Source organism: Eudoraea algarum, assembly GCF_050589645.1.
Taxonomy (GTDB): domain Bacteria; phylum Bacteroidota; class Bacteroidia; order Flavobacteriales; family Flavobacteriaceae; genus JBNGOQ01.
Genome location: NZ_JBNGOQ010000001.1, coordinates 662563 through 717555, shown reverse-complemented (window position 1 = coordinate 717555; position 54993 = coordinate 662563). Strand labels below are relative to the sequence as shown.

At 45.4% G+C, this 54993-nt stretch carries 66 protein-coding genes (2 of these 66 cut by a window edge); 30 read left to right on the top strand and 36 right to left on the bottom strand.

All coding sequences use genetic code 11. The annotated features are described in order from the left end of the window. Both ACRD67_RS03350 and cls read left to right on the top strand, forming a co-directional pair. Window positions 1-87, top strand: the final stretch of a protein-coding gene (locus tag ACRD67_RS03350) for an AGE family epimerase/isomerase (RefSeq protein ID WP_430965622.1). Its footprint begins 1122 nt before the window's first position; only the last 87 of its 1209 coding nucleotides appear in the window; its start codon lies beyond the left edge, outside the window; it ends in the stop codon at window positions 85-87. A 138-nt stretch (window positions 88-225) separates the two neighbouring features. Beyond that, entirely contained in the window at window positions 226-1629 is a 1404-nt protein-coding gene (cls, locus tag ACRD67_RS03345) for a cardiolipin synthase (protein ID WP_430965621.1), read from the top strand. On the opposite strand, the gene ACRD67_RS03340 is transcribed toward cls, so the two are convergent. The 9 genes from ACRD67_RS03340 to ACRD67_RS03300 form a co-directional block, all read right to left on the bottom strand. Further along, window positions 1619-2629, bottom strand: a complete 1011-nt coding sequence (locus tag ACRD67_RS03340) for a 2-hydroxyacid dehydrogenase (protein WP_430965620.1) — start codon at window positions 2627-2629, stop codon at window positions 1619-1621. The two genes, cls and ACRD67_RS03340, sit on opposite strands and share 11 nt — an antisense overlap. Beyond that, window positions 2610-3269: a hypothetical protein gene (locus ACRD67_RS03335; protein WP_430965619.1), complete on the bottom strand. Its 660-nt coding sequence runs from the start codon at window positions 3267-3269 to the stop codon at window positions 2610-2612. Before ACRD67_RS03335 ends, ACRD67_RS03340 begins: the two co-directional genes overlap by 20 nt. Window positions 3270-3318: 49 nt before the next feature. Further along, window positions 3319-3762, bottom strand: a complete 444-nt coding sequence (locus ACRD67_RS03330; RefSeq protein ID WP_430965618.1) for a hypothetical protein — start codon at window positions 3760-3762, stop codon at window positions 3319-3321. 60 nt (window positions 3763-3822) lie between these two features. After that, complete coding sequence (locus ACRD67_RS03325) at window positions 3823-4257, bottom strand: Hsp20/alpha crystallin family protein (protein WP_430965617.1); 435 nt, start codon at window positions 4255-4257, stop codon at window positions 3823-3825. Window positions 4258-4372: 115 nt separating this feature from the next. Beyond that, entirely contained in the window at window positions 4373-4798 is a 426-nt protein-coding gene (locus ACRD67_RS03320; RefSeq protein ID WP_430965616.1) for a hypothetical protein, read from the bottom strand. Window positions 4799-4940: 142 nt separating this feature from the next. Beyond that, the gene (locus ACRD67_RS03315; protein WP_430965615.1) at window positions 4941-5348 is read right to left on the bottom strand and encodes a hypothetical protein; all 408 of its coding nucleotides are present in this window, start codon (window positions 5346-5348) and stop codon (window positions 4941-4943) included. Window positions 5349-5358: 10 nt separating this feature from the next. After that, on the bottom strand, window positions 5359-6204 hold the full coding sequence (locus ACRD67_RS03310) for a universal stress protein (protein WP_430965614.1): 846 nt from the start codon (window positions 6202-6204) through the stop codon (window positions 5359-5361). Between the two features lie 64 nt (window positions 6205-6268). Beyond that, window positions 6269-7117, bottom strand: a complete 849-nt coding sequence (locus ACRD67_RS03305; protein WP_430965613.1) for a universal stress protein — start codon at window positions 7115-7117, stop codon at window positions 6269-6271. A 4-nt stretch (window positions 7118-7121) separates the two neighbouring features. Further along, window positions 7122-7970: a universal stress protein gene (locus ACRD67_RS03300; RefSeq protein WP_430965612.1), complete on the bottom strand. Its 849-nt coding sequence runs from the start codon at window positions 7968-7970 to the stop codon at window positions 7122-7124. A 118-nt stretch (window positions 7971-8088) separates the two neighbouring features. On the opposite strand from ACRD67_RS03300, the gene trxA reads away from it, so the two are divergent. Continuing rightward, entirely contained in the window at window positions 8089-8391 is a 303-nt protein-coding gene (gene trxA / locus ACRD67_RS03295; RefSeq protein ID WP_430965611.1) for a thioredoxin, read from the top strand. A gap of 31 nt (window positions 8392-8422) precedes the next feature. Here trxA and ACRD67_RS03290 read toward each other — a convergent pair whose 3' ends face one another. Continuing rightward, window positions 8423-9262, bottom strand: coding sequence for a universal stress protein (locus ACRD67_RS03290; protein WP_430965610.1), 840 nt, complete (start codon window positions 9260-9262; stop codon window positions 8423-8425). Window positions 9263-9397: 135 nt separating this feature from the next. Between ACRD67_RS03290 and ACRD67_RS03285 the strand changes: the two genes are divergently transcribed. Further along, window positions 9398-9664 (top strand): hypothetical protein, encoded by a 267-nt coding sequence (locus tag ACRD67_RS03285; protein ID WP_430965609.1) that lies wholly within the window; start codon window positions 9398-9400, stop codon window positions 9662-9664. A 75-nt stretch (window positions 9665-9739) separates the two neighbouring features. Here ACRD67_RS03285 and ACRD67_RS03280 read toward each other — a convergent pair whose 3' ends face one another. The 4 genes from ACRD67_RS03280 to ACRD67_RS03265 form a co-directional block, all read right to left on the bottom strand. Then, window positions 9740-10585, bottom strand: coding sequence for a universal stress protein (locus tag ACRD67_RS03280; RefSeq protein ID WP_430965608.1), 846 nt, complete (start codon window positions 10583-10585; stop codon window positions 9740-9742). 93 nt (window positions 10586-10678) lie between these two features. Then, entirely contained in the window at window positions 10679-11515 is an 837-nt protein-coding gene (locus tag ACRD67_RS03275) for a universal stress protein (RefSeq protein WP_430965607.1), read from the bottom strand. A gap of 150 nt (window positions 11516-11665) precedes the next feature. Continuing rightward, a complete protein-coding gene (locus ACRD67_RS03270; RefSeq protein ID WP_430965606.1) occupies window positions 11666-12718 on the bottom strand; it encodes a response regulator in 1053 nt (350 codons plus the stop codon). A gap of 3 nt (window positions 12719-12721) precedes the next feature. Next, window positions 12722-13867, bottom strand: a complete 1146-nt coding sequence (locus ACRD67_RS03265; RefSeq protein WP_430965605.1) for a PAS domain-containing sensor histidine kinase — start codon at window positions 13865-13867, stop codon at window positions 12722-12724. 86 nt (window positions 13868-13953) lie between these two features. Between ACRD67_RS03265 and ACRD67_RS03260 the strand changes: the two genes are divergently transcribed. From ACRD67_RS03260 to ACRD67_RS03240, 5 genes are all read left to right on the top strand, one after another. Then, entirely contained in the window at window positions 13954-14361 is a 408-nt protein-coding gene (locus ACRD67_RS03260; RefSeq protein WP_430965604.1) for a hypothetical protein, read from the top strand. 35 nt (window positions 14362-14396) lie between these two features. Then, on the top strand, window positions 14397-15683 hold the full coding sequence (locus ACRD67_RS03255; protein WP_430965603.1) for an acetyl-CoA hydrolase/transferase family protein: 1287 nt from the start codon (window positions 14397-14399) through the stop codon (window positions 15681-15683). Beyond that, the gene (gene deoC, locus ACRD67_RS03250) at window positions 15680-16348 is read left to right on the top strand and encodes a deoxyribose-phosphate aldolase (protein WP_430965602.1); all 669 of its coding nucleotides are present in this window, start codon (window positions 15680-15682) and stop codon (window positions 16346-16348) included. Before ACRD67_RS03255 ends, deoC begins: the two co-directional genes overlap by 4 nt. Continuing rightward, window positions 16345-17043, top strand: coding sequence for a purine-nucleoside phosphorylase (gene deoD, locus ACRD67_RS03245; protein WP_430965601.1), 699 nt, complete (start codon window positions 16345-16347; stop codon window positions 17041-17043). The genes deoC and deoD overlap by 4 nt, the downstream gene beginning before the upstream one ends. A gap of 103 nt (window positions 17044-17146) precedes the next feature. Next, window positions 17147-17365, top strand: a complete 219-nt coding sequence (locus ACRD67_RS03240; protein ID WP_430965600.1) for a hypothetical protein — start codon at window positions 17147-17149, stop codon at window positions 17363-17365. Between the two features lies 1 nt (window position 17366). On the opposite strand, the gene ACRD67_RS03235 is transcribed toward ACRD67_RS03240, so the two are convergent. Beyond that, the gene (locus ACRD67_RS03235; protein WP_430965599.1) at window positions 17367-18269 is read right to left on the bottom strand and encodes a universal stress protein; all 903 of its coding nucleotides are present in this window, start codon (window positions 18267-18269) and stop codon (window positions 17367-17369) included. 80 nt (window positions 18270-18349) lie between these two features. Further along, entirely contained in the window at window positions 18350-19039 is a 690-nt protein-coding gene (locus ACRD67_RS03230) for a Crp/Fnr family transcriptional regulator (protein WP_430965598.1), read from the bottom strand. 122 nt (window positions 19040-19161) lie between these two features. Between ACRD67_RS03230 and ACRD67_RS03225 the strand changes: the two genes are divergently transcribed. The 10 genes from ACRD67_RS03225 (at window position 19162) to ACRD67_RS03180 (ending at window position 28762) form a co-directional block, all read left to right on the top strand. Beyond that, complete coding sequence (locus ACRD67_RS03225) at window positions 19162-21537, top strand: heavy metal translocating P-type ATPase (RefSeq protein WP_430965597.1); 2376 nt, start codon at window positions 19162-19164, stop codon at window positions 21535-21537. A gap of 53 nt (window positions 21538-21590) precedes the next feature. Further along, window positions 21591-22013 carry a DoxX family membrane protein gene (locus ACRD67_RS03220; RefSeq protein ID WP_430965596.1) on the top strand — a complete coding sequence of 141 codons (423 nt, stop codon included), beginning with the start codon at window positions 21591-21593 and terminating at the stop codon, window positions 22011-22013. A gap of 162 nt (window positions 22014-22175) precedes the next feature. Next, complete coding sequence (ccoS, locus tag ACRD67_RS03215; RefSeq protein WP_430965595.1) at window positions 22176-22370, top strand: cbb3-type cytochrome oxidase assembly protein CcoS; 195 nt, start codon at window positions 22176-22178, stop codon at window positions 22368-22370. 10 nt (window positions 22371-22380) lie between these two features. Continuing rightward, entirely contained in the window at window positions 22381-24582 is a 2202-nt protein-coding gene (gene ccoN / locus ACRD67_RS03210; RefSeq protein WP_430965594.1) for a cytochrome-c oxidase, cbb3-type subunit I, read from the top strand. Window positions 24583-24585: 3 nt separating this feature from the next. Continuing rightward, window positions 24586-24780 carry a CcoQ/FixQ family Cbb3-type cytochrome c oxidase assembly chaperone gene (locus tag ACRD67_RS03205; RefSeq protein ID WP_430965593.1) on the top strand — a complete coding sequence of 65 codons (195 nt, stop codon included), beginning with the start codon at window positions 24586-24588 and terminating at the stop codon, window positions 24778-24780. Then, entirely contained in the window at window positions 24777-25730 is a 954-nt protein-coding gene (locus tag ACRD67_RS03200; protein WP_430965592.1) for a cbb3-type cytochrome c oxidase N-terminal domain-containing protein, read from the top strand. Before ACRD67_RS03205 ends, ACRD67_RS03200 begins: the two co-directional genes overlap by 4 nt. Before the next feature lie 23 nt (window positions 25731-25753). After that, window positions 25754-27169: a cytochrome c oxidase accessory protein CcoG gene (gene ccoG, locus ACRD67_RS03195; protein WP_430965591.1), complete on the top strand. Its 1416-nt coding sequence runs from the start codon at window positions 25754-25756 to the stop codon at window positions 27167-27169. 18 nt (window positions 27170-27187) lie between these two features. Then, window positions 27188-27634, top strand: a complete 447-nt coding sequence (locus ACRD67_RS03190; protein WP_430965590.1) for a FixH family protein — start codon at window positions 27188-27190, stop codon at window positions 27632-27634. Between the two features lies 1 nt (window position 27635). Further along, entirely contained in the window at window positions 27636-28340 is a 705-nt protein-coding gene (locus ACRD67_RS03185) for a sulfite exporter TauE/SafE family protein (protein WP_430965589.1), read from the top strand. Window positions 28341-28369: 29 nt separating this feature from the next. Next, window positions 28370-28762: a group III truncated hemoglobin gene (locus tag ACRD67_RS03180; RefSeq protein ID WP_430965588.1), complete on the top strand. Its 393-nt coding sequence runs from the start codon at window positions 28370-28372 to the stop codon at window positions 28760-28762. A 4-nt stretch (window positions 28763-28766) separates the two neighbouring features. Here the strand turns inward: ACRD67_RS03180 and ACRD67_RS03175 are convergent, their stop codons facing one another. From ACRD67_RS03175 to ACRD67_RS03135, 9 genes are all read right to left on the bottom strand, one after another. Then, on the bottom strand, window positions 28767-29549 hold the full coding sequence (locus ACRD67_RS03175) for an ABC transporter permease (RefSeq protein WP_430965587.1): 783 nt from the start codon (window positions 29547-29549) through the stop codon (window positions 28767-28769). After that, on the bottom strand, window positions 29542-30249 hold the full coding sequence (locus ACRD67_RS03170) for an ABC transporter ATP-binding protein (RefSeq protein WP_430965586.1): 708 nt from the start codon (window positions 30247-30249) through the stop codon (window positions 29542-29544). The genes ACRD67_RS03175 and ACRD67_RS03170 overlap by 8 nt, the downstream gene beginning before the upstream one ends. Then, entirely contained in the window at window positions 30246-31484 is a 1239-nt protein-coding gene (locus ACRD67_RS03165) for a nitrous oxide reductase family maturation protein NosD (RefSeq protein WP_430965585.1), read from the bottom strand. The genes ACRD67_RS03170 and ACRD67_RS03165 overlap by 4 nt, the downstream gene beginning before the upstream one ends. Window positions 31485-31496: 12 nt before the next feature. After that, a complete protein-coding gene (locus tag ACRD67_RS03160) occupies window positions 31497-31790 on the bottom strand; it encodes a cupin domain-containing protein (RefSeq protein WP_430965584.1) in 294 nt (97 codons plus the stop codon). Next, window positions 31771-32250, bottom strand: a complete 480-nt coding sequence (locus tag ACRD67_RS03155; RefSeq protein ID WP_430965583.1) for a nitrous oxide reductase accessory protein NosL — start codon at window positions 32248-32250, stop codon at window positions 31771-31773. The genes ACRD67_RS03160 and ACRD67_RS03155 overlap by 20 nt, the downstream gene beginning before the upstream one ends. Next, a complete protein-coding gene (locus tag ACRD67_RS03150; RefSeq protein ID WP_430965582.1) occupies window positions 32240-32839 on the bottom strand; it encodes a hypothetical protein in 600 nt (199 codons plus the stop codon). The genes ACRD67_RS03155 and ACRD67_RS03150 overlap by 11 nt, the downstream gene beginning before the upstream one ends. A gap of 105 nt (window positions 32840-32944) precedes the next feature. Then, window positions 32945-34906: a Sec-dependent nitrous-oxide reductase gene (nosZ, locus tag ACRD67_RS03145; protein WP_430965581.1), complete on the bottom strand. Its 1962-nt coding sequence runs from the start codon at window positions 34904-34906 to the stop codon at window positions 32945-32947. An 18-nt stretch (window positions 34907-34924) separates the two neighbouring features. Further along, window positions 34925-35500: a fasciclin domain-containing protein gene (locus ACRD67_RS03140; RefSeq protein WP_430965580.1), complete on the bottom strand. Its 576-nt coding sequence runs from the start codon at window positions 35498-35500 to the stop codon at window positions 34925-34927. A 27-nt stretch (window positions 35501-35527) separates the two neighbouring features. After that, the gene (locus ACRD67_RS03135) at window positions 35528-36037 is read right to left on the bottom strand and encodes a c-type cytochrome (protein WP_430965579.1); all 510 of its coding nucleotides are present in this window, start codon (window positions 36035-36037) and stop codon (window positions 35528-35530) included. A gap of 123 nt (window positions 36038-36160) precedes the next feature. Here ACRD67_RS03135 and ACRD67_RS03130 point away from each other — a divergent pair, with 123 nt between their 5' ends. Then, window positions 36161-36595 (top strand): RrF2 family transcriptional regulator, encoded by a 435-nt coding sequence (locus ACRD67_RS03130; protein WP_430965578.1) that lies wholly within the window; start codon window positions 36161-36163, stop codon window positions 36593-36595. Between the two features lie 677 nt (window positions 36596-37272). Here ACRD67_RS03130 and ACRD67_RS03125 read toward each other — a convergent pair. From ACRD67_RS03125 to ACRD67_RS03110, 4 genes are all read right to left on the bottom strand, one after another. Beyond that, the gene (locus ACRD67_RS03125) at window positions 37273-38094 is read right to left on the bottom strand and encodes a universal stress protein (protein WP_430965577.1); all 822 of its coding nucleotides are present in this window, start codon (window positions 38092-38094) and stop codon (window positions 37273-37275) included. A gap of 25 nt (window positions 38095-38119) precedes the next feature. After that, complete coding sequence (gene hemN / locus ACRD67_RS03120) at window positions 38120-39484, bottom strand: oxygen-independent coproporphyrinogen III oxidase (RefSeq protein ID WP_430965576.1); 1365 nt, start codon at window positions 39482-39484, stop codon at window positions 38120-38122. A 139-nt stretch (window positions 39485-39623) separates the two neighbouring features. Continuing rightward, window positions 39624-40442: a universal stress protein gene (locus ACRD67_RS03115; RefSeq protein ID WP_430965575.1), complete on the bottom strand. Its 819-nt coding sequence runs from the start codon at window positions 40440-40442 to the stop codon at window positions 39624-39626. A 24-nt stretch (window positions 40443-40466) separates the two neighbouring features. Further along, entirely contained in the window at window positions 40467-40766 is a 300-nt protein-coding gene (locus tag ACRD67_RS03110; protein WP_430965574.1) for an HPF/RaiA family ribosome-associated protein, read from the bottom strand. 122 nt (window positions 40767-40888) lie between these two features. Here ACRD67_RS03110 and ACRD67_RS03105 point away from each other — a divergent pair, with 122 nt between their 5' ends. Further along, window positions 40889-41341, top strand: a complete 453-nt coding sequence (locus tag ACRD67_RS03105; protein WP_430965573.1) for a DUF2267 domain-containing protein — start codon at window positions 40889-40891, stop codon at window positions 41339-41341. Window positions 41342-41396: 55 nt separating this feature from the next. Here ACRD67_RS03105 and ACRD67_RS03100 read toward each other — a convergent pair whose 3' ends face one another. Then, the gene (locus ACRD67_RS03100) at window positions 41397-42029 is read right to left on the bottom strand and encodes a hypothetical protein (RefSeq protein WP_430965572.1); all 633 of its coding nucleotides are present in this window, start codon (window positions 42027-42029) and stop codon (window positions 41397-41399) included. A gap of 177 nt (window positions 42030-42206) precedes the next feature. Here ACRD67_RS03100 and ACRD67_RS03095 point away from each other — a divergent pair, with 177 nt between their 5' ends. The 3 genes from ACRD67_RS03095 (at window position 42207) to ACRD67_RS03085 (ending at window position 44260) form a co-directional block, all read left to right on the top strand. Next, window positions 42207-42836 carry a WG repeat-containing protein gene (locus ACRD67_RS03095; RefSeq protein WP_430965571.1) on the top strand — a complete coding sequence of 210 codons (630 nt, stop codon included), beginning with the start codon at window positions 42207-42209 and terminating at the stop codon, window positions 42834-42836. Window positions 42837-42940: 104 nt separating this feature from the next. After that, window positions 42941-43708, top strand: a complete 768-nt coding sequence (locus ACRD67_RS03090) for a GNAT family N-acetyltransferase (RefSeq protein ID WP_430965570.1) — start codon at window positions 42941-42943, stop codon at window positions 43706-43708. 63 nt (window positions 43709-43771) lie between these two features. Further along, on the top strand, window positions 43772-44260 hold the full coding sequence (locus ACRD67_RS03085) for a hydrolase (protein WP_430965569.1): 489 nt from the start codon (window positions 43772-43774) through the stop codon (window positions 44258-44260). Window positions 44261-44309: 49 nt separating this feature from the next. On the opposite strand, the gene ACRD67_RS03080 is transcribed toward ACRD67_RS03085, so the two are convergent. Next, on the bottom strand, window positions 44310-45050 hold the full coding sequence (locus tag ACRD67_RS03080) for a slipin family protein (protein ID WP_430965568.1): 741 nt from the start codon (window positions 45048-45050) through the stop codon (window positions 44310-44312). A gap of 551 nt (window positions 45051-45601) precedes the next feature. On the opposite strand from ACRD67_RS03080, the gene ACRD67_RS03075 reads away from it, so the two are divergent. Both ACRD67_RS03075 and ACRD67_RS03070 read left to right on the top strand, forming a co-directional pair. Further along, window positions 45602-46027 carry a hypothetical protein gene (locus ACRD67_RS03075; protein ID WP_430965567.1) on the top strand — a complete coding sequence of 142 codons (426 nt, stop codon included), beginning with the start codon at window positions 45602-45604 and terminating at the stop codon, window positions 46025-46027. Window positions 46028-46037: 10 nt separating this feature from the next. Beyond that, window positions 46038-46406, top strand: a complete 369-nt coding sequence (locus tag ACRD67_RS03070) for a GerW family sporulation protein (protein WP_430965566.1) — start codon at window positions 46038-46040, stop codon at window positions 46404-46406. Between the two features lie 115 nt (window positions 46407-46521). Here the strand turns inward: ACRD67_RS03070 and ACRD67_RS03065 are convergent, their stop codons facing one another. The 4 genes from ACRD67_RS03065 to ACRD67_RS03050 all read right to left on the bottom strand — a co-directional run bounded on the left by ACRD67_RS03065 (window position 46522) and on the right by ACRD67_RS03050 (window position 49833). Further along, the gene (locus ACRD67_RS03065) at window positions 46522-47565 is read right to left on the bottom strand and encodes a hypothetical protein (protein WP_430965565.1); all 1044 of its coding nucleotides are present in this window, start codon (window positions 47563-47565) and stop codon (window positions 46522-46524) included. Continuing rightward, window positions 47562-48737: a M20 family metallopeptidase gene (locus ACRD67_RS03060; RefSeq protein ID WP_430965564.1), complete on the bottom strand. Its 1176-nt coding sequence runs from the start codon at window positions 48735-48737 to the stop codon at window positions 47562-47564. Before ACRD67_RS03060 ends, ACRD67_RS03065 begins: the two co-directional genes overlap by 4 nt. Next, window positions 48734-49345, bottom strand: a complete 612-nt coding sequence (locus ACRD67_RS03055) for a flavin reductase (protein WP_430965563.1) — start codon at window positions 49343-49345, stop codon at window positions 48734-48736. The genes ACRD67_RS03060 and ACRD67_RS03055 overlap by 4 nt, the downstream gene beginning before the upstream one ends. A 98-nt stretch (window positions 49346-49443) precedes the next feature. Further along, on the bottom strand, window positions 49444-49833 hold the full coding sequence (locus tag ACRD67_RS03050) for a DUF302 domain-containing protein (RefSeq protein ID WP_430966178.1): 390 nt from the start codon (window positions 49831-49833) through the stop codon (window positions 49444-49446). 709 nt (window positions 49834-50542) lie between these two features. Here ACRD67_RS03050 and ACRD67_RS03045 point away from each other — a divergent pair. The 4 genes from ACRD67_RS03045 to ACRD67_RS03030 all read left to right on the top strand — a co-directional run bounded on the left by ACRD67_RS03045 (window position 50543) and on the right by ACRD67_RS03030 (window position 54887). Then, window positions 50543-51634, top strand: coding sequence for a site-2 protease family protein (locus tag ACRD67_RS03045; RefSeq protein WP_430965562.1), 1092 nt, complete (start codon window positions 50543-50545; stop codon window positions 51632-51634). 208 nt (window positions 51635-51842) lie between these two features. Beyond that, window positions 51843-52931, top strand: coding sequence for an efflux RND transporter periplasmic adaptor subunit (locus ACRD67_RS03040; RefSeq protein WP_430965561.1), 1089 nt, complete (start codon window positions 51843-51845; stop codon window positions 52929-52931). Beyond that, window positions 52928-54190, top strand: a complete 1263-nt coding sequence (locus ACRD67_RS03035) for an ABC transporter permease (RefSeq protein WP_430965560.1) — start codon at window positions 52928-52930, stop codon at window positions 54188-54190. Before ACRD67_RS03040 ends, ACRD67_RS03035 begins: the two co-directional genes overlap by 4 nt. 10 nt (window positions 54191-54200) lie before the next feature. Next, window positions 54201-54887: an ABC transporter ATP-binding protein gene (locus ACRD67_RS03030; protein ID WP_430965559.1), complete on the top strand. Its 687-nt coding sequence runs from the start codon at window positions 54201-54203 to the stop codon at window positions 54885-54887. A gap of 4 nt (window positions 54888-54891) precedes the next feature. Here ACRD67_RS03030 and ACRD67_RS03025 read toward each other — a convergent pair whose 3' ends face one another. After that, window positions 54892-54993, bottom strand: partial view of a universal stress protein gene (locus ACRD67_RS03025; protein ID WP_430965558.1) — the 3' end only. The gene runs 744 nt beyond the window's last position; the window shows 102 of its 846 coding nt (coding positions 745-846); its start codon lies beyond the right edge, outside the window; its stop codon occupies window positions 54892-54894.

The window sequence follows — 54993 nt, the reverse complement described above, 5'->3', positions numbered from 1 at the left end:
AAACTGAATTTTGACCCCTTTGAGTTGCAAAGGGAAAAGGAGATTCCCCCATCCGATAAATTCTGGTTGCTCGAGGCCACGGATTAAACCTTTCGCATGAAGAAATTCAAGTGTTTATCAACAGCTCGGGACACCATAACAGCCCTATATCCATGCTGACCATCGTCATAGTAAGCTCTGCAACTTAATTTGTAATTTACGAGGGTGTTTTAAGTTTGTTGAACTATGCTGTTTACGATACTGTTTATCCTGTACATCCTAGTTGCCATTACCATGGTGATAGGGTTACTGCTCAACGGCATGAGGCCTTCCAAAACGCTGGCATGGTTACTTGCCATTTTCACCATCCCCGTAGGGGGCATTCTACTGTATTTGATGTTGGGCAGAAACCGAAGAAAAAACAAACTTCTTAAGGGCACGAACAGAAAGCAGCTTGCCGAAGCCGGATCTCCTATCCGTTTTGACCCGTCGAAGAACAAGTACGACAAAATTAGCTCACTGATACATAAAAACTGCGGTTTTTTGCCCAGCGGAGACAATAGCCTATCGCTTTTAAAAGACGGGAAAACCACCTTTGAAGCCATTTTTAAGGCCATGGAAAATGCCCGATCCTACATTCATTTGCAATACTATATTTATGAAGAGGGCGAACTGGCCGATAGGCTCCTATCGCTGTTCGAGGAAAAAATTGCAAAAGGGGTGCGGATAAGGCTTATCTATGACGGCATCGGTAGTTTTTCCCTAAGCGCTTCCTATCTCAAAAGACTCAAAACGATGGGTGTGGAAGTACATTCCTTTTTGCCTTTTCGGTTTGGACGGTTTCTGGCTTCCGTAAACTACAGGAATCACAGAAAAATAATCGTGGTCGATGGTAAAACGGCCTTTACGGGCGGCATTAACATCTCCGACAAATATTTAAAAGGTGATTTGGTACTTGGCAAGTGGCACGATATGCATGTACAGATCACCGGTACGGCTGTACATTCCCTGGATACCGTCTTCGCGATGGATTGGGATTTGGTCTCCAATGAAAAATTGGACCTCCCTAAAGCATTCCCCGAACGCGAAGCAATCGGCCGCGGGGCTTGGGCGCAAATTGCAGCCAGCGGGCCCGATGACGATTTTCCGGGCATAGAGCAGCTTTACTTTTCAATGATCACCACAGCCAGGGAGTACCTCTATATAACCAACCCCTATATCATTCCGGGGCAGGCTATCCTGGGCGCCCTTGAAACCGCGGCCCTGAGCGGAGTAGATGTGCGCTTATTGATTTCTGCACAGGCCGACAGCAAATTGGTTAATTGGAGCGTACGCTCCTATTTCGAATCCCTGTTGAAGGCCGGGGTTAAAATTTATCTGTTCCCTGATGGGTTTTTGCACAGCAAAATAATCATCAGTGACGACGATATCAGCACTATAGGCACCGCCAATATAGATATTCGCAGTTTTGAGCAGAACTATGAGGTCAATGCGGTAATCTACAATCGTGATTTTACCGTACAGCTAAGGGAAGATTTTATTAAGGACAGTACCGAAAGCACTGAACTGAATTACGAGGCGTATAAAAAAAGGCCTTGGGCACATAAACTAAAGGAAGGTGCAGCAAAAATCTTTAGTCCTATCCTGTGATGATCGTTTCGTAGCCGAGCTCATTTTTGCAAACTGTCCCGGCCTCCCAGGCGGCCATGTTGTCAAAGGTGGAGATTGCGATGTTTCTCATGGCCTCTGTTGTCACAAAAGCTTGATGAGGTGTCATAAGAACATTGGGAAAGGACAACAGTTTTTTAAGTTGCTTATCCGTTATGCCAGTTTTTGAGTTGTCCCTGAAGAATATGCCTTTTTCCCTTTCGTAGACGTCTGCCCCATAAGCCCCTATTTCCTTATTTTCCAAGGCCTCCAGGAGCGCTTTGGTATGCACTATGGACCCTCTGGAGGTATTTATCAACAGGACGTCCCTTCGCATACGTTCCAATCTGGAGGCGTTGATAAGGTCGTAGTTTTCATAGGTTAGGGGCACGTGCAAGCTAATGACGTGCGATTGGGAGCACAGTTCATCAAGATCGGTATATTCCAACCCAAAGGCCTCTACAAGGGTGTGGTCTGGTTGCAAATCGCAGCCCAGGACCTTGCATCCAAAGCCGTGCATAATCTTTACCATTACCGAACCGATATTTCCGGTGCCTACGATTCCTACGGTCTTTCCGTGTAGATTGGTGCCCATAAGATTATCCAACATAAAATTATACGCATGTACTTGCCTATCTGCCAGAACAATTTTTCGGTTGAGTGCCATAAGCAGCGCCACCGCATGCTCGGCAATGGCATGGGGGGAGTAATCGGGGGCGTTGGCCACCCGTAGCCCATAGCGCTTGGCCGCCTTTATATGTACGTTGTTGTAACCAGCAGATCGCAGTAAAATGTACTTTACCCCAAGATCCCTAAGCTTTTCAAGGACCACCAGGCTGGCGTCGTCCCCAGAAAATATGGAAATGGCTTTGTAGCCCATGGCCTTTATTGCAGTACGGGAATCGAGGGCCTCTTTGATATACGTGACCCTATGGCGTTCTGCATTGGCCTTTTTTAAGAAAGGTACTTCAAAATCCTTTGCACTATAGACCAGTAATTTCATCCTTGCGCTCCTTTCTAAAAATAAGGTCCTGTTCCTCCATGGCCAAAACGACCAATTTTATATAATCATCAATGGTCTTTTCAATATTCACGGGATCGGTAATATCTATTCCGCCCCGCCAGATGAGTTCGCGTTCTTTCCCAACGCAGATACAATACAGCGAGGTTTCGGCATGGTATACCGTAAAATCATCGTAATAATCGGTCTCATAGTAAATATCCTGATGCCCCAAATAATCATCCCTGAATGTCCCGTAATAATTGTCGTCGAATTTGGAAATCCGTTTTCTAAAGGTCTGCCGGTCCTCTGAACCCACGATCTTGGTAAATAGTATGGCGTCAAAATCCTTATCGAGCAATTGCTGTTCTACCTCGGAAAGTTCTTCTTCCGATTTCTCGGAAGAGGTGAATTCTACATCAAAAAGATCTAGGCTGCGAACAGCCTCCACGTCTCTTTTTGAAAATTCCCTTTTTAGTTTGCGCTCAAAACTGGCCCGTGCGTCCTGATCTTGGGTCATGCCTACGATGAGTACCTTATACGCATCGAACAGGACAATATCTGGATTCTTCCAATTGCTCACCAATTGAGTAGACGAACAGGCACTTAAGGACAGTGCGAGCAAGATGATCAATTTTTTCATTTTAAATGTTTAGAAGTTTTCTGTTTTTGGGCGGATGTTGCCTGTTTCTTTAGCGCAACAATCGCTTCTGTTTCTCTTTCCGCATTACTTTGGACACCAAGGAGAAGAGGTTTTGCTTTATCTCCCGGTATGCTTCCATATACTGCTCCATATTGGTTATAAGATCCCTATGGGTGGCCGCATAGGCCCGCTCCATTCGAAGCTGGTCTACTTTATCTACCATGATCTCCAGTTGATTCTCGTGCAACTGTACCTGTTTCATCAGCGGAACAATTCTTTTTTCCATTTGTAACAGGGTATCGACCACGGTTTTGCTTTCTTCAAAAATCGCGGAATCCGTAAGTTGTAGGGTATAGGACTTTACCAAATCGTTAAGGAACCGCTGTTCATCCCTGGCAAATTTTAGTTGTGACATCCATAGAAGGGAAGCCCGGTGCATTTCTTCCGGACTGATCCATTCCACATACTGGTATTGTTTCTTGACCTCGCTCATCACCTTTTATCTAGGAACAACACGGTGAACGGAACGGTTCCGCTCACCGTACTGGGCAAATTAGTTTACCTCGATTATTTTTTTTGTCCCCTCCTTGGTAACCTCCTTCTTTTGAAGGCCCAAAGTTAGAATCCCGTTTTTGTAGGTGGCCCTAACGTCTTTGGATTCATCTATAGCATCGGGCAGGTGCATGGCTCTTTTAAAGGAGCTATAATTAAATTCCCTACGGGTATACTCCTTGTCTTCCTCTACCTCTTCCTTGCTTTTTTCGGCACAGACTTCCAACGTTCTGTCCTTCATGGTAATTTCGAAATCCTTCTTGCTAAAGCCAGGTGCCGCTAGTTCAATTTCAAAACCGTCTTCGAGTTCTTTCACGTTCATGGCAGGCCAATTGGCTTCTTGAACAAAGAAATCGTCGGAAAAGAAATTGTCCGTATCCAGGTGTCCTATGGTGTTCCAAGGAAACCGATTTCTGTTAAATTTGATTAATGACATGGTGATATGATTTTTGGATTCATAAATAATTTATATGTCCACTAAGGTAGAACGAACCCCCTTGGGACAAAATGATATTTATCAGTTTGATTCCTGATTTCAATAATTCAAGGAGTTATTTTCTTGGTTTTCGTCCTTTTAAAATCCCGCCGGCATAATTGAAGATTTCCGACTTTAAGTTTTGAAAATCCAGCAAACAATCGGCCGTTTCGTTGCTCAAGTGCTCATGTTTTTTATAGTACTCCAAACTACAGGCCCTATCTGTGCATTCCAATATGCCTCCCAAGTCATTCTCGTGCCTTGTTATATTTCCACGGACCACAATCCTTTGGTTATGTATTTGCTTTAGACGGTCTTGATATCCTTGTAGACGTTCAAACAGATTGGGTGTGTTGGGTTCGAACACATACGAATTCAACAAGCGTTTTATGAAAAGGAGTTCGTCTGCCATAAGACGTAACTGCGATTTCCATTGTTGTGAATCACTGTACAGTTCTGCAAGTTCCTTGTCCTGAACACCTCCAATATCATTGTTTTCCATTGCCTATGCCATTTGTCCCATAAAGTATTCCGAATTCTGGATCCAAACAATGATAAAAATCAGCGCTCCGACCTATTGGGCCGTGATTTCAAAATTGCCTGATCCGTTGGGTATGCCATAAACCGAGGACGAACGGACCCTATTATTTTTTAAAGAAGTCCCGGATTAGGGCCTTCACTTGGTTGAGGGTCATGCTATCCGCTTTGGCGACCAGTTTTATTTTAGCAGCGAGTTGTTTATGGTTTTCCTGTAGTTCCTTCCTGAATTTCTCATTGGTGTCCGCGGGCCCATAGATTGCAAGGGCATCCGCCTCTTTTAAGTGATCTGCCAGCTTGTTGAAGTATCCTCTCATTTGATGCTTTTCGCGCTCCAAATATTTGCTGTCTTGAACAACGTCCTGCGGTCCCCACTTTGCAGATTTTGTCCCGGAGCCTCCTTTGGGGTTAAAAAACTCCATCTCCGAAAAAATGGTCTTAAACGTCTCTCCTTCCCAGGTCAGGGTAAGGACATGGGCCTTTTCCTTATCGAGCCAGATTCCTATGTTTTTCATATGTGTGTTATCAATTAGCGTTCAATACTAGAATAGGGATGTTGGCACTGTATCCCAGTTCCTTTACAAGGGGTTTTGACAGCAGGGCATTGAAAAAACCGTGTTTCTCGTTTACAAAGGAAATCATATCGCTTTCCCTACTTTGCACAAAGGTATTGATGCCGGTGTGCACCTTAACATCGGTCAGCACATGGCTGCTATAGTCCGTTCCCTCAATGATCTCTTCCAAAAGCGCTTTGTTGTCCTGCTGTACCGGATCCAATTTGGATTCCCTTTCTACATGTAGTAACCGGATAGGCGCCTTGTGTATTCTGGAAATTTCCATCAAGTAATTTAGTTCCCTCCTTTTAAAGCCGGTCCTATAATCTGTTGGAAATACAATTTCATTGGGAGGCGAAAAGCGATAATTCTCCGGGATTGCCAATACCGGGCAGGCCGTAATGTTCTCCATCACATCAACGGCGTTGGTGCCAAAGATATTGGCAGAGGCACCTGTTGCTCCTTTGGTTCCCATTATGACGAGATCAATGTCCTTTTTTGCCACGGTGGTGGAAACAGCGTACAACAAGGAATTAAAGGTTGAAATCGTTTCAAAACTGTGTTTGGGGTTATCTCGCTGAAATTCCAGAACATCCATTAATTTGGACATCCTTTCCTCCGAAGCTTTTTTGGCGGCTTCGTACCTTTCTTCCCCAGGTTCCGGGACCATCATACTGTCTATGGAATACCCGTGCACCTGATAGGCGTTCAAAATATAAAAAGTACACTCCTGCTCCTGGTACAGGTCCAGGGCATAGCGAATGGCGTTGAGTGCATTTTTGGAAAAATCAGTAGGTAATAGTATCCTCTTGTCCATGGTAGCAGTTTTTAGATTACCCTATAAAAATATAGGGCTCGGACTACGATTCCCATGATAATTATCAGTCTTGGCAGGGAACGACCAAAAATGGGACTTCCAGATCAAAATTTACCCGTTTAATGACCGGCTCCCGTAAGAGTTTTTCCAAAAAACCATGTTGGTAGCTCAGCATAGCCAACATATCAACATCCAATTCCTTTACAAAAAGGCCAATGGCCTCTGCCTTGCTTCCAAAATAAGGCATCCAATGCATGGTACAATCAATTGCAGAGAGATATTTACAAAGGGTATCGCAATTGGATTCCTGGTACTTGTCCAATTTCTTCTCCTCATTGACGTGCATGATGCGAACACTACTCTTAAAAAGGTTGGCCAGGAACCGCAAGGGCTCCAGCTGTTCGGCACAAAAACTGTGTTTATAATCGGTGGCAAAGGCAATTTCCTTTGGGGAGACAAAATCCATTTCCTTGGGCACTGTTAGGATAGGACATGATCGCAAGCCATTGATGATTTTGGTGGTATTGCTGCCCCAAAAGGTGGCTTTGGCATTGGTCATTCCCTTGTTGCCCATAACCACAAGATCTATATCCATTTCTGCCACGGTTCTGGAGGCGGTTTCCACGAGGCCGCTATTTTTGGAAATTGTAAGGAAGTTGTGCCTTGGATTGTCATTGTCCAGAACAATTCTATGGCAACAATACTGAAGACCTTCTTGGGATTCATCGCCCAGTTGGGCAAGCAACGCCCTCCCTTCGCGTTTAGCTATGCGTTTGGTACGCAGCGGCGTGGTTTCGTTAAAGGTGTTCAATAGATAGAAGGTGCAGTCTTTTGACCTTAGCAGCTGTGTTGCATAGAACAGGGCACTGTAGGCGCTGTTCGAAAAATCGGTAAGGACGAGAATATTTTGCATCGTATTATTTTTTTAGTGTTGGTGGGATGACCATGAAAGGTATGGTGATATGAAAACCAATTTTTTTAATGACGGGTTCAATAAAAAGGCGCTCCAAAAAAGTATGTTTGTTCTGGATCATTACCAGTAAGTTTACCTTTTTTTTCATTTGAAAGTTATTTATTCCCGATATGACATCCTGATTGGGCATATCGTGGAACAAATGTGCAATACCATCCAAAATTTCCTCCAATTCGGCTTTGTTCCGAAGCTGTGCCTCACCAAGCTCATAGCCCGTTGAAATATGCACTACCTCAACCCTGGAAATATGCTCCCTTGCAAGATCCAGCAGTTGATCCAGTTGTACCGCCTTGTAGTCTACCTCATAGTCTGTTGGAAATAAGATTTCCTTGGGGGTTTCATAATCAAAGTGTGGAGGAATCGCAATTACCGGACAACCCGCTTTTTTTATGACATGGACCGTATGGGTGCCCAAAAATATCTCCTTGGCCCCTGTGGCGCCTTGCGTTCCCATAATAATCAGATCTATATGCTCCTTCTGTACCATGTCTACTATTTCATCGACCAAAAGGTTAAAGGCGGCATGCGGTACAAATAGGTGTTTCGGATTGTTAAAGTCCTCATGCAGTTGGTCCATCAACTTCTGCAGTTGTGAGAGTGCCCTGGTCTGGTGTACATCGCCCAGACCTACCTGTCCCGGACTATGAAGCACATACTCTGCTTGATAAATTGCCGGGGTATAGGTATGCACCAAATAAAAGGCACATTCCTCGTTCTTAAAAAGTTTGAGGGCATAACATATGGCGTTATAGGCGTTGTCCGAAAAGTCGGTGGGGAGCAAAATCTTTTTCATTTTTTAGCGTTTTTGGATTACCATTCAAAAATAGAATCGAGACGCCCCAAAAACCATGATATTCGTCAGTTGGCCTTAGGGGTATTTTCTTAAATTGCACGTATTAAATCCTAAGTGCATGCAAAGCAATTTCAAAACGGTCATTACCTCAGGTCCTTTGGTGCTCGTTGATTTTTATGCCGATTGGTGCGGCCCATGTAAGGTGTTGGCACCCATTTTAAAGGAAGTAAAGCAAGACTTGGGCGACATGATCAAAATTGTAAAGATCGATGTGGACAAAAACCAAAAAATCTCCAATAGGTACCAGATCCGGGGTGTACCCACCCTACTGTTGTTTCAAAACGGAACCTTGGTGTGGCGACAGTCCGGTATACTACAAAAGAACGATTTGATCAAAATCATACAATCATATACCCCCTGAAATCCGGATTCTTGGATTAACCTCGGCGATGCTACTCGTGAAGCACCAAGAAAGGGACATCCGTGTGGTAGCTAATTTCCTGGACCGCAGGTCTTAAAAGCACTCGCTGTAAAAAGTTCACGTTCTTGGCGACCATGGAGATCATGTCCAAATCCCTGCTTTCCACAAAACATTGTACCGCTGTTTCCAGTTTTTTACTGGTCACTCTATGAAAACTGTGTTCCAAGTCCTTAAAGTAGTCGTGGAGGAATGCCTTGTTCTTATGTTGTTCACTATCCAATTCCTCGCCTTTTCCGGAAATGTACAATACCCGTAGTGCAGCATGGTGCATTTGGACTATTTCTATCAAGGTGTCGAGCACTTTTATATCATAGCTCAAATTAAAATCCGTGGGAAATCCTATTTCCTTGGGTTTTTTGTATTCGGCATTTTCTGGAACCGCCAAAACGGGGCATTTCACTTTGGTTATGACATCGGCCGTATTGCTGCCCATGGTTACCTTTTTGAGGCCCGAAGCCCCTTTGGTTCCCATAACGATCAGGTCTATCTTCTTGTCGGCTATTTGTTTGCGAATGGCATCGACAAAGAAATCATATACCGTAAGGGTCTCAAAACGGTGTTCGGTATTCACAGGGAGTTGTTCAATACGTTTCAACACTTCGTCCAAACGTTCTTGGCTCTCCTGTAAAACGGCCTCTTCCAACACCTTGGAAGAGCCTACAATGGAAGTTTCGGCACCGGAATAGGGCGCAATGGCGTTGATATGGAACAGATAAAAAACGCAGGGTGTTCTTTGAAAGAGTTCCTTTGCATACTGTACCGCATTCCACGAATTATCGGAAAAATCAACGGGGATCAAAACATTTTTCATAACCACATTACTTATCGTTGTCACCGGTAAAAATACGATCGGCCCCCAGAAGCTAAAATGACAAAAATCATGTGAACTGACATTGGTCATTTCCACAAAGCCCCTATGGCCTTATATTCAATAACAAAAAAACGTATGAGAGCCTTGGCAAAAATTCAGCACCTCAGGTCCGACGCCTGCAAGCAAAAGATTATCAGAAACCTCAGTCGGCTCATGGATATCCGTATTATCGACATTGATGTGGACAATCAGATGATCTTCTTTCTCTTTGAGGGGCCATTGGCATTTCATAGGGTAAAGCAAGAACTCTGGCGGATCGGTTATCCCATAATAAAGTACAAATGCCAGAACGGGAAATCCTTCCTAAGCCGTAGTGAGATGTTTGATCAAGCCTTAGCCTAGTCCAACACTTTACAGCATATCCAAAAACCTGGCCCAGTCCTAAAGGGCCGCATTCTTCATTGTTCCATTATAGGATTATCTGGGTAGGTTCTGCATGACCAGAAAGGGAACGCTCACGGTAAGTCCAATTTGGTCCACAGTAGACCGGTACAACATATTCTCTAAAAGGGAATGGCGCGAATTTACCATGACCAGCATATCTATATAATCTTTGGCGATATGTTCCAAAATGATCTGCACCCTGTCCTCACCTTCGCATTGTTTAAAAAACAGAAACGCACTGGATAAGGTATTTTGCAGAAAGAGCTTGTTGTCTTCTTGACGGAACGACAATTTCTTCAGGGCGGAAATGTATAGACAATGTATTTCTGATTTGAAGGAGCCTGCCAGTTCGTTGAGCAATTTCAATTCCCTCCGTTTAAAGGGCAACATGTAGTCCGTGGGGAACAGTATTTTTTTGGGTGGCTGGTAGGCATACTCCTCAGGAATGGCCAGCACGGGGCATTTTACGTATTTTAACACTTGTACCGTATGACTGCCCAAGATGGTCCTTTTATCCGATGTAACCCCTTTTGTGCCCATTACGATTAAATCGATATCCACCTGATCCACGAAATCGTTTACCGCATCGACCAAGGATTCGAAGGCCGACACTACCTGATAGGAATGTTTCGGGTTTGGAAATTCTTCTTCCAATTCGGAAAGCAATTGGTCCAGCGATGTATCGGTCTTTTTGCGCACCTCCTTTCTTCGTTGTTTTAAACTATCCCGGGTCCCGGATTTGCTCAATTCGTATACTTCATCGGCATAAGCGTGCAAAAAGTAAAAGTTGGCCCTTTCCAACTTAAAGAGTTTTAGGGCATGGTGGATCGCATGCAGTGCATTGTCGGAAAAATCAGTAGGAATCAATATGATCTGCATTTGTACGGTCTTTTCTTTGACGGCCAAAGTTATGTGCTATGGGAGGTGAAAACTATGATATTTATCAGTACCATAGCTGATAGAAATTGTCGCTTAGCCGTGGATGACCAAAAAGGGCACCTGGGTATGGAAACTCACTTTTTCCACGGTGGAATCGAAAAGTAGCTGTTGTAAAAAATTGAGGTTCTTGGCCACCATAATGGTAAGATCACTCTGTTTTTCTGAGATGAATTCCTGTATTCCTTGAGTAATTTTTCGGTTATCAATGAGATAAAAACTGTGCTGTTTTGGAAATATCTCCTCCAGGTAATCCTGTAGATACGCTCTGTTGTTTTGCTGATCTTCGGATAGGTTTTCCGTGCTCCCCGCCACATGAAGGACTTTGAGGTGCGCTTTGTTGGCAACAACGAGCTCTGACAACGTCTCCAAAATGGCATGCGAATAGAAAATATTATAATCGGTCGGAAAGGTGATCGTCCGTGGTCTCCCATAAACTACATGTTCCGGGACTACTAGGGTATTGCATTGTACCTTGGTTATAATATCACCGGTATTACTTCCAATAATAAGCCGTTTTATCCCTGACGCCCCCTTGGTTCCCATGACGATCAGGTCTATTTTCTTTTCCTTGACCAATCTGCGGGTCACATCTATAAGCAGGCCATAATGCAGTTCCGGGAAAAAATGGTGTAGTTCGCTCTCGGCTTTATTTTTGGCCCGTTCCGTAAAGGCATCGAGCTTGTCTTTTGAAGGTATGCCGGTTTCGCCAAGGCTGGGCGTAAATGAAAGCCCCATTACTGGGTATTCGCTCAAAGGTGCAACATGGAGTAGATAAAAATTACAATGGACCCCCTTAAAAAAGCCGAGCGCATATTTTAGGGCGTTCCAAGCATTTGGTGAAAAATCGGTGGGAATCAATATATTTTTCATTGGATAAGCGACCTACTGGATACTACAAAAGCAAATGTATTGGGATAGGTCCAAGGGAAATATGACTAAAATCATATTATTGGGGCGGTTGGGCAAAAATTTGAGCGCTTTCCAAAGGGCTTGATCTACCCTTTTCAGCATGCTCTGCAGCTATTCTATACCATGCAGTGCCCTTAATTGTAAAATTTTGATGTTCCTGCCCTCAATATCTATAAGTCCTTCTTTTTTGAATCCGGAAAGTGTCCGGATCAAACTTTCTGTGGCAATACCGGCCACGCTGGCAAGGTCACTGCGGGAAATGCGAATAGGTTCCTCAGGGTTTTTGTTCAGGACCTCGGCAAACTGAAGCAGGGTTTGCGCGGTTTTTTTCCGGACAGAGCTATAGGCCATTTGGAGGAGTTGCTCTTTGATTTCCGAAATATTGTCGGTGAGCAATTCCATCAATTCCAGTGAAACATTGTGGTTTTTTTCCAAAATACCTTTCATGCTTTCCTTGGAAATACCTGCCAGTTCCGCGTCTTCCACTGCCGAGGCCGATTCCTGGTAGGGAAGGTTGTCCAGAAAGGAGGTAAAGCCCAAAAAATCATCGGCAGGATGTAGGGAAGTGATCAATTCCTTCCCATCCTCATCCATCTTATGGCATTTTACTACCCCTTCTAAAATAAGAAAAATCTTGTTGGAATGCTCCCCTTCATTGTAAATAGGGCTTCCCTTTTTATAGGTATGGACATCCCCGTGGTCATCAAAAAAATTCTTCAGTTCGTTCAAGGTACGCATCTGCGCCTCGGCATCCACGGATAAAGGTGTCTGATTCCTACCCAAACGGGTCATGATCTCTGCCTTGGCCAACCTGCTTTCTATGGCGCTCATCAGGTCTACTTCCTCAAAGGGTTTGGTAAGGTAGTCATCGGCCCCAAGGTCCATCCCTTTGCGCACCTCCTTGTGCTCCGTTTTGGCCGAAAGAAAAATAAAGGGGATATGTTGGGTGGCCGCATCTGAGGAAAGTTGCTGCAACACACCATACCCATCAATCTCGGGCATCATGATATCACATACCACAATATCGGGATGCTGTTCCCTAGCCAGGTCTATACCTATCTTGCCATTCGGGGCAGTAATAACCTCATAATCGGAAAGCTCCAACAATTCGGCCGTATTTTCTCTTAAGGCGGTATCATCCTCTATCAATAGTATTCTTTTCATGGGTTACGGCTCTGGATTCATTGGTATTTCCACGGTAAAGGTAGACCCTTTGTTTTCCTGACTATTAAAGGTAATGCATCCACCTAAATTTTCAATATGTTGCTTCACAATATTCAACCCGATTCCCGTGCCTTGACTCAATAAGGCATTTTTGGCCCTGAAATACCGATTAAAAATAAACTTTTGATCACTTTCCGGAATCCCCATGCCCTGGTCGATAATTTTCATTATCAGATTGTTCCCTTTCTGACGAATCTGTATATCGATCACCGTATCCTCGGACGAATACTTTATGGCATTGTGGACCAAATTGGACAGGATGAGCTCCAGTATTTTCTCATCGCAGGTAATGACAAAGTCATCGATCTGTTCGGGGTACTGAATCTGTTGCCCTACCTTAAGCAGCATATTGGCATCATAGATGACCTGGTTCACCAATTTGCTCAAGGGAAAAGTGGTAAATCTATAATTTACCTTCCCTGTCTCCAGGCGCTCAACGGATAAAAAATCGTTGAGAATGGTATCCAGGTATTTTACCTTGTTGCGAATGGTATCTATATGCTTGTTCCTTTTTTCCTGCTGTTCGGTCTGGGTGTATTTGGATAAAAGCGTAGTAGAGGTGAGGATACTGCTCAAGGGTGTTTTGAATTCATGGGAAACCAAGGACAGGAAGCGTGTTTTGAGTTCATTGAGTTCCCGTTCCTTGGATAGTGCTTCCTGAAGTTGTTCGGTACGCTCCTTGACCTCAAGCTCCAAACGCTCCGTATAGTTTCGGCGTTCCGTGATATCCACGATCAAGGCCATCACATAGGTATTCCCGTACAGACTAAATGGATTTAGGCCTACTTCCAAGGGAAACTCCTCCCCATTTTTCCGAATACCGTAGAGCTCACGGCCCTGGCCCATGGGACGTCTTTGGCTCCTGTTCATGAAGTCTTTGAAGTGTCCCTTGTGCGCATGGTGGTAACTGGCGGGAATGAGAAGTTCCAGGTGGTTTCCGACAAGTTCGTCCTTTTCGTATCCGAACATTTCCTCCGTGGACGAATTATTGGCAACAATCAATTGTTTCTCGTTCACCACAATGATACCTTCCGATACCCCCTCGGAAAGCAGATTAAAAATATTGCTGTTTTTCTGAAAAACCTTCATGCCATAAAGTTAAACCATATAACTGATTTTTGTCATAAAAAACCCTAGGTATAGCTTCTATTTTTGAAACAGAAAATGACAACGCTATGAACATGATGGAATCGCAGCGGATTGGAAACGAGTTTTACCAAAATTTGGGGAAGCTTTTTTATGCCGTAGCCATGGCTGATCAAAGTATTCATGCCAAGGAAATGGATACGCTAAGAGAGGAAGTAAGATCGTATTGGTTGCAGGTAGATGCCGTTGAGGACGAATTTGGCACCGATGCCGCATTTCAAATCGAAACGGTATTCGATTGGCTGTTGGAGTACGGAAAGGATAGCGGAAGCTGTTTTGATGATTTCGCGACCTTTTACCAGGAGCACCATGAAAAGTTCAGCCCCAAGGTAAAGCGATTGGTGATGGATACGGCCCATGCCATTGCCGCGGCCTTTGCGCGAAAGAACAAATCCGAATTGATTATCTTGGCCAAACTAAAGTTATTGCTGCAATAGATGCAGATCAACCATAGCCATTAAGCATCCAAACTATGCCCGCTACCCTAAAAATTGTTGCAGCCGAAGAGGCAGTTGCCTGTGTAAAATCGGGAAATCGCGTTTTCTTTCAAGGTGCTGCCATGACACCGAACGTGTTGATCGATGCGCTCTGCGATCGCTATAGAGATCTGGAAGACATCGAGATTATTCAAATGCACACGGAAGGCCAGGCCAAATATACCTCGGAACCTTACACTGATGCATTTCGAATAAGCAGTTGCTTTGTGGGCGGTAACGTTCGAAAAGCAATAGATTCCGCCAAAGGCGACTATATCCCTATTTTTTTGAGCGAAATACATTTGCTGTTCAGGCGGGAGATCCTGCCCTTGGATGTTGCCTTTATCCAGGTATCGCCCCCAGATAAACACGGATATTGTTCCCTTGGTACTTCCGTAGATGTCACCTTGCCCGCTATACAGACCGCCAAGAGGGTCATTGCGCAAGTGAATCCCCAAGTACCCAGAACCCATGGGGACGGTATCATACACATAAGGCAAATTGATAAAGCCATAGAGGTAGATAAGCCCATATATAGCAGTCAGATCAACGGAATGACCGATGTTGAACGAAAAATTGGAGCACATGTGGCCGAGCTGATCGAGGATGGCGCCACCCTACAAATGGGTATCGGCAATATTCCCAATGCCGTACTAAACAATTTGCACGGCCACAGAAGATTGGGTATTCATACGGAGATGTTTTCCGATGGTATCCTACCCTTAGTGGAAAAAGGGATTATTACAGGAGAGGACAAGGAAATTAAAACCGGAAAAATCGTTACCTGCTTTGCTGTAGGTACCCAGGCGCTATATGACTTCGTTCATGATAACCCCAGTGTACATTTTAAAGAAGCCGCCTTTACCAATGATACAGCCGTTATTCGACAAAATCCAAAAGTGACCGCGATCAACAGTGCCATTGAAATAGATCTCACCGGCCAGGTATGTGCGGATACGATCGGCACCTATCAATACTCTGGCGTTGGGGGACAAATGGATTTCATCCGCGGGGCCTCCCTATCCGAAGGAGGCAAACCTATAATCGCCATGCCTTCCCTTACCCATAAGGGCGTTTCCAAAATCACCCCCTTTCTTAAACATGGGGCCGGGGTAACCACCACAAGGGCACACGTACACTACGTGGCCACGGAATACGGGGTAGTGAACCTTTTTGGGAGAAGTTTGGAACAACGGGCCAAGGCCCTTATTTCCATAGCCCATCCAGACCATCGGCAAGTACTGGAGGAGCAGGCATTTGAACGTTTTAAAACCCTTGTATGAAGCCCATACCCCTACAACAATACATAGACCATACCCTCTTGGGCGCCACCGCCACCCTATCGGCCATAGAAAACCTCTGTCAGGAGGCACGGACCCATGGCTTTTACGCGGTCTGTGTAAACGGTTGCCATGTTGGCACCGCGCATAAGGAGCTGGCGGATACCGCAATAAAAATAGCCGCTGTAGTGGGTTTTCCCTTAGGGGCCAACGGCACACGGACCAAGGTGTTCGAAGCCGTGGATTGTATGGAAAACGGAGCGGACGAAATAGATATGGTCATCAATCTGGGGTGGCTAAAATCTGGCGAGACCGATCAGGTGTTGCAAGAGATCCAAGCGGTAAAAAAGGCCATTGGCGATGTGGTTTTAAAAGTCATTATAGAGACCGCTTATCTCACTACCGAAGAAAAGAAAAAAGCATGTGCCTTAGTGGTAGAGGCAGGGGCAGATTTTGTAAAAACCTCCACAGGTTTTGGGCCTGGAGGGGCTACCCTTGACGATGTCCGCCTGATGAAGGAGGTCGTAGGGGACAAGGCCCGTATTAAGGCCTCCGGCGGCATCAAGGATAGGGCCACCGCCCTACGTTATATTGAACTTGGCGTTTCCCGGATCGGCACTTCCTCCGGTATTGCCCTGCTTGCACAAGACGAAAATCAAAGCCCATGAGTTTACATATCGCCGCAAAAAAAGGGGAAATCGCAGAGACCGTCCTACTCCCCGGAGACCCCTTACGCGCCAAATGGATCGCTGAAACTTTTTTGGAAGACCCCATCTGCTACAACGAAATCCGAGGCATGTTGGGTTATACTGGAATTTATGGAGGAAAACGGGTATCGGTACAGGGCAGTGGTATGGGTATTCCATCGTCCCTCATCTACTGTCATGAACTTATCACGGCCTACGGTGTTAAAAACCTGATTCGCGTGGGTACTGCGGGATCCTATCAAAAAGAGGTAAAAATCCGGGACATTGTGCTGGCCATGGCCGCCTCTACGACCTCTAGCATCAACCACTCAAAATTTAAGCATGCGAACTATGCCCCCACGGCCAGCTTTGAACTGTTTATGAAGGCCGTGCAGTATGCCAAGGACCACCAAATCCCCATTACCGCCGGCAATGTACTTTCTTCCGATGTGTTCTACGCGGACGATCCGGAATCTTATAAACTGTGGGCAGCCTACAATGTGCTATGTGTAGAAATGGAGGCCGCCGGCCTCTATACCCTGGCCGCAAAGCACGGGGTCCGGGCCCTGGCCATTTTGACCATTTCGGACTCCCTGGTCACGGGGAAAGGGGCCAGCCCGGAAGAACGGGAGACAGGCTTTAGCGAAATGGTGCGTATTGCCATGGGAACGCTGTAACTTGTAGCAGCGAGCCAGACCGTCCCTGCCCAAGGGGCGGCCTAAAAATAGCATTTCCTTAACATCAAAATCTACATTTTCTAGCTATTTTAAAGCAAAAAACATGCGCACCTCCGTCTTTTTCTGGGTAATCGCTACCACATTGGTTTTAATCTTGGTGACAGCAACGGCAAGCATGGGATTTCCCTTCAACTGGGTATTCTACCTCACCGTCGCCGGACAACTAATGCTCGTTTATATGGTTTATAGGGTATTGACGGATGGCTACACCACTGAAAAGACCTTTGAGGATTTCTATGAGGACCGGCCGCTAGACCGATAGACTAGCTTAGCATTAGGTTTTTGCCTTTCTTTTTAGGCTTGGGAGATACCCCCATGCCCAGCTCCGGGATAACCAACAGGGGTATTTGCGTGTGAAAGGCCACCCGCTTAATAATCGGTTCACGCGTCATCTTTTCCAGATAGCTGTGCTGATAATGCAACATGGCCAGCAGATGTATTCCCAGTTCATTTGTAAACACTTCAAGTGTCTTGGAGACGGAATTAAGCTCTGTAACCGTATGCACGTAATGCGGTAGGTCTCCCAGGTATTTGCGCAGCATCTCCAAGTTAAACTGTTGTATCTCGGTCAGGGCCTTAATTTCATATTGTACATGCACAATTCTCAAAGTGGCGTCGAACGCCCTGGCCAAATCGATCAGCGGTTGCAGTTCCGAAAGTGTGTAAAACCGGTTAAAGTCCGTGGCGAATGCAATTTCGGAGGGGGTTGCATATTCAAAATCCATGGGGATGGCCAAAACCGGGCAACGTTTGATCGATTTTATGATGCGTACGGTATTGCTCCCCATAAAAACCTCCTCTATCCCAGAGGCACCCTTGGTTCCGGTTACGATAAAATCTATTCCCTCTGAATCCACTATGTCCCTTATAGCTTCTACCAATAGGCAAAAAGAGGATACTGTTTTGAAACGATGGTTCGGATACTGATTCCTTTTTTTTATTTTGGCCTGTAGGTTTTGTAATCCCTTCTCCGAATTGGAACGGATAATATCATCCACCCCGGGATCCTGGATCGTACTTGCCATAAAACGATTGTGTGCAAAGGTAGGGGTATAGGTATTCAACAAATAAAATGTGCATTCCTCACCTTTGAACAGTTCAATGGCATATTTGGTGGCATTCCATGCGTTTTCCGAAAAATCTGTAGGCACCAATATCTTCCTCATGGCAATTTCTTGAATAATTTATAGGGGTAAAAATAGGTAGGGTCCAAAGTGAAAACTATGACTTATGTCAGGTTATGGATCTAGAAACCGGACGCTAAGTCCCTGAGTTTTTTTTCATGGGCAATGGCAATCTTCTTGCCAGAAGTGGTAATGAAGCCTTTCTTTTTGAATTCCGAAATGATACGAATGGTAGATTCAGTGGCGGTGCCCACCACGTTGGCAATATCCTCACGGGATAGGGTGAGGGCCAGAAAACCATCCGCATCCTCCCCAAAATTACTTTTTAGGTACAAAAGCGCCTCTGCCATACGCTGTTTTACGGTCTTTTGGGAGATGTTCACAATCACGTCATCGGCTTCCCGAAGGTCATGGGCCATATGCCGAAGGACTTCTAGGGTAAAATCGGGGTTTTTGTGCATTGTGGAAAGGATAGTGTCCTTGGGAATAAAACACATTTCCATATCGCTGACAGCCACAGCGCTCAGATTGGTACACTCATCCGCCACGACGGAACGTTGCCCTATTACCTCCCCTTTAGTGGCCAATTTTACAATCTGGTCTTTGCCGTTTGCACTGAGTTTGGAAAGTTTGGAAACACCATTGCGCACACAGAAAACACCGTTCAGTTTTTCGCCTTCCTGGAAAATGGAAGCCCCTTTTTTGATAATTTTGGTGGTTTTGGTATCGGAAACTCTTTTCAATTCTTCCTTGCTCATGGCGCGTAAGGAATTAAACTGACGGATGATACAATTTTCACACCTACTTTCCATAGTCCTAGAGGTTTTACCTGACGCGCAAAGGTAACCTTCCATATAGAAAGAAAAACTGATATATATCATGTTTTTAGCAAGAAGTGGTTTGCACCTTTGCAGCAGGTAGTAAGCAAATGTGTATGGGAAAGATAGCCTGTTACCATTGTGGTGATGATTGCGGTAAAGTCCCCATTGAATTCGATGGAAAAAACTTCTGTTGCCATGGATGCCGAACGGTCTATGATATTTTTCAAAGTAATAACCTATCCTATTTTTATGAACTTCAATCGGCTGCTGGTGCTACTCCACAGGAGATTGAGGGAAAGTACGATTTTCTCGATACTGACGCTATTGTTGAAAGACTAGTTGAATTTAACAATGGAGACCATCAGATCATCAACCTATATATTCCGCAAATCCATTGCAGTTCCTGTATTTGGGTACTGGAAAACCTGAACAAGTTACACCCGGACGTCCTCAGTTCCCAAGTAGATTTTCCCCAAAAAAAAGTACGCATCAGCTACCGCTCCCAAGAGTTATCCCTTAAGGATCTGGTCCTCTTGCTTGCCCGGATAGGCTATGAACCCTATATCTCCTTGGAAGACTACGACCAGCCTACCAAAAAGGCGAACAGGAGCCTACTCTATAAATTGGGTGTGGCAGGCTTTGCCTTTGGCAATGTGATGTTCCTCTCCTTTCCCGAATATTTTGAGGTAGGAGAATATTGGTTGGAACAGTATAAGTCCCTCTTTAGATGGTTGATGTTCTTTTTCTCCGTCCCGGTGGTCTTTTATGCCGGCAGGGATTATTTGGTATCTGCGTACAAGGGCCTAAGGTCCAAATTATTGAATATAGACGTTCCCATCGCCCTGGGGATTTTAACCCTTTTTATTAGAAGCACCCTGGAAATTGCACTGGACCTGGGCACCGGATTTTTTGATAGTTTAACCGGTCTTATATTTTTTCTGCTGCTCGGGAAATTCTTTCAGCAAAAAACATATGGCTTCCTGTCCTTTGAGCGGGACTATAAATCGTACTTTCCCATTGCTGTCACCCGCATCCGAAAAAATAGAAAGGAAGAGACCGTGGAGGTCTATGCCATTGCACCGGGAGATCGCCTGCTCATTCGAAACGGGGAACTTATTCCGGCAGATGGGATCCTTATCACGGGAAATGCCCAGATCGATTATAGTTTTGTTACCGGAGAATCCGAAGTACTCAAAAAAGAATCGGGCGACAGGGTTTTTGCCGGAGGTAAGCAAATGCATGGTCCCATTGAGATAGAAGTATTAAAAGCCGTATCGCAAAGTCACCTTACCCAACTCTGGGGCAATTCTGTCTTTCAAAAAGACCGCCACAGCCGCTTCCGCACCCTTACAGACAGTATCGGAAAACATTTTACCCTGGCCGTATTGGCCATTGCCTTTGCGGCCACTACCTTTTGGCTCTTTATCGACAGTAGTATGGCCGTGAACGTGTTCACTGCGGTCCTGATCATTGCGTGCCCATGTGCCATTGCGCTGGCATCGCCTTTTACCCTGGGCAATATGTTACGCATTTTCGGGCGAAGGAAGTTTTACCTGAAGGACACCCAGACCGTAGAACAATTGGCTTTGGTAGATACCGCCATATTTGATAAGACCGGAACGCTGACCACCACCCAAAAAAGTAAGGTCTCCTACCAAGGTGTCACTTTGAACCCAGAGGAACAGAGGCTCTTGGCCAATACCCTCCGGGCATCCAATCATCCGTTGAGCAGGGCCCTGTACGAGCTTTTGGCGGAGCACAATATCATGACCCTGGACGACTATCAAGAACATTTGGGCAAAGGCGTGAAGGGGGTCAAAGGCCAAAGTGAAATGAAAGTTGGCTCACCGGACTTTGTGGGCCATTCGGATGAAAAAATTTCCGAAAACACCTCGGTGCATATTAGCAGCAATGATACCTATAAAGGGTATTACGTGTTTCAAAACCAATATCGGGAGGGGATTACCGCCGTTTTTAATACCCTGGATAAAACACTGGATCTGGCCGTACTGTCCGGGGACAATGCAGGTGAGAAATCAAGGCTGCAGGAACTCTTGCCCCAGCTTACCCCGCTTTACTTTGATCAAACCCCCCAGGAAAAGTTAGACTTTATCGCCTCTTTGCAGGAACAAGGCAAAAAAGTACTCATGGTGGGTGACGGTCTAAATGACGCTGGCGCATTGGCCCAAAGTGATGTAGGTATTGCGGTATCCGAAAACGTGAACGTATTTTCACCGGCCTGTGATGGTATTTTGGATGCTTCCAAGTTCAAGGAACTCCCCAACTACATCGCCGCGTCCAAGAAAGCGATGAAGATCATTAAGCTTAGCTTTGCGCTCTCCCTGCTCTATAATGTTGTAGGGCTGTATTTTGCGGTCACCGGCCAGTTGATGCCGGTCATAGCCGCCATATTGATGCCCCTGAGTTCGATCAGTATCGTACTTTTCACCACCTTGGCCACTAACCTACTGGGAAGAAAATTAAATTAATAAATACCACACCCAATGATTTTGACTACTTTGGTGGGCTTTAAGAAATTGCCATGCAACTCATAAAACGAATTTACCGCAACAACCTCTTGGCCATTAGCATTGGGCTGGTATACCTGTGGTTCGGCACCTTAAAGTTCTTCCCGCACCTTAGTCCGGCCGAAGGATTGGCCAAGGACACCATAGATCAACTGAGTTTTGGTTTTATCCCTCCGGATATTTCCATCCTGCTCTTGGCATTGCTCGAGGTGGGTATAGGTCTTTTTTTGATCTTGAACTTATTTCGCAAAACGATCATTATCATTGCGCTCTTCCATATGGCCTTTACCTTTGCGCCCTTGATCCTCTTTAGCGAGCAGTCCTTCAATTATGCCCCTATAGTGCCAACGCTCTTGGGGCAGTATATCGGAAAAAACCTGATTATAGTAGGGGCACTGTTGTCTCTGCTCCCAGAAAAAAAACGTATCTCCGCTTAAGTTTTCAGGTAGAACTCCCTTGCCATGCCCCTTCTGTAAACTACAAATCCTGTGGCCATTTGTAGGCCCTTTTTTTATTGTCATTTTTTTAGGAATAATATGACAAATGTCATTTTATGCATGCTGCTTCGAGCGTAGTTTTACCCCCAAATTCAGGTAGGTATGAGTGTCATTTATGTGTTGTTGACCATCAGCATAGTAGTTGCCATCGTCTTTTTTATTGCCTTTATCCTTTCTGTACGGAGCGGACAGTATGACGATGCCTATACCCCTTCTATACGCATGTTGTTCGAGGATGAACTGGTGAAGGAAGGCCTGGATTCAGAAGAACCGGAACAGGAAAATCAATCGAACTAAATACACGACTATGGAAGTACAACAGTTTTACTACGATAACAAGATCGTAAAGAAGTTCCTCTACGCCACCTTATTTTGGGGAATTATTGGGATGCTGGTAGGGCTGCTATTGGCATTTATGTTTTTATTTCCCAACGTAACCGACGGCATTTCTTGGCTGAGTTTTGGTCGCCTTAGGCCCTTGCACACCAATGCGGTCATTTTTGCGTTCGTAGGAAATGCCATTTTTGCCGGGGTCTATTATTCCACCCAGCGCCTGCTCAAGGCTCGTATGTTCAGCGATGCCCTTAGTAATTTCAACTTCTGGGGCTGGCAGGCCATTATAGTGGCGGCCGCCATTACCTTGCCCTTAGGGTATACCACCTCCAAGGAATATGCAGAGCTAGAATGGCCCATAGACCTTGCCATTGCGCTGGTATGGGTAGCCTTTGGATGGAACCTTATCGGCACCATGATCAAAAGAAGACAGCGACATTTATACGTGGCCATCTGGTTTTACTTGGCCACCTTCGTTACCGTTGCCGTACTCCATATCTTTAACAGCTTGGAGCTTCCGGTGAGCGCCCTTAAAAGTTATTCGGTTTATGCCGGGGTACAGGATGCCCTGGTGCAGTGGTGGTATGGACACAATGCCGTGGCCTTCTTCCTCACCACGCCCTTTCTGGGACTTATGTATTATTTTGTGCCCAAGGCCGCCAATAGGCCAGTATATTCCTATCGCCTGTCCATCGTTCACTTTTGGTCATTGATTTTCATCTATATCTGGGCAGGACCGCACCATTTGTTGTACTCATCCCTGCCCGACTGGGCCCAAAATTTGGGTGTGGCCTTTTCCATAATGCTTATTGCTCCCTCCTGGGGAGGTATGATCAACGGATTGTTGACGCTGCGGGGAGCCTGGGACAAGGTTCGCACCAGTCCGGTACTCAAATTCATGGTCGTGGCTATTACGGGATATGGTATGGCCACTTTTGAAGGGCCCATGCTTTCGCTTAAAAACGTAAACGCCATTGCCCACTTTAGCGATTGGATCATTGCACACGTACACGTAGGTGCATTGGCCTGGAACGGTTTCCTTACGTTTGGAATGGTCTACTGGTTGGTGCCCAAAATGTTCAAAACACGCCTTCACTCCAGGCCCATGGCCAACTTTCACTTCTGGATCGGCACGCTAGGTATTATCCTGTACGCGCTGCCCATGTACGTGGCCGGATTTACGCAGGCCCTCATGTGGAAAGATTTTAACCCAGATGGAACTTTGGTATACGGTAACTTCCTGGAAACCGTAAATGAGATTATCCCCATGTACTGGATGCGTGCCATTGGCGGTAGCCTTTACATTGTTGGATTCATCGTAATGCTTTACAATATAGTGCTCACCGTACGCTCTGGCAGCAAGGTAGAGGATGAACTGGCCGAAGCTGCAGCCCTTACACGGGTGTCCAAGAAAAGGACGCTTGGGGAAACCTTCCATACCTGGTTGGAGCGTAAGCCCATTCAGCTTACCATTTTGGCCACGGTAGCCATTTTGATAGGCGGTATCATCCAGATCGTACCGACCATCCTGGTCAAATCCAACATCCCCACGATTACCAGTGTAACCCCCTACACTCCCTTGGAGCTGGAAGGCCGTGATCTTTATATCCGTGAAGGATGCGTTGGCTGCCATTCCCAAATGGTACGTCCTTTCCGCAGTGAGGTGGAACGTTATGGTGAATATTCCAAGGCAGGGGAATTCGTATACGATCATCCTTTCTTATGGGGAAGCAAACGAACGGGGCCAGATTTGCATAGAATAGGCGGCAAGTATTCGGATAGCTGGCACCTGAACCATATGTACGATCCCCAGAGTACTTCATCGGGGTCCATTATGCCAGCCTACCAATGGTTGGTACGCAACGAACTTGACCGAAGCGACATTACCGCAAAAATGGAAGCCATGGTTACCCTGGGTGTTCCCTACACCAACGAAGATATTGCCAATGCCGAGGCCAACATGGATGCACAGGGCCTGAAAATAGAGCAGAACCTGTATTCGGATCCCGACTTTGCCAAGGGTTATGAAGAGGACAAAAAGTTTGCCCAGGAGAACGGACAGCCCTTTGTGGAAATGAGGAATCGTGAAATTGTGGCCCTGATTGCCTATCTGCAACGTTTGGGCACCGATATTAAGATAAAGGAAACAGAAGAAATCATTTCAAAAAACCAATAGGTCATGCTAAAATTTGTTAAAAATCATATGGAGAGTATAGAGGGCATTGCCACCTATCCCATGATATCCTTATTGATCTTTTTTGTCTTTTTCGCATTGCTTTTCTGGTGGGTCTTTACCGCAAGCAAGGCATATATAAAGGAGGTAAGCAACCTTCCGTTAGAGGAGAATAACCAAAATAAACCAGAAACGTTATGAAAAATATGTCACCTTGGTGGATACGTATCCCCCTAATTTTCTTTGTCGTATTTGCGCTTATGGAGTACTTCATAGACTCCGGCGAAAAACCGGCAATTATTGAATACCCCATTACCCAACTTTTCCTGTTTCTGGTACTAATGATACTGATCGCCATAGAGCTGATCTTAAAATCCATTGAAAACGTTATGTTCCAAACGCTTTCGGACGAGGCCAAGGAACGCTATTTGGCCTCCAAAGCGAAAGGCTGGGAATGGAGCTGGGGCAAAAGAATGTACCAAAAGCTTTTGGGCTCCAAACCTCTTGAGCAGGAAGGCGAAATTATCCTGGACCACAACTATGACGGTATTCGCGAATTGGACAACAAACTGCCGCCCTGGTGGGTCTATATGTTCTATATCACCATCATTTTTGGTGTGGTGTACCTGGTCCGGTTCCATATCTTCAACGATTATGACCAGGATCTGGAATACGACCGTGAGGTAGCAGCGGCCCAATTGGCGATCGAAGAGTACAAAAAGACTGCAAAAGACCTAGTGGATGCCAACACTGTGGAAGTGTTGACGGATGCTTCGGATATTGCGGCCGGGAAGAAAATCTTTACGGAAAAATGCGTGGTGTGCCATATGGCCGACGGCGGGGGGGGCATTGGTCCCAACCTGACCGACCAATATTGGATTCTGGGCGGGGGCATCAAAAATGTCTTCAATACCATTTCCGAAGGTGGTCGCGACGGCAAGGGGATGGTATCTTGGAAACAAACACTTAAGCCAGCGGAAATGGCGCAAGTGGCCAGTTATCTATTGACCTTTCAAGGGACCACGGCTGCTGATCCAAAGGCTCCGGAAGGAGACATCTGGGTAGACGAAAACGCGCCAACGGAAACACCGCCAGCGGAAGAGGTTCCCGAGCAGGAAACCGATTCCACCACAGTAGCCCTCAACCAATAAGGGTTTATAATTGAACTTAGGTAATGGCAATGGACGAAAACTTTAGGGATTCCATAGGTACGATCAATGAAGAGGGAAAACGGGCATGGATATTTCCCAAAAAACCCAGTGGCCGTTTTTATGAGTACCGCAAATGGGTCAGTTATGCGCTCTTGCTGTTCCTGTTCGCCTCCCCCTTTATAAAGGTCAATGGCCATCAATTTTTGATGTTCAATGTCCTGGAGCGCCGTTTCAACATTTTTGGGCTCCCGTTCTGGCCACAGGATTTTCATCTTTTTGTAATTTCCATGATATCGGGGGTCATTTTTGTGGCCTTGTTTACCGTGGCCTTTGGTCGCATCTTTTGCGGTTGGATGTGCCCACAGACCATTTTTATGGAAATGGTGTTCCGAAGGATAGAGTATTGGATCGATGGTGATCGCGGGGCCCAGATCCGTTTGGACCGGCAAGCTTGGAACGGTGAAAAAATACGGAAGCGCGTCCTTAAATGGAGCGTTTTCTTTGTGATTTCCTTTATTATCGCCAATGTCTTCCTGGCCTACCTGATCGGAAGCGACAGGCTGATCCGTTATATCACGGACGGCCCTCTGCAGCATATAAGCACGCTGGTATCCTTGCTCATTTTTACGGCCGTTTTCTATTTTGTATTTGCTTGGTTCAGGGAGCAAGTATGTATTATTGCCTGTCCCTACGGAAGGATGCAGGGCGTACTGCTGGACAATAAATCGGTGGTGGTAGCCTACGACCACAAACGAGGCGAAGGGGAAAGCGGAAGAAAGAAATTTCGAAAAAACGAAGATCGGGAAGCCTTGGGCCATGGTGACTGTATCGACTGTTTCCAATGTGTAAACGTATGCCCCACGGGCATAGACATCCGCAATGGAACACAGTTGGAATGTGTTAACTGCACCGCCTGTATTGACGAGTGCGATGCCATTATGGAAAAGGTAAACCTTCCCAAGGGCCTCATCCGTTATGCCAGTGAGGACAATATTGAAAAAAAGGCGAAATTTACCTTCACCCCTCGATTAAAGGGATATACGGCCGTATTGACCATTCTGATCGGGGTGCTTGTGGGCATGCTCTTTTTACGGAACGATCTCGAGGCCAATATTCTACGTTTACCGGGTCAGTTGTACGAGCGAAAAGCGGGAAACATCATCAGCAATGTGTATACCTATAAGCTGGTGAACAAAACGACCAAGGACGTAGCCGATGTGAGTTTTGAACTGCTCTCACATCCCGGAACCATCAGTTTGGTAACGCATGAGCACTTTACGGTCCTGGCCGAGGAACTGGCCGAGGGGACCTTGTTTATAGAGATCAACAACGCCGCACTTAATGGGGATAAGGACAAGTTAAGAATAGGCGTGTACAGTGGTGACCAACTCATAGAGACTACCACGGCCGCCTTTTTGGCTCCTAGAAGTTATAAGTGACACACTTAAAAAAACAATATGAAACTAAATTGGGGTACAGGAATTGTTATTGCATTTATAGCCTTTATAGGCTTCATCCTGTTTTTTGTTGTACGGATGAGCACCGATGATAGGGTCAACCACGATTTGGTCACGGAAGGGTATTACAAGGCAGAACTGGCCTATCAGAAAGAAATAGACGCCGAGAAGAATGCCAAGGCCCTCTCGGAACAAATCAGGATAAACAAGACATCCGAAGGGCTTTTAATCGCGTTTCCCAAAGAAATGGAAGCGCAACGGCCCAATGGCATGGTGTCCCTTTACAGACCGTCCAATAAGCACTTGGATTTTGACTTACCCATAAGTCTGTCCAATTCACATTTGCTCATACCTGACAAACGCTTGTTGGATGGTCGCTGGGACATCAAAATTAGTTGGCAGTATCAGGGAAAGGACTATTTGCACAAAGAAAGTATACGTTATTGAGATGTTGGTATCCGCATTGGTATTAGGTTTGCTGGGAAGTTTGCACTGCGTGGGCATGTGTGGGCCCATTGCCCTTTTGTTGCCGGTAGATCGGACCAATGGTCTTAGGAAATTCACACAAATTTTTAGTTACCATTTTGGCAGGGCCTCTGCCTATGCGCTTATGGGCCTGGTCTTTGGTTTTTTGGGGAAAGGACTGTATGTCTTTGGACTGCAACAAAAATTGTCGCTCATCATTGGGATCATCATGATCTTAGTAGTGCTCCTGCCCTATTCCATTGCCCGCAAACACAGTTTGTCCAAACCCATCTATGGGGTAATTTCCCGTGTTAAAAGTAAACTGGGCACCCAGCTTCAAAAGAAAACGGCCGATACCTTTTTGACCATAGGTTTTCTCAACGGATTTCTTCCGTGCGGTTTGGTCTATATGGCACTTTTCGGGGCAGTGGCCATGGGAAATCCTGCAGAGGGAGCACTATATATGGCGTTGTTTGGCCTTGGTACCGTACCTTTGATGACCGCTGCCATTTATTTTAGTGGCATGCTAAAACATGCCGCGAAAAGAAAAATTCAAAAACTGATTCCCGTCTTTGTCATTATCATAGGCGCCTTATTTGTCCTAAGGGGGTTGGGACTGGGAATTCCCTATATCTCCCCCAAACCTGTTGTTGAACTGGTCTCCTCCGATCTGGAATGCCATAATTAATTACCTTCGTTCCCATAAAAGCTATTCTCTTGCCATCAAAAACAGACATAAAAGACCGAGAAGATGTTTCCCTTTTAGTACGCACGTTCTATACCGATATTAGGGCACATGACCTTTTGGGGCCCATCTTTAATCGTATTATTGCGGATTGGGAGCAGCACTTGGAACTCCTGACCGATTTCTGGGAGTCGCAACTGTTCCTAAAGCGAAAATACACGGGCAATCCTGTGGCTGCCCATCAGGAAGTGGATGATAAAGTGAACCAGACCATTACTCCCGAACATTTTGGATTGTGGCTTAACCTATGGTACCAGACCATTGATTCACTTTTTGAGGGGGAAGTTGCCTGGATCGCAAAGAACAGGGCCCAAAAAATGTCCACCATGTTGTACATGAAAATTTTTGAACACCGGCAGGGGTAGCCTTCTAAAAATCCTTTCTTTTGGACTTTCGGTAAATATTATAGGTAGGCAGTAGAAACCAAATCGCAAGTGCCGAGAACGATAATACCAGACCCCAGGCCGTTCCAAAAAACTTTTGGAATACCGCCCCGGTATACCCCAAAAGGGCAGAGATATCGAGCTTTAACAGAATAAGGATGCGAGACAGGTCAATGGGGTTCAACATGGTTGCTCCTAGGGAAAAGGTATCCAAAGGATAGGCTTCAAAAATAATGAGCGACATTAGGAAAAGCCCATCATAGATGACGGCCATAAACAACCAGAGCAAAATGGCATAACTGAATCCTTTGATCTTATTTTCGTGGTACAGCGCAATGTTAAAAGCCAAAGCGGTGAAGATAAGGGTCAGAAAAATACCTGTGACCAAGAGCAATGAAAAGTCCCAAATAGCATCGGACCTCAGGAGTCCATAAAAAATAAAGGGAAGTCCCAAACCGATAATCAGGCTCATGGAGAGCGACAGGGCGACGCCCAAATACTGCCCTAAAAAAATGGACGATCTTCGTATGGGCTGGGCCAAAAGAAGTTCGGTAAACTCCTTGGAGCTATAGTAGTACATAACCCCGAATATGGTGCCGATCAGGGGTACCAATACAATAATGACATTCATCAGGGTAATGACGGCTTTGGAGAGGTCGTTATTCAGGAATAAGAGAACAATGCCCAGCAAGAGATAGAACAGGAGGTAGACGTAACTCCAGCGGCTCCGCACGAGGTCGTAAAAACTGTATTTTAAAATTTTAAGCATTGTTTTCTTTTAACAGGGTTGCAATGGCATGTTGAAAATCATTTTGTTGGGTCTTTTCCATCAGGGCAGCGATATTTCCCTTAAAGTATACGCGCCCCTCCAGAAGGAAGACGATCTCTTCGGCCACCTCTTCCACAAAACCCATGATATGCGAAGTAATCAGAATGGTCTTTCCCTTCTCCCTTTCCTTGTGTATAAGCTCCTTTAAATACAACATGGCCACAGGGTCCAGGCCTGCCGTTGGCTCATCGAGGATGATAAGGGGACTGTTGAACATAAAGGCCAATACCAAGTTGACCTTTTGCTTGGTTCCCCCGGAAAGGTTCCCCAATCTTTTGTCCAGAAAAGGCTCCAAATGAAAGGCCTCTACAAGAGGTGCATCATTGCCCTGTTGACCTCTTAAATTTTTGATCATCCGAATAAGTTCGGCCACGGTCAGATTGCCCGGAAAGTTGGCTATCTGTGGCAAATAATCGATTTGACGTCTATACTTCCAGTTATTCCTTACAGCGCTATTGTCTACCAAGATATCCCCGCTATTGGGAATCACCATTCCAAGGATGCATTTGATCAAGGTGGTCTTGCCAGAGCCATTGGGGCCAAGGACCGCAAAAATACCCCCCTTGCCAATATCCAGGTCAATTCCTTTAAGGACCTGGTTTTTACCAAAACGTTTGTGTAAATCTTTGATCGCTATCATCGGTTCCGTTTCATTAGGGGATGGGGGTCCAACAAGTTATCGGGTGTAAAGACCGGGGATACCTTCTCGGAAAAATCTATAATATCAATAAAGAGGCTTCGCATCAAGATAATGGTTTCCGGGGTACGGTTTACTACATAGGAAAAAAGTTTTACAGGACGATAGGGCACGTCCCCAATACCGTCCTTGTCCAAGTCGTACCCCGTGTATTTACTCCAGTAATTCTGATCAAACTGGTTATCGTTGATCTTGCTGTTATACGAAACATCAAAAGAATTGTGCAGGAAATTATTTTTTATAAAATTGTTGGTGTAACAGGCGCCTCGGACCTTAATGGCCCAACCGTTGTTGTTGAAGTCATTTTTTCTGTAGGTGACCCGATTAGACCCCTCAATGCTTATACCGATGGTATTCTTTTCAAAGTTGTTCCCCACAATCTCTGCGTCGTTTATCTCCTTTAGCAGAAGGCCGTAGGAGGCCGTACCCCAATTTTTCTTAAAGGTGTTGTTGAGCATCTTGATGCGCTTGGAGAACATTACAGCCACCCCTGCCCCATTGTTTTCAAAGACGTTTTCCTCATAGAGATCGTCATTGGAAAACATAAAATGCAGCCCATACCGAAGGTTGTTGGTACTGGTGTTGCGTTTTATGCTGCAATTGTTGGCAAATTCCAAATAGATACCATCCCTGACATGGGTAATGTAGTTGTCCTCAATAACTACATTTTGCGAATACCAAAGTTGAATGCCATTGCCCGAACTGTGCTCATTGACCGCATCACCAATGATCCTATTGTACAACACTTGGCCATGGCTAGACTTTTCCAGATATATCCCAAAGAACAATTTTTCGAGCACCAAATTTTTGATCAGAAAGTTTTTGCTCTTTACAATCCGTACCGCGGCGTAATCCCTGGTATAGCTTGTTCCCACATTAACGAGGAACAGTCCGTCCAAGGTGACGTTATCGGCGGTTACCCTAATGATCTCCCCCTTTCTTTGCCCATCTATTTTAGGATATCCTTCCCCTAAGAGTGTCAGCGGTTTATCTATCAGGATATCGTATTCGTTGTACGTACCCTTTTTAATCAACAAGGTGTCAAAATCCGAGGCTAGGGCAATGCCTTCCTTTATCGTCCTTATCTCACAACTATTACAAACCGTTATGGTCCTGGCCGATACGGTTAGTCCGGTCAGAAGATATGCAGTGAGTAAAAGAAGTTTGGCAGAGTTCATCCTTCCAGGGGTTTATCTAATGATCAAAAATTTGGCATTTTCTATGGCCTTTACAGCATGTAGTTTTTCGGCCGGGAAGTTGAATGTTTGATGTTTTCGTAATGGGTATTCCCGATCATTTATGTAAAACAAGACCTGGCCCTCCAACATTACAAGGAAGGCATCGCGCGGTGAGCTATGCTCTGGGAACTCCTTTCCTTCTTCCAAGCTAATTGCCAAAACTTCGGTTGGGGCATTGAAAAAGAGTTTTTCCACTTTCAAATTGGAGCATTCCAATTCATCAATTTTATGGGAGGTCTGGTACATGCTTACTATTTAGTTTTGATAGAATTTCTTTCCAGGTATATAGCTGCCCGCCTTCCTTGGCCTTGATCCGTTCCCCTTCGGCCCTATCTTCAAAGGCTGTTAAAAAAGCACCCATGGGACTAGGCAGGTTTTCGCTGATCAGGAAGCTGGCCTTGGTGGCGTCTATGAACGCTTCCGGCCTTTCGTAATGATTGACCAGAAATAGGGATATCGTGGCGGTATCGGTCTCCTTGAGCTGATTTATCATACATTCTACGGCATCGAACTTGAACACCTTGCCTTTTTCGGTAACGATTTCCGCTCCATGGATCTTGTCAACAATCGTCATACTACAAAAATGGCATCCGTCGGTTCCGTACGCTATCTTCTCCGGCTGTGGTACGCAGGCCGACAAAAACAGGAGTAATGGAATCAAAAAAACCAACAGTGCCTTTCCTTTACCTTGCATCTTATTTCGCATTTATGGGTTTTGCTTCCCGCTTTCCGACAAAGTAGGCCGCCAGCTGACATAACATCCCCAAGCCTAGGAAATAGGCCCCCAACTGCGGATAGGAATGGGCTTTAAAATTTAAAATGTCCTTGGAGCCGAACAATGGGGGCTGAAAGCCCATGACCGAACCATCCGGGTTGGTGAATTTCATGATGGCCTTGGGATCCAGATTGTGTCCGTAATCGTGCTCCCAGAGGTAAAAATCGTATAGGCCGGCACTGCTCAGGAGCACCATGAAAATGAACCATCCCAAAAACCATTTATAGCGCCCTTTAAAGGCAAGAATTAGCCCTATAATGGAGGTGATGATTATTCCGGCGGGAAATATCTTGAATTCCGGTATGGCATCGGGAATGTACTTCATTCCCACGTAGTGGTTCATTAAGTTAATGTTCTTTATATCGTGCGGATTGGCATCCGCAAAGTCATTGATATAAATGTCCATGCCCAATGGAATAGGATATTGCGGAGCTTCCAAGGTAATGTTCCAAAGGGGAAACACGAACAGGAATAGGGGCAATAAAGCTCCACACAGCATTAAAATCCGTGATTTTTTCATGTGTAACAATTAAAGGGTTCGTAAAGGCGGGAGGGGATTCCTCCCGCCGTTCATGAGGGAACCCCACTAACAAGGCTCCCTCGAAAACACATAGTCAAAGTTAATCTAATCTTCACCCAAGGACCATGTAAGGGGAGTATCGGATGAAGCCGGTGACACCCTAACATAACCTTGCATTTCTTGGTGCAGCGCTGAGCAGAAATCCGTGCAATAGAAGGGCCATACCCCTACTTGTTTCGGTTCCCACACAAAGGTTTCCGTTTGTCCGGGCATGATCAATAATTCGGAGGTGTTGGCGCCTATTATACTTATACCATGAGGCACATCATAATCCTGCTCCAAATTGGTGACGTGGAAATACACCTTATCACCCACTTTAATACCCTCTATATTGTCAGGGTTAAAATGACTGCGTATCATGGTCATATATATACGTACTTCATTTCCGTTCCTTTCGATTCGCACACCGGCGTCGGACTGAACTCCATAGGGGTGCTTGTTCTCCTCGAGCTTAAAGATCTTTTTGGAGTTTGCCTTTATGATATCGGCAGGAATACCAGCGGCATAATGCGGCTCTCCTACTGTTGGGAAGTCCAACAGCAATTCCATTTTCTCCCCGGAAATATCGTAAAGCTGGGCAGATTGGGTTACCTCTGGTCCGGTGGGAAGATAGCGGTCCTTGGTAATTTTGTTCATGGCCAATACATATTTGCCGAATGGTTTTCTCGAGTTTCCACCGGGAATCATCAAATGCCCCACGGAATAATAGGTGGGTTTCCTATCAATGACCTCCCAGGTCCCTACTTTCCATTTTACCACTTCGGAGGAAATGAAGAAGGTGGTATAGCCGTTGCCCTTGCCGTCAAATTCGGTATGCAGGGGCCCAAGACCGGCTTGTGATACCGTTCCGGCCAGTACATCCTCGAACTTCAAAATAGGGATGCCATAGGCCTCACCATCGAACTTTTCGCCTTCAATGGCTTGGATCATCTTGCTAAATGAGTGTACCGTTAAATCGGCCGACAGTTTTCCATTTCCCACGATATACTCCCCTGTGGGGTCTACATCACAACCATGTGGTGATTTAGGTGTGGGAAGTAAATAGACCAATCCGGGCAGTTCCGAGGCATCGAGTATCCGTACTTCCTTTTTCATGGTAGAAGTGGCCATATGGGTAGACTCGTCATATACATTGTGCGCGTAATTGGCAGGCATGGTTTTGAATTTTCCTTCCTTGATATATTCTTCGGCCTTTTTCCAGTTGACGGCAGCGATGAAATCCTTGTCGTTTTGGGAGGCATTGACCTCCATTAAGGTATGGGACTCCTCCGAATTATAGGTAGAGAAGAACATCCATCCATGGGAAGCACCCCTCCCCGGGTGTGCCAAATCATAATCGAAGCCTGGCATCAAAATTTGAAAGGCCACGTCCATATGCCCTTCCTCTGGGTCCACACTGACAAAGGACAGCGAGCCTTTGAAATTTCCCTTATATTCCTTAATGGACATATCTTGCTGTGGAATGGGTACCGAAAAGCGTGTTCCGGCCACCACATATTCCGTATTCTCGGTAACGAAGGAGGAGCTGTGGTTCCCCGCGCTGTTGGGGATTTCAATAATTTCGGTCGTTTCAAAGGTGGTCAGATCAATTTTTGCAATACGCGGGGTATTGTTCCCGTTGATGAACACCCAACGTCCGTCCAATTCGCCATTGGTCTGTGAAATGTCCGGATGGTGCGAATCGTCCCAAGGGATAAATCCATGTGAGGTGTTGAGCATGGGCTTGGTCTCCTCATTGTATCCCCAAGCTTTCTCCGCATCCTGTGAAAACACAGGTATGACCTTGAACAAACGGCCCGAGGGCAGACCGTACACGGCTAGCTGTCCGCTGAATCCTCCAGAAACAAAGGCGTAGAATTCATCGTGTTCCCCAGGGGCCACATATACCTTTTCGGCGACGTTGGAAGCCAGGGCCCCACTGTCTGCCGACTTGCCGGCATTGTTGCAACTTGCCGCCAGAAGTACGACCAGGGAAGCAATAAAAGTAGTTTTAATCCTATTTCTCATGATATCAAATTTTAGTGTTTATTCGGATGGTGGTAGCAATACTTTATCTATGACATGTACAATACCGTTTCCGGCGGGTACGCTGGCCACAATTCTGGCCTCGCCTATATAGACTTCGTCCCCATCAACGGTAACAGCAACATCTACCCCGTTGGATTGCCCCAATTTTTTAAACTTTTTCAGAAAGTCCTTGGAATAGTTCCCAGGGGTTACGTGGTATTTTAGGATGTTGGCCAAAGCGGCTTTGTTTTCTGGTTTTAGCAGGTTCTCCACGGTACCTTCGGGCAGCGCGTCAAAAGCTGCATTGGTCGGCGCAAAGACCATTAAGGGTCCGGCATTTACCAGGGCATTTTCCAATTCGGCGGCTTGTACTGCGGCTACCAAAGTGGTATGGTCCTCAGATCCAATGGCAATGTTGAGTACGTTGGGACGCGATTCATCGTCAGTGATGAAGGCCTGTCCTTGTTTTTTGGTGTTTTCGATCACCGTTGATTCCGTGTCCGTAGTGGTATCCATTTGCTTCTTGTCTGTCTTACAGCTCAGAACCAACAAGATGGATAACGCTACCATAAGTGAGTTGGCAATTGTTTTCATAATTATATGGTATTTAGTTCTGTTCCATTATTTTAAGGTTCTAAAATATTCCAGGATGGCCCGTGCCTCTTCTTCGTTCAGACTTTGATTGGCCATAGGAGATCCGTTGTGTTCTATCAACAATTCCTTGGCCAAAGGATCTTCCTTTACCATTCTTTCCGGGTCCAGGATCATGTTCATGATCCATTCCGGGGTTCGGCGCTCAAGAATCTTTTCCGGAGCGGGTCCAATAAATTTTTTGTGAGGTCGATGGCAGGCTGTGCAGTTGACCTTAAACAGCTCGGCACCCTTGGCGACCAGATCGTCATCGATTTCCGCTGGCAGCACCAATTCGGTAATCGCACCCACACCTTTGTTGGTAAGATCCACTCTTTTTGATGGAGGAACCTTATCCGTATTGGTCTCGGCTGTAGACGTTTCGGTCTTTTCAGTTTTTGTTTTTTGGATGGTAAAGCTTTCCTGTTTCTTTTCTTTTCCCCCACAGCCAACTAGGCCTAAAACAATCAACGTTAGCACTAATTTAATCCCTGTATTCATTCCTGGTTATTTTAAAGATTCGGGTCAAATGTAGGTTTGGAAGGCAACGAATAAAATGACAAATGTCATATTTAAGACAATAATATCTTTTATTCTTTGTATTTGTAATTCCAATAGCATATCATGTTTTCCATATCTTCCAAATACGCCATAAAAGCAGTGCTGTACCTGGCACTTTACTCTGACGAAGACCATAAGATCATGGCAAAGGACATTAGCAAATCCATCAACGTTCCGCAGGCGTATCTGGCGAAATTGTTGCAGGAGCTTTCCAGAAGAAACATCATCTCCTCCACTAGGGGGCCCAAAGGCGGATTTTATTTGAGCGATGCGGACCGAAACCAGTCCCTGATTGCCATTGTGGACGTCATTGATGGGGTCGATAAACTAAAAACCTGTTTGTTGAGCATTAAAAATTGTAACGAAAAACGACCTTGCCCCCTGCATGGACTGATGGCGCCGTCGCGGCTAGTATTTCTCAACGGTCTGGAAAACAAAACCTTGGGAGAGCTTTCCGCTGATATCAAGGCCGGAAGGTCTTATTTGCCCTTTGCTTGACAGATAATCCATCCGTACTTATAGTTCGACTACCACACTATGAGCGAACAGGCAATAGCGATTGGCATCCTACCCTTCCGTTAACAAAGCGAGGTGCCTATTTGGAATTACGAATGTTGAATTGCGCATGTTGAATTACGAATGTTGAACAGCACATTTAACACCGTCGACCACTCACCGAATATTGCCCATTGATAATTGTTTATTGTTAATTGTTCATTGTTCATTGTTCATTGTTCACTGCCCACGGTTCTCGATACGATCTTCAACCGCGTGCCAAACCGGGACCTCATCCAGATCACTCGAACTGATGTGGATTTTTCGCTAGGCTTCAGGGAAGAGGGAATAGCGATGTGTGGTGATTTGGAGGTCAGAAATTAGCAGTACCGGCGACAACGGCCGACTGCCAACCGAAAACCAATATCCATCAACCACTCACCGAATATTGCCCATTGATAGTTGTTTATTGTTCATTGCTTATTGTTCACTGTTTACTGACGTGGTTTTATGACTCTTCCGTCCGCAGACGCTGTTTGAAATTACGATTTAAGAAGGCTGAACCGAGCACTGCGCACTGCCAACTGTTCACCGTCAACCATTAACTAGCTATCACCAACAAACAAGGGGAGCCATAAATGGTCCCCCCTTGCTTCAACTACATAATTAACCAACTAAATTCAAATTTTAAAGGTTATCACCGGGATTTTGGCATGGTTGGCGATATCCTCGCCAATGCTTCCCATAAAAAAGTGGGAAAGTCCCTTGCGCCCATGGGTAGGTATCCCGATCAAGTCTGCCCCAGCATTCTCGCTATAGTTCAGGATGCCCTTTTCCACGCTGTAATCGTTGTAGATTTCCACTTCCAAGCCTTCTCCGGCCATATCCATGAAATGGGATATGCGCTTATAGCTATCTGCCGTACTGAGAAAATTATCGCCCGGGGTATTCACAAAGATCAGGTTTAATTTTGCCGAAAGTTTATCTGCAAAAGCCTTGGCTTTCTGAAAGGCGATAAGGCTTTCCTCCTTAAAATCGCATGCAAATACAAAACGTTCAATCTTAAAATCGTCAATGTCGTCTTTCACCACCAAAACCGGAATATTGGCATTCCGTACAACTTTTTCCGCGTTTGAGCCCACGAAAATCTCTTTGAGTCCGTCTATACCGTGCGAACCCATGACGACCAAATCCGCATCGTGTTTTTCCGCAATATCGTTCAACTCGGCGAACACCTTGTAATGTTTAATGACCGGCGTAAGGCGTACCCCTTTTAAGTAGGGCTTGTCCAAGAATTTGTTGAATCGTTGTTCCGCCAGTTTCAAAAGAAACATCATCTGTTCTTGTTGGAAACCTTCGGAGGAGGATATCAGGGTACTGGAAAGCTCCAGCATATGGAGCGCAAAAACCTCCGAATCGTATTTTTTGGCCAGAGAAGCGGCCACCTTTAGGGCGTATTCCGATTGTTCTGAGAAATCTAGGGGTACTATTATTTTTTTCATGGTGTATCTTTTTGAATTGATGGGGTTAAACAGTCATTGAAAATAGTTTGGTCTCCGGTTTGTTGTGCTGTAGATACAGGTCAAACGCCATACATACATTACGGACAAAAGGTCTTCCCTTTTCAGAAATGGTAATGCTGTCCGAATCTATTTTTAAAAGTCCGTCCTGCTCCATTTCCTTCAGCTTTGGGAGTACCTCTTGCAGGCCTTCGAACCACAGTTCCGAATGGTCCCAGGAGGTGTAAAACTTGCACATAAGATTAAGAATATGTTTTCGGATTTTTATATCCTCTTCACTGAGAATATGGCCCCTATAAACCGGAATAACATCGTTCTCCAACAAATTTTGATACTCCTCGATACCTTTAACGTTTTGGGCAAAACCATACCAACTATCGCTGATTGCGGAAGCGCCAAGTCCGACCATGAGCTGCGTTTTTGATTCGGTATAGCCCATGAAGTTTCTATGAAGTCTTCCTTCTTCCATGGATAGGTACAGCCCGTCGGTTTCCAGGGCAAAGTGGTCCATCCCTATTTCACGGTATCCGGCCTGCGCCAGTAGGTCCTTTCCTGTTTCATACTGTTCACGTTTTTCCACGGCACTGGGCAAATCGGTTTCTTTGAATCCCCGTTGTCCGTTGCCTTTGAGCCAGGGTACGTGGGCATAGCTATAGAAAGCCAGGCGATCCGGTCTCAGTTGTTTGGTTTTCTCAATGGTCGCTTTTATATGTTCCAACTGTTGTAGTGGCAATCCAAAAATAATATCGTGCCCTATGGAAGTGTATCCGATTTCCCGAGCCGCATCGGTCACGTTTTTCACGGCCTCAAAAGGTTGTATTCTGTGAATGGCCCTTTGTACCTTTTCATCGTAGTCCTGTACCCCAAAACTTACCCTTCTGAACCCAAGTTCGTAAAGTACTTTCAAATGCTCACGGGTGGTGTTGTTCGGATGTCCTTCAAAACCAAACTGATGGTCATCGGCCAAGGTAGCATGCCTTGTGATACCATGCATCAGGAGCTTTAAGTTTTCTGGTGAAAAAAAGGTTGGGGTTCCGCCCCCTAAATGGAGCTCCTTGATCTTGGGCCGCGCTTCGAAAAGATTACAGTACAGCCGCCATTCCTTGAGTACGGCCCGTATATAGGGAACCTCAACATTGTGGCGTTTGGTAATCCGTTTATGACATCCGCAAAAAGTGCACATACTTTCGCAGAAAGGTAGGTGTATGTACAGGCTTATACCCTCTCTTTCATTGCTTTCCCCAAAGCTGCGTTTCACCGTTTCTTTCCATCTCCTTCCAGAAAAGACCTCCCTGTCCCAATATGGTACGGTGGGATAACTGGTATACCGTGGCCCAGGTACGTTGTATTTCTGCACTAAGGATGAACTCATAAGCTTTTCGCTTTGCTGTCAAAATTAAACGGCCCTTGGCTCTTAAAACATGACAAAAGTCAGGTAACGATAACTTTGTGTCCTTGGAAAGTGCCGATGGTGAAGTCCATAATATTCAACCATTTCCATGGAAGGTGCATTACATTTTAAAGGTCACCACAGGTCTCTTGGAATGGTTGGCAATATCCTCCCCGATACTGCCGATCAGAAAATGGGCCAGGCCTTTGCGCCCATGCGTTGCTATCGCAATGATATCGGCATCCATTTTTTCGGCATAATGTAGCAGGCCCTGCTCTACACTGTAATCGTCATAAATGACAACTTCCCTGTTTATTCCCGTGTTCTGCATAAAACGGGAGGTTTTTTCTTCTATTTCCCTAGTGCTCAGGAAATGATACCCTGGTAAGTTGATATAGACCATATGCAGTTGGGCACCAAAGGCATCGGCGAAATCCCTGGCCTTCCGGTAGGTAGCTACGCTTTCATCCTTATAGTGCCAGGCCATGACCATTTTATTGAAGGTAAAATTGGGCATGCGCTCTTTGATGACCAATACGGGAAGTTCCGAGCTCCTCACCACCTTTTCCGTATTGGAACCTACAAATACATCACTAAGGCCACTGATTCCATGGGAGCCCATGACAATAAGGTCTGTTCCCTGTTCTTTGGCCACCGTATTGATCTCACTGAAGATCTTGTAGTTTTGAACCAGTTGGGTGACCCTAATGCCGCGGAGATATTCCCGATCCAAAAAGGCCGCGAACTTTTTCTTGGCCAATTTCATATAATAGTGTGCCTCCTCGTACTCCTGCGACTCGTCCTTGGTCAATACAGCCTGTGAAAGCCCCATCATATGGAGCACCACAATTTCGCCATCCTGCAATCGGGCAAGTGTAGCGGCGACCTCCAGGGCATAGGCCGAATGTTCGGAAAAATCTACCGGTACCAATAGTTTCATGTTTCTTTTAATTTTCGGATACCTTTAATATCCCTTAAAAACTTCCTTCCGTTTTCTCAGCTGCCTTTCCAGATCTTTAAGCGTCTCGGCCGACGCCTTTTCAAAGTTGTTCTCCTTGGACCGGGCAAAAATCCTGGGCCCGGGAACACTCAATTCCATTTCACATATTTTTCCCAGATCGGCGGGGTCGTTCTCGAGCTTAAAAAACACCTGGGTCCTAATGATCCAAGGATATTTTTTGGACAATTTCATCAACTTTTCGGTAACCCTATTGCTGAGCGATTCACTGGATAACATTCGTACATATTGAATTTCTATGGTCATACCACCTTTTTTTTGTTGTTCCTTCCAAAATTAGGACAGTGCTTCAGTACCAAAAATGACTAATATCATTTCCGGCATGCTTTTAATTGACCATCTTTATTTCTCATCAAAAAAATAACCTTATGGCACTTAACTTCAATCAATATGCGACGGAAGGAAACACTTTTCTAAAGGCATACACCAAGGAAATGGATTTTGGCGACAATAGGGAAAAGGCAGGAAGAATACTGTCCTCTGTGCTGCATGCACTACGGGATATTATCTCTACGGAGGAATCCCTACAGTTTATTGCCCAACTGCCTATGTTCCTCAAAGCGGTATACGTGAACGGATGGAGAATTAACAAAAAGAGGCCCAGGGTAAAACGTATGGCCGACTTTATCGACCTGGTACGCCATCACGATGGTGCAGCCGCGGTAAACGATTTTGAATACAGCGATGAGGTTGCTGAAACCTATATCAACGCTACCTTTACCTACCTTGGAAAATATGTCTCTCCGGGAGAAATGCAAGATATTCGGGACGGACTCCCAAAAGATCTTAAGCGCATGATCTATTCGACCATCAGGTATTAAGAAATGAAACCTTATCTTCCTTCACCTCTAAGGTAATTTTTCTACACCTACCTTTTTAGAGAGCATCTATCAATCCCTCTTGTTCCAATTGTTGGATGATTTTTTCTACATAATCATCGACGGTTGAGGTAATGTTCCGAGGATTAACGATGTCAAAAGATCCCACCCACACCAAAGATTTGTTTTCATCGGCCTTGATATCGTATAGGGAAGTCTCTACATGGTATACCTTATAATCGTCATAATAGCCCGGGTGGTAATATACGTCCTGGTACCTGAAGTAGTAACGCCCAAAGCGCTGCCAATTATAGCGTACGGTGTAATACCCCCTGGTATAACTTCGGTTTTCATCTACCCCCTTCACGGCCGTGATCATGACCGCATCAAAACCATCTGCTGAAAGTTCGGCAATCATCGCATTGATTTCTTCCTGACTTTTTTTGGATTCCGTGAAGGATCCGTCCAAAAATATACTGCTTTCTTCGGCCTTGATGTTGCGTCTAGTTAATGCAGTTTTAAGTTCTTGCTCAAAAATCTTACGTGCGGTCAGGTTATCTGTCATGCCAATCACCAATAATTTATCGGGTTGCAGTGCGCTTACCTCACTGTTTTTCCAACTATCCACAAATCTTGTCGAGGAGCAGGAGGTCAAGACCAAAATGATGGCCCAAAGGAGTATCCGTTTCATGGTTCAAAAATTTAGGACATAAAACTAGAAGCTCACGGGCGTACAAACAATGATCAATATCATGACCTATTTCCTGTCCTTCCCTTGATTCCCAAATCGACTGACAATTATCATTTTAAAGGCAAGACCCGCACAGTACCTTTGCGGGTAGATGATAATTACTTAAAACTTACTAAAATGAGAAAACTTCGGACAGTATTAGCAATAATTTTGGTGTTTCCATTTTTCCTTAATGCCCAAACAGTTGAGGGCATAGACGAAATAGCACCTTTCAGTGAAGGATTGGCCGCTGTACGAAAGGGAAGCCAGTGGGGCTTTATCGATACCGCGGGAAAACTTGTAGTCGATTTTAGATCAGATCTGGTTTGGGATAAGGACACGGAAACCGCCACGGCCAGAATCAAAGGCATACCCTATCCCTCCTTCAAGGATGGAAGATGTTTAGTCATGAAAATGGAGGATGAAATACCCCTTTACGGATTCATCGATACCAAGGGTAAGCTTGCTATAGAACATCAGTTCCTGAACGTAGCACCTTTTAATGAAGGATATACCACCGGCGTGGTCTTTGACAGGGTCTTTCGAGGCAACAACGAGTTTAAGCTCAAAATCTATGATTACAAATTCCATGACGTTTTGATGGACACTTCCGGGGAAATCGTTGAATTCTTTGATAGACGCTACAATATACAGCTTACCAAAAGGAGGTATGAACTTCCCAGCATAAATGCCAAAATGCTTTCCAAAGACCTAGTGGCCCTCAAAGGCAAGGGCGAGGGTTGGGACATACGTAAACTGGAATTGTAGGTCAGAAGTGCGACAAAACCGGGATAAATCAATTGTTGTCGGCCAGGAACCCTTGCCTACCTGGCGTTTCACCCTATAAACATACCCTCTTAAAAAGCCTAAACATGCATACCACCACCATTATCGAAGTAACACCCGAAAACGTCCGGGAAGAAACGCTCTTTTGCGTAAAGGACCTGACCAATCCGGGATTTAAGAGCAAAGAAAAATGGTTTGGGAAACGATATAGGGAAGGGCTCCGGATGAAAATACTAAAGGAGTCGGGGGGCAAATCGATCGGCTTTATAGAATATGTGCCTGCCTCCAAGGCCTGGCGCCCGGTACAGGCAGAAAACTATATGTTTATTCACTGCATGTACGTATACGCCAAAAAAGACAGGGAAAAAGGCTACGGATCTCTGTTGATAAAGGCCTGCGAAAAGGAGGCGAAGCAAAGGCAAATGGCAGGTGTATGTGTCATGGCGAGCAAGGGCGCATGGATTGCCAGCGACCTGATCTTCATAAAAAACGGTTTTGACGAGGTAGATCAAAAGGGAAGGTTTCAGTTGTTGGCCAAGACTTGGGACACTGCCGTTCCCGCTCCCAAACTCTTGGATTGGACCACTCAACAAAAGCAGTACACCGGATGGCATCTGGTCTATGCGGATCAATGTCCTTGGCACGAAAAATCGGTGGAAGCGCTTTTACACGTAGCACATGATTATGAGATCGATCTAAAAATAACCAAGCTGAATTCTCCTGAAGTGGCCAAAAATGCACCTTCGGGTTATGGTGTTTTTAGTCTGTTGCATGACGGAAAATTGATCGAGGACCATTATTTAAGCGCTACCCGTTTTAAAAACATTTTAAAAAAGGAACTGGGCCAAAACTAGGGGTTGCAAATCAAAATCCTTTTGTTTGTTGTCCTACTGCCCGGTTTACTATAATTATAGTTAATGAAACAGCAAGAAGAAATATGTTGTCCAGTATTTGATTTGGAAAAATGGAACGAAAAAACCTTCAATTGGGACCATAAAAAATTCCTCAAGGCCACCGTGCCCACATTTTTTCACATTCCGTTGTCGCCCATGATAGGTAACCGAATAAAGAAACTGATGAAACTTGCGGAATCGTCCAACGTACTACCGCAAAATAAGGAAGACGTTTTACTATTGTTCACCGATCCGCATGCCTTTAAGTCCGAAATCTATCTTTCCGTGACCGCAGATATTCCCAAGGCAAGAAATGCTGCACTTAGTGGTACTTTTTTAGGGAAGGTATTCGATGGTGCCTACAGCGATATTCCAAAATTCATGAGGCAAATGGAACGTTTTTTAGAGGGCAAGCACGAAAAGGCCGAAAAATATTATGTGCACTACGCGTATTGTCCCAAATGTGCCAAGAAATACGGACACAACTATATGGTGCTCTTTGCCCAGGTCTAGCCCTAATCCGCAATTCATTTGCTTGTAAGTCTTTTTTCTGGGACGAACACTACTCTTTTTTGGCGTCCCGCGGCAATACCTCTTCTGGAAAGGGAAACAGAATGGTAGAGTTTTTCTCGGCAGCTATATTGGAGAGTGTCTGATACAATCTTAGCTTGATGGCCGAAGGCGACTTATCGATTTGCAATCCTGCCTCCAGTAATTTCCCCGCAGCCTGTTCTTCCGCTTCTGCCAGAATGATCCGCGCCCTTCTAGAGCGTTCCGCCTCGGCCTGATTGGCCATCATTCTTTTCATATTTTCGGGCAACTGGATATCCTTGATCTTTACATCCAAGATCTCAATGCCCCATTCCTTGGTCTCCTTTTCAACAATATGTTTTATGTTATTTCCCATCTCCTCCCGCTTGGACAAAATGGTATCCAATTCTACCTTACCGCATACATCGCGCAAAGCGGCCTGGGACAGCTGTGTGATCGCAAATGAATATTCCTCCACTTCCAGTACGGCCCTTTCCGGATCGTTGATCTTAAAAAACACTACCCCGTCAATACTGCAGGGTACATTGTCCTCGGTCATGACCTCCTGGGACACCACGTTTATGGTAATTACCCGAATGTCCACGATCTGAATGGTCTCTACAATGGGTATAATCCACCTAAAGCCGGGTTGTAGGGTCTTTATGTACTTTCCAAATCGGAACTTTAGCGCTCTCTTGTATTCAAAAACAATTCGTATCCCGGCCAGCAATATCAGGCCAAGGATGATAGCAAATAATAACAACGGATTCATAGTTTTATATTTTAGATTACTGCAATACTTTACGCAAGATCGAAGAGAAAAGCCAAAAACCGGATCGGGGCAACTTTGTTCCTGTTGGGCTATCCATTTTTAACGCAAAAAGAAGACCTAAAGCTTCCTTTTTGGAAAGGACCATTCTTTTAAATTTACGAATATTCCAGATGAAATCAAAACATTCAAGGCCCTTATTTATGCGTCAATCATCAGAATTTCAATGGTTTGAAAAATCCTCTGCCCAAAACCGAATCCTGCTTCCCAAGATAGCAACCCAGGGCCCAAAACGGGGCGCTATTTTCAAGAAAAAGCCACCCCCTTTGACCGAATTTCCATAGTCAGCCTTTCCCATCGCATATCTTGCCCATTCATTTGTTTAACTACCCAAAGATATTGCCCCATAGGTTGCTCAAGAATGACCAATATCATTGTGTTGTGGTCCCTACTTCACTTCCTTTGCAGAAAACAAAAACATGTGGCTGACTGTTGTTTTCATTCTGTTTTTTTTGGTTTTGGCTTACGTGTTGCTTGCCCCCATAAATTTCTATATGGACACGGCCACCCAACGTTATGACCTTAGCTTTGGAAGTCTGGCCAAGGCAAACCTGGAGATGCATAAAGAAGAGCTTTTGAGAATAAAACTGACGCTTCTCTTCATGAAATTCTACCTCTATCCCTTAAAGTGGAAACGAGCACCGAAAAAAAAGACCCAAAAGAAAAAGAAGGTTGGAAAAAGCAAGAAGAGCCTGGGCCTACGAAAAGGCCTACGGATGTTGAAATCCTTCAAAGTGAAGCGCCTATTAGTAGATCTGGACACCGGGAATTGCACCTCAAATGCAAAACTGTATCCCTTATTTGTATTTCTGGACTACCACATAGGGTCGTTTCATATCAACTTTGAAGGAAGGAATAGAATGGCGCTGCATATACAGAACAGGCCAATACGTATAATTAAATCGTTTATTAACTTTTAAGAATCATCTTATGGATTTACATTTTGAAGAATTATTGACAAAGATTACGGATTTTATAAAGTCCGAGGCCAAAACAGAAACTGTTGTTGGCGAGCAATTTGATCTTGGGGAATTTAAATGTGTCCCCGTAATCAAAGTAGGTATGGGATTTGGATCTGGTGGCGGAGAAGGCACCGAGGCCAAATCCCGTAAGGGACAAGGCATGGGAGCCGGTGCAGGGATTGGTATAGAGCCCATCGGTTTCTTGGTGACCAAGGCCGATGAAATTTCCTTTCTCGAGGCCGGAAAGACCCATGGCCTGGCGGCCGCCTTTGAAAAAGTCCCTGACCTGATTGAAAAACTTGCCGAAAATAGACGCAAGGATAGAGAAATGGCCTAACCCTTGGGGGAGGCTGGCTCGATAGGGCAAAACTGGGTGGATTTCTACATGCGGTTTTGCCCGTCCCATTTTTTATGGCACCCTGATTAACAATGTGCTGAGGTGTCCCACCTTATTACTCTGGATCGCCCGAATCCAAATCCCGGATCGGCATCAAAGCTTCTTTTAAAATCTTTTCCAGGACCGGTTGTGTAGTGGGATCGATCAAGTTCAGGGCCCTAACCTTACAGAGTTTTTCTACCATGCTAACCCCGGCCAAGGTATTGGTGGCGACCCCGGTTACAATATCCGGCACCAGGTCAAAGGCTTTCATGAGTCCGTAGACAGCATAGGGATCCGAGGCGCTAAGGATAGTACATTTTATTTGATCACGTATGGTATTTATGGCTATATCCCCATTGTAAGGCTCAAGTGGGGACGCGCCAATCTCAATAACGGCCACATCGGCCTCAGCGCGGGAAATTCTGTTTAAAAGTTGCCGTAACCTACTTTTATATGTCTCCCTAGGACAAATGGATGAAGGCAGTCCCACATCCACAAAATCCAACACAACATCGGCACCTGCATCCTTAACGGCCAATATGTCCTTGAGACGGCCCGCCCCTGTAAGCTTAGCGCCAACTACCTTATACCCCGCCTGTTTCAACATGTTGGTCACGATTCGGGCAGAGGTGGTCTTTCCCGCAGACATGGAAGTTCCCACAAAGAGGATTACGGGAATGGCGAAAGCGGTTTCCGCTACGGGTTCCACAAAGGATTCCATGGTCTGTTTGGAAGCTTGTCTGAATGCATGCCCGCTATAGGCAACTTTCATCATTTTCGGTAGGAATACGGATTTGGACGTAAGCTTGCCCACTAGGCCCGCTCCAGTCAATACACTCATTTTAAGGTCGTCTTCCACCTTGCGCCACGTTCCGGTAGCTTCCAAAGTGGCAAAGCGTTCGCCCAAGGCCCCCACGAAGGATTCCCCCCGTATTACCCCGCGCATTCGCCCATTGGGAAGTTCTAATTTTAGGCTATCGCTGCCCGGATTCACAATTTTACAAACGACATAATCACCTGTTTCCCATTGTTCCTTGGGTATCTTTTTGACTGTAAACCCCTTCTCCTGAAGATCCGAAATACGTGTCAAGGAGGTAAAGATATATTTATGGTTCATGGTGCTGAATTTAATGGTTCCATTGCCAGCAACAGGGTTAACAAAGCCGTTCTTTCCGTCAATTTGTTACTAAGGATATACTCATGGCTTGCATGGGCACCATCACCCGGTGTTCCAAGCCCGTCGAGCGTTGCGGTGAACAAGCTGGTGGTATTGGCATCAGAGCCTCCACCGGCCGTAGCCTGGTCAAGCTCAATTCCTAGACCCTTTCCTTCGCGCTTGGCCAGCTCCCACAATTTTTGGTTTCTGGTCGTACGTTCCATGGGAGGGCGACCCATACCTCCCTGGATGTCCAATACAACCTCTTTGAACAGCGGTTTTAGTTCCCTGATTTTTTTTGAAATGTATTTCCCGTCGGCTTCGGTAAGTACCCGGACGTCTATGACGGCCCGACTCTCAGGGGCCACCACATTGGGGGAAATACCTCCCTCTATAGTGCCAACATTTACCGTGATTCCTCTTTTTATATCGTTCATCGCATACAATTTTTGCACTTGATGCGATAGTTCCACTATGGCATTAATACCCTTGGAAGGGTCTAGACCTGCGTGCGCCGCCTTTCCCTTTACGGTGATTATGAAACGTCCCAATCCCTTTCTGGCCGTCTTTAAGCTTCCCTCCAAACCCAAAGGAGGCTCCAAGACAAATGCACGATCGGCAATCTTAGCCAAACGACGTATGGCATAGGTAGACTCCCTGCTCCCTATTTCCTCATCGGAATTGATCAAAACCAGCGGTGTTACCATCAGGGGCAGAGCCATTGCCTTGATCGCCGCCACTGAAAATATCAATTGGGTTAGTCCGGCCTTCATGTCATAAACCCCAGGCCCCTTTAGTTTTCCGTTTTTATCGGATAGGGGCATTTCTTTTAGTGTATTGATCGGCCACACGGTATCACAATGCCCTACGACAAGTTGAACGGGCAGGGCCTTATTTCGAAGGCGTGGCCTTGCATATAGGTAGCCCCCTGTAACCTTACCAGGTACATGAAGGGTCAAATAACCCATACTTTCCAATCTTTCCTTCAGGAAATGCAACAGCCTATGCTGTTTGTCTACTGATGTGGAAGGTGTTTCCAAGGCGACCAGCCGTTTTAAAAAATGTAGCATCTCTTCTCGATGCAACTCGAGATACTTTCTTACCCCTGCAATAATTTCTACCCGCCCCGTCATCGTTTAAAGTCCTTTGGAAAAGGGAAATTGAAGGTTTCGGAAAGCTTGGCAAAACGCCCATTGGCCACATAAGCCAATAAAGGATGTTGATACATTTGCAGTTGTTCGTCAGCATCGGAAACCTTCTGGTATTCTTTATGCACGTATGCAGCACTTATCTTTCCGGTTATAAAACTATGGGCATCAAATCCATCAATTATCTTAAACAGCTGACACTCCAGATAGAGATAGGAATTTCCAATAAAGAGCGCATCAATAGTAGGGGTCTTAATCGTGGGCAATGCCTGTACAATGTCCTTGGATTTGGCTTCCTGACCCGATCTGGGCGAAGCACTAAGGGAGGCAAGCGTAATTTGGTCCGGTAATGGAAAACTTACGGCAAATTCCCCTGTTTTCTTCACATTGTGATAGGTGGCATGAGACGGAGTACACACGAAACCAAAGTAATTTGAATGTCCCAAGGGGGTGGCCATATGTTTAGGCGCCAAATCATATCCTTTTCCTTCTTTGGTCCCTATAACGACCAAAGGAGCAACCATAAAGAAACGATCCCAAATCGGTGCTTGGGTTTCCAAGGGTATAAAATCTTTCAATAATTCCTTATCCATAGAACCGTATTAGGTAGGTCCTTTTAAATGTACAAAAGCCAAAGGGCGTGAAAACTGATATTTATCAGCAGTGAAAATGTAAGCCAGGGAAGACCTGCCTATAAAGAGCTTATAACATTTTGAAGCTTAGCGGCTACCTCAGTGGCAATATCCTCCAAGGAATCATTGTCCACGCCCTGCATGGAAACCATAGGGTTTACGGCCGACACCTCGATAAGACCAGCTTCTTTTTCCTGAACAATGACATTGCAGGGGAGCAGTGTCCCGATCTTATCCTCTGCCTGCAATGCTTTGTAGGCAAAAGGAGGGTTGCAAGCTCCCAAAATGACGTAATTTCTAAAGTCTACCTCCAACTTTTTCTTAAAGGTAGCTTTAAGGTCAATGGTGGTAAGCACCCCAAACTTTTCTTTCTTTAGGGCTTCTATAACCTTCTGGACAGTTTCGTGGAAGCCTTGGTTTCTCAAAACCGTGTTGTAGTAATATTTCATAATGATGTTTCCATGTCCTTGTTTGTATACCGCCGACCATATCCTATGGCCCGATCTAAAACAGAAACAGGAGGCAATGCCTCCTGTTTCCGGTGAGAAATTCAACTTGTCCTTAAATGCAATCCTTCTTTTAAATCGTTTTATTGCTAAAATGATGTAAAAAGGGGATTTCAAAAAAAATAGCGTCGTCACCCTCACTTTCGGCTTTCACTATCTTAGGGTAGCGGCAGCCTTTTATATATGAAAAAAAGACCGGGACGCCGAAGCCTCCCGGCCCCTCGGGACGATATCAAGTTTACTGCTAAGCTCCTATGCCAGTTAAACACCTTGTGCTATTGCTAGGACAATGGAAAAACTGAAAAGCCTAAAAGTATCCTTGAAACCGACCCTAAATCCTCGGTGTCTTGCAACACCAAAAATTATGCCTTGTGATTTTCCTCAATGAACGTTGTTTATAATGACGCTAATATAATAGCCTTTCCCAGGCCCTAAAATGATATTGGTCATGTTAGGTAATTTTTTCCGATTTATTCGGTTCCACCAGTTCTTGATCAAAATTTATATTTCATGGTTTCGAACACCCGCTCTTATTCCCCATGGTGCTTCCTCAACGTATAGAAGTCCCAAAAATTACGGCTTTGCCATATGATATTTGTCATTGTCCACGGCACAACAAGAGGCTAATTTCACAACAATAAAATTTTGTCCTATGAAGGGTGTGTTAAACCTTGGTCGGGTTGCGGATATTAAGATACAAGTGCATTGGACCTTTGCGCTCCTATTGATCTGGATAGTCTATTCCGAACTAAAACAGGGCGGCTCACTGCAGTCCTCCTTGTTTAGCACGAGCCTTATTCTTGTCCTTTTTTTATGTGTGGTACTCCATGAGTTGGGTCACGCGCTTACCGCCCGAAAGTTCAATGTACGCACCCGGGAGATTACCCTTTTACCCATTGGCGGTGTGGCCTCCATGGACAAAATGCCCGAGAAACCCGCGCAGGAACTTCTAGTGGCCTTGGCCGGACCCGCTGTGAACGTGGTCATCGCAATTGTTTTGTATTTTCTGATACCTGTAAGGGGCTACCTTGCTTCAGAACCGATGCAAATATTGGAACTTCTTAACACCCCTAGTCCACAGACCTTCTTTTTCTATCTCTTCATTGCCAATGTAATGCTGGTGGTATTCAACATGGTTCCTGCTTTTCCTATGGATGGCGGTCGTGTCCTCCGGGCGCTTTTGACATTGAGGATGGATCGGGTGAGGGCAACGGATATCGCTGCCCGGATAGGACAGCTATTGGCAGTGGTTTTTTTTGTGCTGGGATTTTTATTTAACCCCTTTTTAATACTGATAGCCCTCTTTATTTTCATAGCGGCATATGGTGAGAACAAAATGGTAAAACAAGAATCCCTTTTGGAAGGCCATAGTGTACACCAGGCCATGCTCACCAATATCACGATAATCCGTCCGGAACAGACCGTTCAAGAGGTGGTGAAGATTGTACTGGCCGGTTCGGAGCGGGATTTTGTCGTTGCCGAGACCGATAGCATCCATGGTGTATTGTACCATAAAGATATCATTAAGCACGCCGGAAATCCCGAGTTGCAGATCAAGGACATCATGCATACCGATTTCAGCACCATAGACGCTTCGGAAGCGGTTAAAGAGGTGTTTCAGCTTATCGCGAAAGAACGTAGGAGCTTCTTTCCGGTTACCCAGGAACAAAGATTGGTCGGGGCCATAGACATGGCCAACTTAAACGAGTACATTTTGATCAGGTCCAATTTGATGACCGAATAATGAACGCCTTAAACCCGTATAGAGGCCTATGGTTCCTTGGAGGAAAGCTAGGCACCTGGTTTACCTTAGGACCTTAAAACAAAAATCATGTCGGTATTAAAAGTCATAGCAGTACAGGGAACATTAGGGAAGCAGCAATGCATCCTTAGAGGAGTTGTTCCTTTTATAAGTATATTTATTGTTATTCTGAGTTTAGAAAGCCGGTACTATGATTAGAATATCTATGCGCTTACCACTACTGCTACTCATTGCGGTGGGCTGCAACAGCTCTGGTGAAAAAATACTCCCGTCAAAGACAGAAATCACCGAATCGGTCTATTCCTCGGTAACCATTCAGCCAGACAGCCTTTACCAAGCTTATGCCATTGTTGGGGGCATTCTGGAGAAGAACCTTGTAGAGGAAGGGGATCCGGTACAAAAAGGCACGCCACTGTTACAAATAGAGAATACCGCTCCCAAGCTAAACACCAAAAATGCCTTGCTCGCGCTACAATTGGCCCGTGAAAACTATAACGGGCGCGCAGCCGTGTTGAGCACGATATTGGATGAGATCAAAGCTGCCAAATTGCAGCTGAAGAATGACTCCGTGAACTACGGGCGACAAAAAAACCTATGGGAACAGCAGATCGGGTCCAAAATTGAATATGACAACCGCAAGTTGGCTTTTGAACTTTCGCGCAATAACCTGACCCTCTTGCAGAGCAAGTACAATCGCACCAAAAACGAATTAGAGACTCAGTTGAGCCAGGCCGAGAACAACTATAAAACTTCCTTGATCGCCACCGAGGACTTTACGGTGGAAAGCAAAATCAACGGTACTGTATATGCGCTTTACAAGAATACAGGTGAAATCGTGACTACTATGGAACCCTTGGCGGCCGTTGGGCGCACCGATGCCTTTATTATCGAAATGCTGGTAGACGAGGTGGATATTGTGAAGCTCAAAATCGGTCAAGCTGCCTTGATTACTCTTGACGCCTACAACTCCGAGGTGTTTGAAGCTACCGTAAGCAAGATTTATCCCCGAAAAGACGAACGGTCACAAACCTTTAAGGTAGAGGCCACTTTTTCCAAACCCCCGGAGGTGCTGTACCCAGGCCTGGCCGGCGAGGGCAACATCATTATTGCCCAAAAGGAAAATGCGCTGACTATTCCAAAAGCTTATTTGATCGGGGAAAACAAGGTGCGAACCTCAGCAGGCGTTATCACCGTCACCACAGGGCTACAAAACCTGGAAGAGATAGAGATCTTATCCGGATTGGACGCGGACACCCCTATTTTAAAGCCGACGGAATGATCAATTGGAAAGTCATATTGAATATCGCCAAGACCCATCTCATCACCAAGAAGAAGTCTACCATTACGGCGTCTTTGGGGGTAACTTTTGGAATAGGGGCCTACATAACCCTGGTAAGTTTTATGACCGGGCTCAACCAAATGCTCGATGATCTCATTCTGGATCAAACACCACATATCCATCTTTACAATGAAATAGAACCCTCCAAAGTACAGCCCATTTCCCTGTATGACGAATTTAAGGGGTCCATGAACATTGTTCATTCCATAAAGCCCAAACAAAGCCAAAAGAAAATCCACAACGCTCTGCCCATACTCCATTTTTTAAGGAAAGATGGCAATGTACGGGGGGTCACTCCCCAAATCAAGGCGCAGATCTTTTATCTATCGGGCTCTATTGAACTGGGTGGAAACCTAACCGGCATAGACATTATGGAGGAGGTACGCCTCTCCAACATGCAGGATTATATCGTCCAAGGAAGCCCTGAAGCATTAAAAAATAATGACAACGCCATTTTGTTAGGGGCGGGGCTCGCCAAGAAAATGTCACTTTCTATAGGGGACCGGGTACAGATCAGTACGGTAAAAGGCGATGTCTTTCCACTAAAGATTGTGGGCATCTATCAAAGTGGGCTGGCAGATATCGACAATATCCAGAGTTTTGCCAACCTAAAGACCGTACAGCGTATCTTGGGGGAGGCCGAAAATTACCTGACAGACATTAACGTTAAACTTGTTGATCTCTCACAATCAGAACCCATGGCCCGGCAATTGGAACAGCAGTTTGACCTGAAGGCAACGGACATCAATGAGGCCAATGCCCAGTTTGAAACCGGTTCCAATATTCGAAACCTCATCACCTATTCGGTCTCCGTGACGCTTTTGATCGTTGCCGGTTTCGGAATCTACAATATTTTAAACATGTTGATTTACGAAAAGATGAAGGATATTGCCATCCTTAAGGCCACGGGGTTCTCGGGAACCGATGTACAGCTTATTTTTATGAGCCAGGCCCTGATTATAGGGGCCATTGGCGGAATTTTGGGCCTCTTGGCCGGCTTTGGACTTTCAAGGCTCATCGATAACGTGGCTTTTGAGACGGAGGCGCTCCCCACCATTACCACCTATCCCATTAATCACAATATCATGTACTACATCATCGGTATTTCCTTTGCGCTCCTGTCTACCTTTGTTGCGGGTTATCTACCTTCCAGAAAGGCCAAACGCATTGATCCCGTACGCATTATAAGAGGAACCTAATCACTGCCCCATGAGCCTAGTACTGGAAGCCAGAGATATCAACAAACATTTTAGAAAGCCGGTCCTTTTCCACGTGTTAAAGGATATTGGCTTTGGCGTACAAAAAGGGGAATTTGCTTCCATCATGGGAAAGTCGGGCTGCGGAAAATCCACCTTACTGTACATTTTGTCTACCATGGACACAGATTACGAGGGCCAACTGTACCTGGACCAGGAATTGGTGACCGGAAAGCCGCACAACGAACTTTCCAGGCTTCGGAACAAACAGATTGGTTTTGTGTTTCAATTCCATTACCTGCTCTCCGAGTTCAGCGTGCTCGAGAACGTGATGCTCCCCGCCAAAAAACTGGCGGAGAAAACGAACGCGGAAATAATGCACAATGCCATGGAAAAGCTAAAGATGCTCAATATTGAACATTTGGCCAAAAAGCGCGCTTCCCGAATTTCGGGAGGAGAAAAACAGCGGGTTGCAATCGCCAGGGCCTTGATCAACGATCCCTTGATTCTTATGGGCGATGAACCTACCGGTAACCTGGACAGTTACAATGCAGAAAATGTATTTCAAATTTTCAAGCAGTTAAAGGAGGAACAGGGGCTTTCGCTTTTAGTAGTGACCCATGATGTGGATTTCGCACAACGTACCGATCGAATTATCCTCATGGAGGACGGGAAAATCATAAACGACCCAAATAACTAATCCCTCATAGATGGGCCTTATTGAAGGTCAAAAGCGGAATACCGGCCTTGGAAATCATACGTTCTACGAGGTCCTTATGGGTTAAGGACCTTAAGAAACTTTGCTC

Excerpts from the sequence above, each read along its gene's own strand:
- ACRD67_RS03045 (WP_430965562.1), top strand. The coding sequence starts at position 50,543 with ATGAAGGGTGTGTTAAACCTTGGTCGGGTTGCGGATATTAAGATACAA.
- nosZ (WP_430965581.1), bottom strand. The coding sequence starts at position 34,906 with ATGAGAAATAGGATTAAAACTACTTTTATTGCTTCCCTGGTCGTACTT.
- ACRD67_RS03060 (WP_430965564.1), bottom strand. The coding sequence starts at position 48,737 with ATGACGGGGCGGGTAGAAATTATTGCAGGGGTAAGAAAGTATCTCGAG.
- ACRD67_RS03070 (WP_430965566.1), top strand. The coding sequence starts at position 46,038 with ATGGATTTACATTTTGAAGAATTATTGACAAAGATTACGGATTTTATA.
- ACRD67_RS03330 (WP_430965618.1), bottom strand. The coding sequence starts at position 3,762 with ATGAGCGAGGTCAAGAAACAATACCAGTATGTGGAATGGATCAGTCCG.
- ACRD67_RS03075 (WP_430965567.1), top strand. The coding sequence starts at position 45,602 with ATGGACACGGCCACCCAACGTTATGACCTTAGCTTTGGAAGTCTGGCC.
- ACRD67_RS03050 (WP_430966178.1), bottom strand. The coding sequence starts at position 49,833 with ATGAAATATTACTACAACACGGTTTTGAGAAACCAAGGCTTCCACGAA.
- ACRD67_RS03335 (WP_430965619.1), bottom strand. The coding sequence starts at position 3,269 with ATGAAAAAATTGATCATCTTGCTCGCACTGTCCTTAAGTGCCTGTTCG.
- ACRD67_RS03040 (WP_430965561.1), top strand. The coding sequence starts at position 51,843 with ATGATTAGAATATCTATGCGCTTACCACTACTGCTACTCATTGCGGTG.
- ACRD67_RS03110 (WP_430965574.1), bottom strand. The coding sequence starts at position 40,766 with ATGACCATAGAAATTCAATATGTACGAATGTTATCCAGTGAATCGCTC.
- ACRD67_RS03235 (WP_430965599.1), bottom strand. The coding sequence starts at position 18,269 with ATGAGGAAGATATTGGTGCCTACAGATTTTTCGGAAAACGCATGGAAT.
- ACRD67_RS03240 (WP_430965600.1), top strand. The coding sequence starts at position 17,147 with ATGCGCACCTCCGTCTTTTTCTGGGTAATCGCTACCACATTGGTTTTA.
- ACRD67_RS03090 (WP_430965570.1), top strand. The coding sequence starts at position 42,941 with ATGCATACCACCACCATTATCGAAGTAACACCCGAAAACGTCCGGGAA.
- ACRD67_RS03100 (WP_430965572.1), bottom strand. The coding sequence starts at position 42,029 with ATGAAACGGATACTCCTTTGGGCCATCATTTTGGTCTTGACCTCCTGC.
- ACRD67_RS03305 (WP_430965613.1), bottom strand. The coding sequence starts at position 7,117 with ATGCAAAATATTCTCGTCCTTACCGATTTTTCGAACAGCGCCTACAGT.
- ACRD67_RS03290 (WP_430965610.1), bottom strand. The coding sequence starts at position 9,262 with ATGAAAAATGTTTTGATCCCCGTTGATTTTTCCGATAATTCGTGGAAT.
- ACRD67_RS03325 (WP_430965617.1), bottom strand. The coding sequence starts at position 4,257 with ATGTCATTAATCAAATTTAACAGAAATCGGTTTCCTTGGAACACCATA.
- ACRD67_RS03160 (WP_430965584.1), bottom strand. The coding sequence starts at position 31,790 with ATGTACCAGACCTCCCATAAAATTGATGAATTGGAATGCTCCAATTTG.
- ACRD67_RS03225 (WP_430965597.1), top strand. The coding sequence starts at position 19,162 with ATGGGAAAGATAGCCTGTTACCATTGTGGTGATGATTGCGGTAAAGTC.
- ACRD67_RS03260 (WP_430965604.1), top strand. The coding sequence starts at position 13,954 with ATGAACATGATGGAATCGCAGCGGATTGGAAACGAGTTTTACCAAAAT.
- ccoG (WP_430965591.1), top strand. The coding sequence starts at position 25,754 with ATGGCAATGGACGAAAACTTTAGGGATTCCATAGGTACGATCAATGAA.
- ACRD67_RS03285 (WP_430965609.1), top strand. The coding sequence starts at position 9,398 with ATGAGAGCCTTGGCAAAAATTCAGCACCTCAGGTCCGACGCCTGCAAG.
- ACRD67_RS03300 (WP_430965612.1), bottom strand. The coding sequence starts at position 7,970 with ATGAAAAAGATTTTGCTCCCCACCGACTTTTCGGACAACGCCTATAAC.
- ccoS (WP_430965595.1), top strand. The coding sequence starts at position 22,176 with ATGAGTGTCATTTATGTGTTGTTGACCATCAGCATAGTAGTTGCCATC.
- ACRD67_RS03065 (WP_430965565.1), bottom strand. The coding sequence starts at position 47,565 with ATGAACCATAAATATATCTTTACCTCCTTGACACGTATTTCGGATCTT.
- ACRD67_RS03135 (WP_430965579.1), bottom strand. The coding sequence starts at position 36,037 with ATGAATACAGGGATTAAATTAGTGCTAACGTTGATTGTTTTAGGCCTA.
- ACRD67_RS03315 (WP_430965615.1), bottom strand. The coding sequence starts at position 5,348 with ATGAAAAACATAGGAATCTGGCTCGATAAGGAAAAGGCCCATGTCCTT.
- ACRD67_RS03275 (WP_430965607.1), bottom strand. The coding sequence starts at position 11,515 with ATGAAAAATATATTGATTCCCACCGATTTTTCACCAAATGCTTGGAAC.
- ACRD67_RS03150 (WP_430965582.1), bottom strand. The coding sequence starts at position 32,839 with ATGAAAAAATCACGGATTTTAATGCTGTGTGGAGCTTTATTGCCCCTA.
- ACRD67_RS03310 (WP_430965614.1), bottom strand. The coding sequence starts at position 6,204 with ATGGACAAGAGGATACTATTACCTACTGATTTTTCCAAAAATGCACTC.
- deoD (WP_430965601.1), top strand. The coding sequence starts at position 16,345 with ATGAGTTTACATATCGCCGCAAAAAAAGGGGAAATCGCAGAGACCGTC.
- hemN (WP_430965576.1), bottom strand. The coding sequence starts at position 39,484 with ATGAGTTCATCCTTAGTGCAGAAATACAACGTACCTGGGCCACGGTAT.
- ACRD67_RS03190 (WP_430965590.1), top strand. The coding sequence starts at position 27,188 with ATGAAACTAAATTGGGGTACAGGAATTGTTATTGCATTTATAGCCTTT.
- ACRD67_RS03055 (WP_430965563.1), bottom strand. The coding sequence starts at position 49,345 with ATGGATAAGGAATTATTGAAAGATTTTATACCCTTGGAAACCCAAGCA.
- ACRD67_RS03140 (WP_430965580.1), bottom strand. The coding sequence starts at position 35,500 with ATGAAAACAATTGCCAACTCACTTATGGTAGCGTTATCCATCTTGTTG.
- ACRD67_RS03165 (WP_430965585.1), bottom strand. The coding sequence starts at position 31,484 with ATGAACTCTGCCAAACTTCTTTTACTCACTGCATATCTTCTGACCGGA.
- ACRD67_RS03115 (WP_430965575.1), bottom strand. The coding sequence starts at position 40,442 with ATGAAACTATTGGTACCGGTAGATTTTTCCGAACATTCGGCCTATGCC.
- ACRD67_RS03105 (WP_430965573.1), top strand. The coding sequence starts at position 40,889 with ATGGCACTTAACTTCAATCAATATGCGACGGAAGGAAACACTTTTCTA.
- ACRD67_RS03155 (WP_430965583.1), bottom strand. The coding sequence starts at position 32,250 with ATGCGAAATAAGATGCAAGGTAAAGGAAAGGCACTGTTGGTTTTTTTG.
- ACRD67_RS03035 (WP_430965560.1), top strand. The coding sequence starts at position 52,928 with ATGATCAATTGGAAAGTCATATTGAATATCGCCAAGACCCATCTCATC.
- ACRD67_RS03320 (WP_430965616.1), bottom strand. The coding sequence starts at position 4,798 with ATGGAAAACAATGATATTGGAGGTGTTCAGGACAAGGAACTTGCAGAA.
- trxA (WP_430965611.1), top strand. The coding sequence starts at position 8,089 with ATGCAAAGCAATTTCAAAACGGTCATTACCTCAGGTCCTTTGGTGCTC.
- deoC (WP_430965602.1), top strand. The coding sequence starts at position 15,680 with ATGAAGCCCATACCCCTACAACAATACATAGACCATACCCTCTTGGGC.
- ACRD67_RS03265 (WP_430965605.1), bottom strand. The coding sequence starts at position 13,867 with ATGAAGGTTTTTCAGAAAAACAGCAATATTTTTAATCTGCTTTCCGAG.
- ACRD67_RS03255 (WP_430965603.1), top strand. The coding sequence starts at position 14,397 with ATGCCCGCTACCCTAAAAATTGTTGCAGCCGAAGAGGCAGTTGCCTGT.
- ACRD67_RS03080 (WP_430965568.1), bottom strand. The coding sequence starts at position 45,050 with ATGAATCCGTTGTTATTATTTGCTATCATCCTTGGCCTGATATTGCTG.
- ACRD67_RS03205 (WP_430965593.1), top strand. The coding sequence starts at position 24,586 with ATGCTAAAATTTGTTAAAAATCATATGGAGAGTATAGAGGGCATTGCC.
- ACRD67_RS03185 (WP_430965589.1), top strand. The coding sequence starts at position 27,636 with ATGTTGGTATCCGCATTGGTATTAGGTTTGCTGGGAAGTTTGCACTGC.
- ACRD67_RS03125 (WP_430965577.1), bottom strand. The coding sequence starts at position 38,094 with ATGAAAAAAATAATAGTACCCCTAGATTTCTCAGAACAATCGGAATAC.
- ACRD67_RS03085 (WP_430965569.1), top strand. The coding sequence starts at position 43,772 with ATGAAACAGCAAGAAGAAATATGTTGTCCAGTATTTGATTTGGAAAAA.
- ACRD67_RS03095 (WP_430965571.1), top strand. The coding sequence starts at position 42,207 with ATGAGAAAACTTCGGACAGTATTAGCAATAATTTTGGTGTTTCCATTT.
- ACRD67_RS03280 (WP_430965608.1), bottom strand. The coding sequence starts at position 10,585 with ATGCAGATCATATTGATTCCTACTGATTTTTCCGACAATGCACTGCAT.
- ACRD67_RS03030 (WP_430965559.1), top strand. The coding sequence starts at position 54,201 with ATGAGCCTAGTACTGGAAGCCAGAGATATCAACAAACATTTTAGAAAG.
- ACRD67_RS03220 (WP_430965596.1), top strand. The coding sequence starts at position 21,591 with ATGCAACTCATAAAACGAATTTACCGCAACAACCTCTTGGCCATTAGC.
- ACRD67_RS03270 (WP_430965606.1), bottom strand. The coding sequence starts at position 12,718 with ATGAAAAGAATACTATTGATAGAGGATGATACCGCCTTAAGAGAAAAT.
- ccoN (WP_430965594.1), top strand. The coding sequence starts at position 22,381 with ATGGAAGTACAACAGTTTTACTACGATAACAAGATCGTAAAGAAGTTC.
- ACRD67_RS03130 (WP_430965578.1), top strand. The coding sequence starts at position 36,161 with ATGTTTTCCATATCTTCCAAATACGCCATAAAAGCAGTGCTGTACCTG.
- ACRD67_RS03230 (WP_430965598.1), bottom strand. The coding sequence starts at position 19,039 with ATGGAAAGTAGGTGTGAAAATTGTATCATCCGTCAGTTTAATTCCTTA.
- ACRD67_RS03170 (WP_430965586.1), bottom strand. The coding sequence starts at position 30,249 with ATGATAGCGATCAAAGATTTACACAAACGTTTTGGTAAAAACCAGGTC.
- ACRD67_RS03200 (WP_430965592.1), top strand. The coding sequence starts at position 24,777 with ATGAAAAATATGTCACCTTGGTGGATACGTATCCCCCTAATTTTCTTT.
- cls (WP_430965621.1), top strand. The coding sequence starts at position 226 with ATGCTGTTTACGATACTGTTTATCCTGTACATCCTAGTTGCCATTACC.
- ACRD67_RS03340 (WP_430965620.1), bottom strand. The coding sequence starts at position 2,629 with ATGAAATTACTGGTCTATAGTGCAAAGGATTTTGAAGTACCTTTCTTA.
- ACRD67_RS03175 (WP_430965587.1), bottom strand. The coding sequence starts at position 29,549 with ATGCTTAAAATTTTAAAATACAGTTTTTACGACCTCGTGCGGAGCCGC.